This is a genomic window from Lentilactobacillus parabuchneri DSM 5707 = NBRC 107865, from assembly GCF_001435315.1.
GTDB classification, from domain to species: Bacteria; Bacillota; Bacilli; order Lactobacillales; family Lactobacillaceae; genus Lentilactobacillus; species Lentilactobacillus parabuchneri.
The window spans coordinates 172,562-230,232 of record NZ_AZGK01000001.1 but is presented as its reverse complement, the minus strand read 5'-3'; the positions used below and the strand labels follow the sequence as shown (position 1 = coordinate 230,232).

The window sequence follows — 57,671 nt, the reverse complement described above, 5'->3', positions numbered from 1 at the left end:
TCCAACGTTCGCCCACGCATATAAGCCAATGGCGCAATCTCAATTACACCGCGATCCATCAGCCGCTCAGTATGTTCAGCACCCAGAATCGAATGCAAGGCATCATAGATTGGGCGCAGATAAGGGTCAACTTTATCCTTTAAGTCGCCGGGTAAAAAGCCAAGACTTTCCCCAGCTTCAACAGCAGGTCTGGTCAACACAATTTTATCAACCGTTCCCTTTTTGAGCGCAGCAATTGCCATCACAACGGCCAGGTAGGTTTTACCGGTCCCGGCTGGGCCAATTCCAAAAGCGACGTCATGGTGCTTAATCGCTTGAATATATTGGCGCTGACCAAACGTTTTTACACGGACTGCCTTGCCCTTTGCGTCTTTTATGAGGACTTCATTGTAAAGATCGGAAAAGTACTCCAACGTGCCGTTTTTTGCCATATTCATGGCACTGATGAAGTCACTGCTGTTGATATTAATTCCCTTTTGAATTAACGAGAGAATATTCTCCAAAATGTGCAGGCTTACGCTGACGGGTTCATCTTGACCGGTGACCCGAAGCGAATTGCCAAACACATTAATTGAAACATCCATTCCCTCTTCGATAATCGTGATGTACTCATCTTGAGTACCCACGATTTGTAATAACTCGTTAGGGTCGGATACAATAAACTCTCTTGTAACTTGTTGAGTATCAGCCAAGTACATGAGCTCCTTTTTTATTAGTTATCATTCTTCAGATACTATCACAAAACGATCAATTCCTAAAGTGTGACTAGCTTTGCAGCTGCTTTTTAACCATCTGATTGATGACGCTGCCGTCAGCTTGGCCTTTGACTTTAGGCATAATCGCACCCATCACTTTTCCAAAGTCGGCCATGGATTCAGCGCCAACTTGAGAAATGGTTTCGTTAACGATTTTTTGAACTTCTTCGTTTGACATTTGTTTGGGTGCATATTCTTCTGCAATCTTTAATTTAGCTTCCTGATCAGCCACTAAATCTTGACGATCAGCCTTTTTAAATTCTTCAAGTGATTCTTTTTGCTGCTTGATTTCTTTCATGATGATGTCGGTAATCTGCTCTTCGGTTAAATCATGGTTCGAATCAGCAACCTTAGCGTTCATAATTTGGGACTTGATTCCACGGATAACGCCGAGGCGGACCTTATCTCTCGCCTTCATGGCATCCTTCATATCCGCAAGTAATTTATCATATACACTCATCAAAGTAACCCCTTTTCAATTAATACTTAAATTTTAACATTAAAAAAGATCAGAGACTAATAAACATTAGGCTCCGATCTTTTCAATCATCATTTTAAAAACGACGCTTCTTTTTGTTGTTGCGCTTACGTGCTGCTTCAGACTTTAATTTACGCTTAACACTTGGTTTTTCATAAAACTCTCGTTTACGATATTCCTGTAATGTACCGCTTTTAGAAACTGTACGTTTGAAGCGTCGAAGAGCATCATCAAGAGACTCGTTTTTACGAACGACTGTCTTTGCCATATGAAATTCCCTCCCTCCGAGCTTAAATGTAACTGTTTAATCCGCACATAAAAGTGCTTTCTAAAACGGTTCGAAGTAAATTATACATATTAATCGATACATCGTCAATGATTTAGGTAAAAATTGATCCATCATGTTAATATTTAATTAGTAAATATAATTCTAGAGGTCAAATGCTATGAAAACACAAAACATTTTTATTATTTCAGATTCCAGTGGCGCAACCGCTCAAACTATTGCCCAAACCGCCCTGTCACAATTTCCGGATGTCAAAGCTGAAATTCGTCGTTTCCCGTTTATCCAAACCGAATCAATTCTCAAGGGAATTCTTAAAATCGCCCTGGCCAACCACGCGATGATCTTTCACACCCTGGTCAGTATTGAACTCAGTAAGATGGTCCGCGATTTCTGCAAGGAAAACGGCATTTACGACTTTGACTGCGTTCAAACCCCAATGCGGATGCTGGCAGAAGTTACCGGCCAACAACCGGCTCACGTCCCTGGTCTGATTCATGATTTGAACCAAAATTATTTTGAACGAATCTCTGCAATTGAATTTGCGGTCGAAAACGATGACGGTAAGAATCCGAAGGGCCTTTTGGAAGCCGACATTGTGTTACTTGGTGTCTCTCGGACGTCTAAGACCCCACTCTCGCTGTACTTGGCAAATCAAAACCAACGTGTGGCCAATCTGCCAATCGGGCCTGACCTCCAGTTACCGGAAGAAGTTGACCAAATCGATAAAGATAAAATGTTTGGCCTCTTGAATACACCCGAAAAGCTCAGTAAGATTCGCAAGCAACGCATGATTTCATACGGGCTTAACGCGGACACGCCTTACTCTGATCCAAAACATATCAAGACTGAATTAGAGTATGCCAAAAAGTTGTATCGAAAGATCGGCTGTCTGACCATCAATGTCGCCAATAAATCCATTGAAGAAACGGCAACCATTATTTTGGAAAGCCTGAACTTGGATACAACGGAATTTGAAGATTAATCCCTAGAAGGGCTTACCAGCCTTCATATCTTCGACGATGTTGGGATTAAAAACTTGTCTTTTAAGCATTGCAACTTCATAACCATGGGGATTCCATTTCGCTTTTTTGTCCTCAGGATCCTTTAAAATCGGCGTTTCCATAATCTTGGGAACGTCTTTTAATTGGTCGTGGTGGGCAATGTAGTTCAAGGTGTCAAAGCCAATTGTCCCAAGTCCAATCATCTCGTGTCGATCTTTATGACTGCCCTGTTCATTTTTCGAGTCATTTAAATGAATGACCTTTAACCGGTCAATGCCAATCACGTGGTCAAATTCATTCAATACCCCATCAAAGTCGTCCTTAATGGCATAACCCGCATCACTGGTATGACAGGTATCGAAGGTGACGGATAACAGGTCATTATTTGTGACTTTATCAATAATTTCAGCCAGCTGTTCAAAACTGGTCCCCACTTCCGTCCCCTTGCCGGCCATTGTTTCAAGCGCAATCTGGACAGTTTGATCATCTGAAATCACTTCATTTAACCCCTTGGCAATCTGGTCAATCGCCTTTTGGGGTCCCGCACCAACATGGGCACCGGGATGCAGCACAATCTCTTTGGCACCGATCGCTTCGGCTCGCTTAATTTCTTCACGCAAAAATTCGACACCAAAGGTAAAGTTTTGGGGTTTTAACGTGTTTCCCAAATTCACGATATAAGGCGCGTGGACAACCACTTCCTTAAGTCCGTGTTCTTGCATGTATTGCTTGCCGGAGGCCCCATTCAGCTTCTCAATCGGCTTTCTAACGGTATTTTGTGGCGCACCTGTATAAACCATGAAGACAGTTTCGCCAAACGATGCCGCTTCTTTGGCCGACCCTAAAAACATCTCTTTGCCATTCATGCTGACATGGGATCCAATTAAAAACGGTTCATTACTCATCAATAGTTCCTCCTCTTAAAATCAACTGGCTGACTTTCTCGGCTGCCGTTCCGTCTTCCCAAGCACAGAATTTTTGGTTGAAACGATCTAAATTTTCCTTGTATGATACAAATGACCCATTTTCCCGATATTCACTCAACAGCTTATAAAAATCAGGCTGATTAAGTGCCATTGGCCCAGGCAGATTTTGCTGGTCATATTGAAAGTAAAATCCACGTAATTGATCACGATAATGCTTTAGGTCATATGGATAAAACAGCATTGGCCGCTTTAAGTTGGCAAAATCAAACATAACTGATGAATAGTCCGTGATCAACAGATCCGTGATCAAATAAAGCTGATTGATATCTTCATCGGCAAGAATTTTGACCCGGTCCTCAAAGCCAGTGATGTCAATACTGTCTTTAACCAAATAATGAGGTCTAATGATCAAGATTGTTTGGGGATCAACGCTGTCAAAAAAGTCATCCAAATTAAACGGCAGTGTAAATTTATACTTTCCCTGCTCACTAAAATCATCGTCACGCCAAGTTGGCGCGTACATCATCACCTGGTTGGGAACAAAGCCAAACAGGCTTTTTTTAATCGCTGCTTTTGTTTCCGGAGTGTTCTGTTCATATAAAACATCGTTTCTTGGATACCCAATGTCTAAAAATCGGCCGTGATATCGAAACGCCGACTTGAAAATATCATGCGAATATTGATTCGGTGCAATGAGATAGTCCCATCTGGCCGCCTCATCGATAAATTCTTGGTGGTATTGGGCCGTCGTGCTGCCTGGAATCTCAACATTGGCAATATCGACACCTAATTTTTTCAAAGGGGTGCCATGCCAAGTCTGGATAAAGGTCGTCCCCTTATTTTTTCGCCACCATTTTGGCATCCGTGAATTCATTACCCAAAATTCAGCCCTGGCGATGTATTTGACCCAGCCGGGAGTGAAGCGTTTGACAAACTGGATGTTTGGATAGCGGGCACTCAACTTAGCGTACTCTGAAGGCTTCACACTAAAGTAACAGCGTTTAGCGGCAGTTGGATCGTCATGAACTAACTGCTTGTAAATCGCAAATGGATTATCACTAACATCCTTCCCATTAAAGCTTTCAAACAGGACGGTCCCTTGTTTGACCCGCATACAAATAAACCCATCGTTCATCACGATGAGTATATAGCGAGCTATGAGTTTGATAAAATTAATTAATTGATGTTTCAAAAACTCACCCTCAAAACTAAATTAAATCAACAAATCTTGAACGGAACTTGTAGTGCAGATGCGAACCGACAAGTAAGAAGAATAGAACCATTCCCCAAAAGACGATTGTCAACGTCGGCTTCTGCCAGAACCAGGCTGAACCAAGCATGCCGTCACGGAACCCGGAAACAATGTAGAAGAAGGGGTTCAACTGCAAAATGTGAACGAACACTGCTGGGAACGAATCCGTTTGGAAATTAAACAGCACACCGGACATGTAAAAAAGCATCCGCATTAAAGACTGCAACAAGATTCGGTAGTCTCGAACCAAAACTGAAATGGTGGAGTTGAAAATTCCAAAGGCAATTAACCATGCAATCATACAAATGAAGTAATAAATCCACTGAACCCAATAAATAGATGGGTAAACACCATACAAGAACCCAATGATGATTGAGAAAACCAGCATGGTCCAAAAAGCGCTTAAATTGCTGATAATTTTGATGGTTGGTAAAATACTGACCGGAAACTTCATTTTAGAAACCATTCCGACCCGTTGGTAAATGCTCTTTGAAGCATCCAAGCTGGCCCGGTTCATAAAGAACCATGGTGTAATTCCGATGACCATCCAAACCAGGTAGTCAACACCATGAGTTGAATTACCATGCTTCAATCCGATACCAAATACCAACCAGTAAATACCGATTTGAATCAACGGATAAAGGTACTCCCAAATCAATCCTAAATAATGGCTTTGATACTCTGCTTTATCCTCGTACTTTGAGATTCTAAAAATGATCCCAATATTTTGAAACTGCTCTTTAATTAACGTACTAACTTCTTTCAAATTCAGGCACTCCTTAATTAGATTCTAAGAATTTTAAGTAGCGATTGATAACGCGGCCAGTGGCTTTGCCATCGTTATAAGTATTCCAGTGTTCATTAAATTTAGTAAAGTCAATTGGCACTGGATTTACGATCTCTTGTTTGAGCTGATCGACTTTAGTCACTGGTTTTGACGGTAACCAGTCCAGAAAATCGTCTTGAATACCAGGGTCTTTTTGATAGTGATCCAAATCAAACATAAAGAAGATGATCGACCTGGCATTGGGCAACAGGCTGAAATCAAAGGCAACCGACGAATAATCGGTTACCAAAGTATCAGCGACTGCCAGAAGGTCACTGGTCTCCAGTTCGTGGTAGAACTTAATTTTGGGATTGCCAATTTTTCGCATCGGAACTTCCTTGTCTCGTAGAACCGGATGTAATTTGACAACCACCAAAGCGTTTGGATCAGCTGCCAAAGCGTTTCCCAACCCTTTAGGAAGCTTAAAATCTTGATGTTCCCGATAAGTCGGTGCGTAAAGGATTACCCGATGCCCCTTTAATTCAGGAGCAGCCCGAAAAATCCGCTCGCGGGCATTTGTCTGCCACTCGGCACTCAGATATTGGTCGGACCGCGGATAGCCTAATAATTTGATCCGATCAAAATTCTCATGATAGCTGTTGACAAACACATTTCCCATTGCCTTTGAACCGACGATGTATTCATCAAAATGGTCATAGACTTGTTGAAAACGTCGTTTGTCAGAGCGACTGCGACTTTCAGTCGTCGGGTCTTCCCAGCCAAACTTCTTAATTGCACCATCCGCATGCCAAATCTGGACGATCTTAGTCCGTTTTGATTGAACCAAGCCTCCCAGAAACGCGTAATAGTTGTCACAAATGATCAACTTGGCTGACATTAACAGCGAAACGTTATCGAAAACAAATTTGAGGCCATCGTGAAACGGCCGCACAGTAATCCCAAAAGCTGCCAAGTCCGTCGCTGCCGCCTCGGTATTTGGTCGATAAAGAACGGCTAACTGATACCGATGTGGTAATTGCTGTGCCAGCTGCTTAATAAAATGGACGTTGTCGTCAAAGCTCATCACGTAAATGACTTTATGCTTCGGTCGCCAAACATTGAAAATTGAAAAAAGCTTGATCAACCATAAATAAAGGACTTTCAAAATCTTCACCGTATTTCAGTTTATTGTAATCACACACTGAAATATTATAACATAAACCCGCATCAGAACTTATTTCTTAGGAAATCTTTAGAAATCTGCCTTAAGGCTTTGGTTCATAGAATCGACCAAGGATTTTGACCGAATCAGAAATGCTTGCAAATGCATTTGGATCCGATTCCAGCAAGGCTTCCTCCAATTCACCCATTTCATATCGCGAAATGACGGTAAATAAAATCGTTTTGGCATCGTGGCGGTAAGCCCCTTCGGCGTTGTGAACAATCGTGATTCCACGACGAAGGTGATTTTGAACACTGTCAATCACCGTATTCGGACGGTTTGTAATGATCATCACCTGCATCTTTTGCTGACGGGTGTAGGTCATGTCCATAATCCTGGCGTTGACGATTAAACTCAAAACAGAATAAAAGGCGTATGGCCAGCCGTACATGATAGCGGCCGAAATAATAATCAAGGAATTAAAGGCAATGTTAATTGTTCCAATGGATTTACCCGTCCGCTGGCGGATCACGATCCCAAGAATATCAAGACCACCGGTGGAAATCCCGTTTCTAAGTGCCAAGCCGGTTCCAAACCCATTCACCGCCCCACCAAAAATGGCGCAGATAATGGGATCATGAGTCAACGGGATTGGCTTTAACAACTGAATCATAAAACTGGATAAGAAGACGGTGATGATGGTAAAAATGGTAAACTCATGGCCAATTGCCCGCCATGACAGCAAAAACAACGGAATGTTCAGTAGAAACAAACCGAGTCCAGTGGAAATCGTAAACGGCATCAAGCGACTGCTTATCGTGGTCAGTAACTGGGCAAATCCGGTGATCCCGGACGAATAAATATGACCGGGGGTCCAGAAAAAGTTAACCGCAATTGAAACCAGAATTGCGTAAATAAACGAAGTTGAAATTTTCGTTACATAAGTGTGTCGTCGCATCAATTTAGAAACGTCATCCATAAATAAATCCCCTTCAAAACTTTTTAAACGTCTTGTTTAATCATAAACGTTAATTGAAAAAATGCCATTAAAAAATATGGTCGGCCCAAATCCGGTTAACTGCCAAAATAAAAGAGAATGATCAAACTATCCTGACATGGATGTTTAAATCATTCTCTTATACGGCCCGAAGTTACTCAACAAATGAGATTGTCGGCGCTTTCTCCGGCCCTTCAGTAACCCCAAGCGATCAGCTTAACTGATTGATTGTTTCAAATCAGTTTTTCATAACTGATATGACTATTTTTTAGTATCGTCATCCGCATTGGCGACAAACAAGCCTAAATCTTGCAGCTGTTTGTCAGCAACGGGTTGTGGCGCACTGGTTAATGGTTCAACGGCCTTTGAATTCTTAGGAAAGGCAATCACGTCCCGAATGTTATCGCGGTCAGCAAGCAAGCGGACGAAACGATCCAGTCCAATTGCCAGACCACCATGAGGCGGAAAACCATAGTCCAGGGCATTTAGGAAGTAACCAAATTGTGCTTCGGCACTTTCCTTGGTAAATCCAAGGGCTTCAAACATCTTTTCTTGAAGTTCACGCGTGTGAATACGGATTGAACCGCCGCCTAATTCCAAGCCGTTTAAGATAATGTCGTAACTTTGGGCGTAAGCCTTGTGAGGATCTTCGCCTTCGTTCATCAAATAATGCACGTCATTTTCGTTTGGCATCGTGAATGGATGGTGAGCAGCGACGTAACGCTTCAAGTCAACGTCCCAATCAAACAGTGGCCAGTTCACAATCCAAAGAAAGGCAAATTTAGATTCGTCAATCATATTTTGTTCTTTGGCGATTTCAACTCGGAGGTAAGCCAAGGTGTTGGCAACGACCCGGCTGTTATCGGCAGCGAATAATAACAGGTCACCAGGCTTTGCTTCAGCCTTTTCCAAAATCTTTTGACGTAAATCAGCATCTTTAAAGAATTTGGCGATTGGGCCATTAAAGCCGTCGTCAGTCACTTTCAACCAGGCAAGCCCTTTGGCGCCAAAGCGTTCCACGTATTCGGCAAACTTATCGAGATCCTTACGTGAATACTTCTCAGCACCACCAGGAACGGCGATTGCTTTAACTTGACCGCCATCTTCAACCGCACCGGAGAAGACCTTGAAATCAACGTCTTTCATGATGTCGGATAAGTCCTTTAGTTCCATTCCAAACCGCACGTCGGGTTGATCAGTTCCGTAACGGGCCATTGACTCATCCCAATCCATTCGTTTGAATGGCAGTTCAACGTCAATTCCCATGGCATCTTTCATGACCTTGGCAATGAAACCTTCAGTGACGTCTTCAATTTCTTCCTGATCGGCAAACGACATTTCCATATCGATTTGAGTAAATTCAGGTTGCCGGTCGCCACGCAAATCCTCATCCCGATAACAACGGGCAATTTGGTAATACTTGTCAAAGCCGGCGCCCATTAACAACTGTTTAAATTGTTGAGGTGATTGTGGCAATGCGTAAAACGACCCTGGATAAACACGTGAAGGTACCAAATAATCACGGGCACCCTCAGGTGTTGATTTCGTCAACGTTGGCGTTTCAATATCAATGAAACCATTCTGGTCAAAGTAACTGTGAATTGACTGAATGATGCGATTTCTCAATAAAATATTTTTCTGCATTTCTGGTCGTCGAAGGTCCAAGTAACGGTATTTGAGCTTCAAATCTTCAGAAACGTTAATCCCATCTTGAATGTAGAACGGCGGTGTTTTTGCAGTTGCCAAAATCTTAGCTTCGGAAATATCGACTTCGATCTTACCAGTCTTCATCTTAGGGTTGATTTCCTTGTCGGCACGGGCAACAACTTTTCCCCTGGCTTCAACAACGTATTCGCTTCGCAGCTTGTCGGCAACGGCTAATGCGTCCTGACCGAATTCTTCGCTGAATACTAATTGGACGATGCCTTCACGGTCACGTAGTTCGATGAAAATCAATCCACCAAGGTCACGACGTTTTTGGACCCATCCTTTTAAAACAACTTCCTGGCCGATGAGCTGTTCATCGACGAGGCCAGCATAAGTGGTTCTCTTCATGTCTAATCAATCTCCTCATCATCTGTAAAATGTTTGGTAATAATGTCGTCAAAATCATGCAAAATGTCACTCACGGCAACGGTCACCTCATGTCCGGTCCGCATCTGCTTAACGTTGGCCGTTTTGTTCTTCAGTTCAGTCTCGCCAATCGTAATCGTGTACTGGGCATTTAACTTATTAGCCGTCTTAAACTGCGCTTTTGGCTTACGATCGAGATAATCGCGGTCCGAAGCAAAGCCGTCAGCCCGCAAAGCTTGGACGATCTGCAAAGTCTCAACACTGGTTTGTTCGCCAATGCCGACCACGTAAACATCCAACTGGTCAAGTACCGGTAACTTAACATTTTGAGCATTCATCAATAGCAGTAACCGTTCCATTCCCAGACCAAATCCGATCCCGGGCATTTCCGGTCCGCCCAATTCTTCAACCAAACCGTTATAGCGACCGCCGGCACAAATTGTCGTATAGCCCTCGCCAAGTGCTTTGGAATCTGCCATGATTTCAAAGATGGTGTGGTTGTAGTAATCCAAGCCACGAACCATTTCGGGATCAATGACGTAGGGAATATTCAATGACTCCAACAAGGCCTTCACGCGGTCAAAGTGCTTCTTTGAATCCTCGTTCAAGTAATCCAAAATGGATGGCGCACCCTTGACGATTTCCTGGTCGCGCTTGTCCTTACTGTCCAATACCCGCAACGGGTTCTTGTGCAGCCGGACCTTTGAATCATCACTTAATTCATCAAAATGAGGATCCAAATAATCAATCAACGCTTGTCGGTACGCGTCCCGAGATGCTTTGTCACCCAAACTGTTAATTTCCAGTCGCAAATCAGACAATCCAAAGTGCTGCAACAAATCCATGCCCATTGCGATGACTTCAACGTCTAATTCGGGTTCGTTACTGCCAAAGGCTTCCACCCCAATTTGATGGAATTCCCGTTGACGACCGGATTGTGGCCGTTCGTAACGAAACATTGATCCCATATAAAAGACTTTGACGGGACGTGGATGTTCCGGTCCATATAATTTGTTCTCAACAAAAGCACGAACAACTCCGGCCGTGCCTTCCGGGCGCAAGCTCATATGCCGATCACCTTTATCGGTGAAATCATACATTTCTTTGGTCACAACGTCGGAAGTATCTCCAGATGTTCTGGAGAAGACGTCGAAACTTTCAAACATTGGTGTCCGAATTTCTTGATAGCGATAGTCGTTAAACAACATTCGAGCCGTTTCTTCAACGTAATTCCACTTCTGAGCTTCGTCCGGCAAAATATCAGCCGTTCCTTTTGGTCGTTGATATCTCATGTTTGGTTCCTCCCATTTAAATTCCGAAAAAAAAGACCCCTGTCCGAAGACAAGGGTGCAATGCGCACGGTACCACCTTAATTAGTTCTCAAGGATAACGCTCGCACGAATAGCATTTCGCTATTAACCATTATTAGCAAAAAGTGTCACTTCGAAATGATCAACACGGTCTTCCATCAAATGGCCGCTCTCTGGCTGAAGATAATTTCTACTGTTCTTTTTATCGGTTGAATATTTAACTGCCTTTAAGGTTAGAGGAACCGCCGGCAAATGTCAAGGCTAATTGAGATGGATTTCTAATCAGACTAGCTTAAGACCGTGATTTCAACTATAATATTATTATTTGAGTGAAGGAAAGATTTGACTTTGAAAAAAATTTGGGAAAATAAAAGCTGGATTGTTGCAACTTTAGTCATTGCGGTGACTTTTTTTGTGTTGATCCTGGCCCTGGAGTCAAACTCCGTGACGGTTAAAGTCAACCAGCTCAATATCAGAAGCGGACCGTCCGTCACCTATTCCGTGAAGGCCAAAGTCAAGCAGGGACAGCGGCTGCAAGTCATTAGCCGAAAAAGCAACTGGATCAAAGTCATTTATAAACACAAAACAATCGGCTGGGTCGCCGCCTGGTTGGTTCAAAACAGTAGCGTTCAAAACGTGACCCGGCTGTCAGAAGCCACAATCGTTCTTGATCCGGGACACGGCGGCTCGGATACCGGTGCCTTATCCATGTCTGGTTCTCCCGAAAAAAAATACACCCTGCAAGTCGCACAACTCGTTCGAAAAAAGCTCCAGGCAAAGGGGGCCCGTGTCGTGATGACCAGAGACTCTGACAAAACAGTTGCCCTGGCGGCAAGACCAGAAGTTGCCAATGCAAATTCAGCCAACGCATTTGTCAGTTTTCACTTTGATTCATCCGATGTTAATAACGTGGCTTCCGGCTACACGTGTTATTTCTATCACCCCGGTGATTCAAAACAACTTGCCAGTTCGGTGAACCAGCAAATGACAAACCTCCCTTTAAAGAGCCGTGGCGTCGAATTTGGCAACTTCCTGGTAATCCGGGATAATTCAGTCCCCGCCATTTTGATTGAGGGCGGTTATATCAACACCGCTAGAGATTTTAAACAAATTCAAAATCCAACTTATCAAAAAAAGTTTGCCTCAGACGTTGTACGTGGATTGGCAAACTATTTCAAAAATCATTCCTAATTTATTTATTTATTGGTCAACCATGGAACTAACTCGTTGATTTCAGTAACCCTAATCTCCGGGTTTCCAGAATCAACAATTGTCCCATCCGGATCAAACAGACACGAAGCGATATTTGCATTGTGCCCCGCAGCAACATCTAATTTGCGGTCGCCAATCATAATCGCTTTTTTTCTGTCAACTTCGTAGGTTTCAATCAACCAATTAATTGAATCCGGCTGTGGCTTTCGAGGAAAGTCTTGATCGGATGTCACAAAGCCGCTGAAAAAGTCCAAGAGGCCAAACTGGTCGAGCATCCCCTTAGCCTGATTATCACGATGGGTTAGCAGAAAGTTCCGCCCATCCATCCCTGAAATTAGTGACAGAACTTCCTTCACCCCGGGAAACGGCAAGGCGTCCGCAACCATTTTTGTCTGGTATTGACAATTGAGCTTTCGCAGTGACGCTTCCTTAAGGCCATAAAATGCCGAAAACTTTCGAATTGCGGTCCCAACATCATGCTGCCGCATTGTTTCATAAATTTGATGTTCGTCAATTTCCACATCATCAATTCCCAAATCAGACAACGCCTGCATAAAGGCCGCCACCATCTTTGGATAGGTATCAAACAAGGTCCCATCAAAATCCCAAAATAATTGATTAATCATGCTGTTACTCCTTAAAAAAGCCGAACCCAAAGATTCGACCCCGTATTTTTAAGCTTATTTGTGATCGGTATCAAAAATAATTGTCACCGGTCCATCATTTGAAATGTCCACCAGCATATCAGCACCAAAGACGCCGGTTTGAACGTCAAGGCCTTCTTGGCGCAAACGGGCATTTAATTGCTCGTAGACCTTGTCGGCATGCTGCGGCTCTCCGGCACCAGTGAAGCTTGGCCGGTTTCCCTTTTTGGTGTCGGCATACAGCGTAAACTGCGAAATTGACAGAATTGCACCGTTAACTGCATGGATATCTAAATTAAGCTTCCCCTGTTCATCTTCAAAGACCCGCAACTTGCTGATCTTGTGTGTCAGGTAGTCGACTTCTGCGTCACCGTCGGCATCACTGACACCCACCAGTAACACGAAGCCCTTTTTGATTTGGCCATGAATTTGACCGTCAATTGATACAGACGCTTGTTTAACTCGTTGTAATACGACTCTCATCCAGTTAAGCTCCTATCTGAATTTTCGTTCGACCAGGTAAACGTCGTGGACATTTTTAATTGCCCCGATAACCCGGTCAAGTTGTTCCAAGTTCCGCACGCCGACCGCAAGGCTAATGGTGGCCATTTTGTTATTATCCACCCGGCCGTTAACGGAGGAAACTGATTTACTGACACTATTGACGGCGGTTAAAACGTTCGTCAATAATCCCGAGCGATTATAACCCTGAACCGATAACGTGGCGTTGTAAGTCGGCCGTTCTTCCGGCGTTTCTGCCCAGGCAACCTGAATTAAACGTTCACCGTTTTCTTCGGCAACCTTAATATTTGGACAGTCTACCCGGTGAATCGAAACGCCTCGTCCCTTGGTAATGTAGCCAACAATTTCGTCACCCGGTACCGGCGTACAACAATGGCTAAGCCGGACAAGCAAATTATCGACGCCTTCAATGACAATACCGTTGGAAGATTTGCGACGTTTTTGTTTCTTGGTCGCCTCGCTATCCTCTGAAATTGTTTGGTGACCTTCCAGAACTTCTTTTTCAGCCTGATCTTGACGCTGCTTTTTCAACTGGGCCCGGGCATCTTCGGTCAACCGATTAATGACACCGGTTGGCTGGACATCGCCAAACCCAACTGCAGCAAGCAAATCGTCGGCATGTTGATAGTGCATACTGCTGGCGGCGGTTTCTAATTTTTCTGGCGTCATAATGCGGTTGGGCTCAAATCCGCCCTCACGCAGCTTTCTGGACAGCAGCGTACGGCCGTCTTCAATATTTTTGGTCCGATCTTCCTGTCGGAAATATTGTTTGATTTTATTTCGTGCTCTTCTGGTATGAACCAATTTAAGCCAATCACGGCTGGGACCGGCTGAGCCAGTTGCCGTGATGATATCGACAATATCGCCATTTTTGACTTCATGATCCAACGGCACGATTTTGCCGTTAACCCTGGCACCAGTCGTATGATTTCCGACTTCGGTATGAATCATGTAGGCCATATCAAGCGGCCCGGCGCCTTTCGGCAATTCGTAAACATCACCTTTAGGAGTAAAGACGTAAACGTGGTCGCCGAATAATTCACCTTTCACACTATCCATAAAATCGGCAGCGTCATCGGTGTCTTCTTGAAGTTCAATAATCTGTTTGAACCAGTTAAGCTTGTTATTATCCTGAGAAGTCTTAACGCCGTTTGTGATGCCTTCCTTATAAGCCCAGTGGGCAGCAATACCAAATTCAGCGATTCGGTGCATTTCTTCGGTTCGAATCTGCACTTCCAGGGGTTTTCCTTCCGGACCAATGACGGTCGTGTGAAGCGACTGGTACATATTGGCCTTTGGCATAGCAATATAATCTTTGAAGCGGCCGGGCATCGGCTTCCACTCTGAGTGAATCGCACCTAATACAGCGTAACAATCCTTAATTGAATCGACAATTACCCGAATGGCCAGCAAATCATAGATTTGGCTAAATTGCTTGTGCTTTTCAACCATCTTTCGGTAAACCGAGTAGATGTGCTTCGGACGGCCATAAATTTCTGCTTTAACACCCAAGGCAGAAATGGCCTCTTTAACTTCGCTAATGGCTTTTTCAATGTAATCAACCCGTTGATCCCGCCGTGAATTCATCAAATGAACGATCCGGTAGTATTGCTGCGGGTTCAAATATCGAAGCGAAATGTCTTCCAGTTCCCACTTGATAGTTCCGATACCTAACCGATCAGCGATGGGCGCATAAATTTCCAGAGTTTCACTGGCAATTCGGCGTTGTTTGTCTGGGCGCAGTGATTTTAAAGTGCGCATGTTGTGCAGGCGATCGGCCAGCTTCACAATCATCACACGAATATCCTTACACATTGCCAGCAGCAGCTTACGGTGGTTTTCGGCCAACCGCTCTTCACTGGATTTATACTTGATCTTCGACAGCTTGGTGACACCATCAACAATTAAGGCGACATCGTGTCCAAAGAGTTCCTGGATGTCGCTTAACGTCGCTCCGGTATCTTCCACCACATCATGAAGAAACCCGGCAGAAACCGTCTCAGGATCCATATGCAGGTCGGCAAGAATTCCGGCAACTTGGATTGGATGGGTAATGTAGGGCTCTCCTGATTGGCGTTTCTGGTATTGATGCGCAATCTTGGCAAATTGATAAGCCTTTTTGACTTCATCAACGTGGGCTTTGTTCATGTATTCTGAAACTTTGTCAATGACGTCGTCCGATGTCCAAATTTTCGTAGCCATTTTATCAACTCTTCTCTAATCTACTCTTGTTGAGATTCATTATTATCATAATATCATTGTTTGCACGCTAATTCAGCTAACTTAATAGTTCGGTCAACACCGAAACCGCCGACAAAAAGTATAACGGTGCAGTTTCAGTCCGCATGATGCGTGGTCCCAAACCAGCGAGCCGGTAGCCGTTGTTAACGAGTAAATTGACTTCGCCTTCATCGATCCCACCTTCGGGACCAAAGACAGCGACAATGGACTGTCCGGGTTTGGTTGCTCGAACAGCCTTGACTAAATTGGCTTCCTCACCAATTTTAGCAGATTCCTCGTAAGCGACAATTTTAGTGTCAAACGACAATTGGTTCAATGCTGCCAGCCCGGAAAGGTAGTCCACCTTTGGGACCTGATTTCTATGAGACTGTTCAGCGGCACTTAACGCCACCTCATTTAATCGGGTCAGCTTCTTGGCTGCCTTTTGGTCCCATTTGACAATCGACCGGTTCATCGGCAGAAAAATCACGCGATTAACCCCGAGTTCAGTGGCCTTCTGGACAATTAACTCGGGTTTATTAGCCTTGGAAAGCCCGCTCACGATGGTTGTCTCAACGGGCAGTTCGACATTTCGATCAAGGGCAGAGGTAATGGTAGCCGTTACCACTCGGCCATTAATTTGGCTAATGGCAGCTTGAAATACCTGCTGATTTTGATCAACCAATTCAAATGAGTCACCAACTTGGGCTCTCAAGACCCGGCTAAGATGATGAGAAACGTTGTCAGGAAGCGAGACGACTTTGCCGACACTTAAGACGTCGCTTACAAAATAGTGTTGCATCCTAATCCCCATCCTTTGGCTTTTGGGCGATGATGCCGTACCAATCTTTCATCCGCAAGGTTTCAATGATTTGAAAGCCACCCGCAACCAGTTGCTTTTTAACGACTTCATACTTATCCTTGATAATTCCCGAAGTCAGGAAATAGCCGCCTGGTTTTAAATTTTCATAGGCTTGAGGAACCAACGGGATGATGATTTCTGCTAAAATATTGGCAACAACAATGTCGACCTGTTGGTGGATGCCCTTGAGCAAATCATTTGCGGAAACGTGAATATCTTTGGCAGCTGGGTTCAATTGAATGTTTTTTTCCGCAGAGCGAACCGCAATGTCGTCAACGTCAAACGCCTGAATAGGACCAGCACCCATTAATTTTGCTGCAATGCTTAGGACGCCTGATCCCGTGCCGACATCCAGGATCGTTTCATTTCCCTGCATGACGATTTCCAGTGCCTGCAGCGACAGTCGTGTTGTCGGATGGGTTCCGGTGCCAAAGGCCATGCCGGGATCCAAACGGACAATTTTTTCCTGGTCGGATTTAGGTTGATAGTCTTCCCAACTGGGCACAATCGTGATAAACCGCGAAATTGAAACGGGATGATAATACTTTTCCCAAGCTGTTTGCCAGTCTTTGTTAGCAACTGGTGTTATCGTAATTTCAGCGGGGCCTGGATTTAAATTAAATTTTGAAAGGCCACGAACCTCGTCGCCGATTCGGGCAGCTTGTTGATCAATGTGTTGGTTATTTGGGTAGTACGCCGAAACAATCGCGCCTTGCGTAATGTGGGTCAAGTCGTCAGGATCAATAATTTCACCATGATCGCCGTAACGCCCCGGCTTAAGCTTGGCAAAGTCCTTGGCGTCTTCAATTGATACGCCGGACGCACCATGTTCCATTAAAATATTTGAAACAGCTTCAACTGCCTCACTTGTTGTCATCACTGATACTTCGGTCCAGTCCATGGGAGTCTCCTTTAAAGTTTGATGTTTTTGACGTTCTTGTGCTTGGAATCATTTTAGTGAGCGATGCTTAACAACGCTGACTAGTAACTTCAAAAAACGGTCCACCCTACTTGGATGCACCGTCTGATACCTTGTTTTCTTTTTCAGCCTCGGCTTCGCGAGCGCGCACTTTAGCCTCATGCTTTAGCAGATGACCTTCCAAATAATTTAGAAGTTCAGACTCATTTTCAAAAATGCGGGGATGCTTTTGTTTATGAAGTCGCAAATCGATTTCGTTGATTCGCTGCCGACCAGTCCATTTGTGACTGTACCGAATAATGAGACGATTATCCAAGCGGTCGCGGCCAAACCTAAAAATATAAATATTATCCGGCGTCAACAACGGTCGGATATATTCCTTTTTATAAAAGTAACCATTTTTTCTCAAATATTGTTTAGTTCGACTTAGAATAATGAACACCTCCCAGCATTTAATACTTGAATTATCAAATCGATTAAAAAACGAATTAATATATATAATAATTGAATATGTGAGAAAACGCAACATTTTCACATAATTAATCAGTTGCGCTACTTGACAAGTTTATCATATGATGGAAGAAAGGAGTTGAGAAATATGGAATTCTTCCGTATTCGATTTATAAACAAGATTCGTCCCGATACCATCGAAATTCGCTACCGGGCTGTGTTGGAATCACATTCCAGCGACACCATTTTTGAGGGGCATCAGTTATTTCTAAAAAGTTATTTGGACACCACCATCTTAAAATCTGGTGAGGTTGCGTTAAAAGCAATTTACAATATTTTTTCCGCGACCCCTAAAGATCTCATCTTGGACCAAGTGTCATTCGAACAATCCCATGACAAAACGTTACTGGAAGTTCCGACGAAACAGTTTTTCGATCAGTACATCATCGATAATGGCGTCCTTGATCGCGTCATTCACCATGAAGACAAAAACGGAAAGCCGGTCATCGATACCAAATTAGTGACGGAGCTCAGAATTGGTTAATCATTTTAACCAGCAGCCAACTACATAATAGTTGACATTCATGTGTCAGTTGTCATATGGTGATTGTGACAAATCGTTCAATGTTTGCAATATCATTACCGCACATATATCAGTAAACGGGGGAATTGAATATGAAACTAATTTGTATCACATCATCATTTCCGGGTACCGGAATATGACAACCAGGGAGAAAATCAAAGCGGTTTTAAACAGCCAGGATAGTGCCTATCAAATTCAACAAATGACGGGCGTCAATTCATCAATCATTATTCGCTTGCGAAATCATACCCGCTCAATCGATCATTTAACACTTAATACGGTTGAAAAGCTGGAAAAGTATTTTGATTACCACGTCAAGTACAATCAATCCCAAACACCTGCTTCAGTCGAATTGTCGTACTTCAGGCACCGTTTGATTAATTTACTCCAAGAACTTTACGAAATCCAACAGGCGAAGGCCGAATCAGACGACGCCCGCCCAGATGAACGGGCGATGACTGCCGCAATCGAACAGTTATTTAATGACGTCATCACTGATAAGCTGGAACTTGAGCAGCTCGAAAGAATTTATCAAAACGCAATTGGCCACATCGAAAAACCGACGTTAAACTGATCCTAAATTCAAATTAAAATCCCATTATTTTGGAGAACCTCCAAGATGATGGGATTTTTATCTGAACCGATTAAATCACTCATGTCGGAAAATGTCGGAATTGGCTGTTAACAAGTAAGCGCATCTTGACCACGATTGCTTATTTGTCGCCCTTTTCTTCCTCATCAGTCTGCAAAACTGCCATGAAGGCTTCTTGAGGAATATCGACCTTCCCAACGGCCTTCATTCGTTTCTTACCAACCTTTTGCTTTTCAAGCAGCTTCATTCGACGGGTGCGATCGCCACCATATAGCTTGGCGGTCACATCCTTCCGGTAGGCCTTGATGTTGGTTCGCGCAATGATCTTCGCACCAATGGCAGCTTGAACCGGAATTTCAAAGTTTTGCCGGGGAATAATGTTTTTTAATTTTCCGACAATGTCTCTGGCTCTCGGTGCCGCAAACTGCCGGTGAGAAATAAAGCTCAGTGCATCGACTTTTTCGCCGTTTAACAAGATATCAATCTTGACCAGATCACTTGGTCGGTAATCTTCCAAATCGTAGTCAAGAGAAGCATACCCCTTGGTGCTTGATTTTAATTTATCGAAGAAGTCAAAGATAATTTCGGAAAGCGGCATATGGTAAATGACGTTGACCCGGTACTCGTCGAGGTACTCCATTGTGTCAAACTCCCCACGGCGCCGTTGGCAAAGTTCCATGACCGGGCCGACGTAATCGTTGGGAACCATGATCGTTGCTTTAACGTAAGGCTCTGAAATTTCCTTGATCGCGGATACGTCAGGCATTTCAGACGGGTTTTCAACCGTTTTGGTGCCGCCATCTGTTAACTTCACTTCGTAAGTAACGGAGGGAGCCGTCGTAATCAGTTCAAGGTTAAATTCGCGTTCCAACCGTTCCTGAACAACATCCATGTGTAACAAGCCCAAAAATCCACAACGAAATCCAAAGCCAAGTGCTTTAGAAATTTCTGGTTCGAACTCTAAAGCCGCATCATTTAATTTTAACTTTTCAAGGGCTTCTCTCAAGTCGTCAAATTTTGCGTTATCGGTCGGATACAGCCCCGCATAAACCATTGGATTCATGACCCGATAACCCGGAAGTGCCTCGTCAGCCGGTCGATTGGCATTTGTGACCGTATCACCAACACGGGTCTGCGTGATGTCCTTGATGCTGGCAGTAATGTAACCAACATCTCCAGACATCAAATAGTCCCGCTTAACGGGCTTCGGCGAGTTAACCCCAACTTCAGTGACTTCGTACTCACTGCCGCTGTTCATCATCCGGATCTTATCGCCGGGTTGAACCGTCCCTTCAAACAGCCGAACACTGAGGACAACGCCACGATAATCATCGTATACCGAATCAAAAACCAGCGCTTTTAACGGTGCATTCACATCCCCATTCGGAGCTGGAATCTTATGAACGATCTGCTCAAGCAATTCAGGAATCCCAATGCCTTTTTTAGCACTGGCCAAGACGGCATCGGACGCATCCAAACCAATCACATTTTCAATTTCAGTACGGACCTTTTCGGGTTCTGCTGAAGGTAAATCAATTTTGTTGATCACCGGAACGATTTCCAAATTATCGTCGATGGCCAAATAAACATTGGCCAAGGTCTGAGCTTCAACACCTTGAGCGGCGTCAACAACCAACACCGCCCCCTCACAGGCCGCCAGACTCCGTGAGACCTCATAGGAGAAGTCCACGTGCCCTGGCGTATCAATTAGGTGGAATTCATAGTCGTGGCCGTTTTTGGCGTGATACGTCAGTTCTACGGCGTTTAATTTGATCGTAATTCCTCGTTCCCGTTCCAAGTCCATGTTATCAAGAAGTTGATCCTTCATATCACGTTTGGCAACGGTATCCGTCATTTCCAGGATTCGATCGGCTAAGGTCGATTTCCCATGGTCAATGTGAGCAACGATGGAAAAATTGCGAATATATTTTTGATGGTCCTTCATTTTGTTTAAATCCATGTTGTATTCTCACTTTCATTTGTTTAACTCATTGTTTCAATTATACCAGCCCTTCCAGTTTATCTAAAGATTCATTGGCCGGCAAGTGTAACCGTAACCCACAGGGCTATCAAAAAAGGCCAAACATGACGATTTTCGCCAGTTGGCCTCCTGCTTCGCTTCATGATTACTGTGTCTTACTTATCAAAAGCGTCTTTCATTTTATCGAAAAAATTACTGCCGCCCTTGCCGGCGATATTGTCACCGCTGGCCTTCGCGAATGCTTCAAGGGCAATCTTTTGCTCTTTGTTCAGGGCCTTTGGTGTCACAACGTTAACGGTCACACGTTCGTCACCATTTCCATTGCCCCGAAGTCTTGGTGCGCCCTTTCCTTTCAGACGGAATGTCGTTCCAGTCTGGGTTCCGGCAGGGACTTTTAATTCAACGTCTCCATGAACGGTCTTCACATGAATTTTACCGCCAAGCGCTGCTCGGGCAAAAGTAATATCCTGGTTGACGTAAATGGTCGATCCATCTCGAGTGAAGTCTTTACTTGGCTTTACTCTAAAGACAATATACAAATCACCGTAAGGGCCGCCGTTATCGCCAGCTTCACCTTGTCCTTGCAGACGCATTTGTTGGCCGTCATCAATTCCGGCAGGAACTTTGACTTCAAGTGTATGGCGTTCGTCAGTCTTCCCGCGGCCACCACAGGTTGGGCACTTTTCTTTAATTTCTTTACCAGTTCCATGACAAACCGGGCAGGTCTGACGTGACTGCATCCGCCCAAGTGGCGTATTTGTCTCAGTCACGACATAGCCACGGCCGCCACAGTTTGAACAAGTCACCGGAGACGTCCCCGGCTTAGCACCAGTTCCGTGACAGGTCTTACACTGGGCTTCACGATTGTATTTGATTTCAGTCTTTTTCCCAAAAATCGCTTCTTCAAATTCAAGGGTCATCTGATATTGAAGATCCCGTCCTTGTCTGGGTGCGGATGGATCAGCGCGTTGCTGGCCACCACCGAAGAATTGACTAAATATGTCATCAAATCCAAAGCCGCTACCACCATCAAAGTTACCAAAGCCACCTTGACCTCCAGCGCCGCCAAAGCCTGCACCGGCGCCATCAGCTGAACCATACTGGTCATAATTGGCCCGCTTTTGCGGATCACTCAGCGTTTCATATGCTTCGTTAATTTCCTTAAATTTTGCCTCGGCATCGGGAGCCTTATTAATATCTGGATGCCACTTCTTAGAAAGTTTACGATAGGCGTGTTTGATTTCATCATCGCTGGCGTCTTTGGATACTCCGAGAATGCTATAATAATCTTTTTCTGCCATTAGAAACTCCCATCTTCATACAATTCTTTAACCATGATAATATACCATATTTTAACAAAAAGCCAAAGCCAGTCGGCCTTGACTTCTCATTAGAAATATTAATCAATCGTTATTTTTTATCATCATCGTGAACTTCATGGAAGTCACCATCAACGGTGCCATCGTCACCCTTGCCGTCACTGTTACCATCGGTTGAACCACCTTGGGTTCCAGCGTCGCCTTGAGCCTGGCCGTCTTTAGGCGCCTGTTGTTGATACAACTTGACTGCCAAATCTTGAACGATCTTGTTCAAATCGTCTTTTTTGGCCTTCATGTCGTCAACGTTGTTATCTTCCTTCGTCTTTTTGAGGGCGTCACGAGCGTCTTCAGCCTTCTTGATTTCGTCATCTGATACTTTGCCCTTTACATCTTTGAGCGTCTTATCAGTTTGGAAAAGCAATTGGTCGACTTCATTGTTCAAATCAGCTGATTCCTTACGTTGCTTATCAGCTTCTTCGTTTTCTTTAGCTTCCTTCATCATCTTTTGAATTTCATCATCTGAAAGGCCTGATGAATCCTTGATGGTGATCTTTTGTTCCTTACCGGTCCCTTTATCCTTGGCAGAAACGTTTACAATCCCGTTCTTGTCAATATCGAATTTAACTTCGATTTGAGGAACCCCACGAGGAGCTGCTGGAATGTCAGTCAACTGGAACTGACCAAGCGTTTTATCATCGGCAGCCATTGGACGTTCACCTTGAAGAACGTGAATGTCAACGGCCGGTTGATTATCGGCAGCAGTTGAGAAGACTTGTGATTTGCTGGTAGGAATCGTTGTGTTACGATCAATCAACTTGGTGAAGACACCACCCATGGTTTCGATACCCAATGAAAGCGGTGTGACATCAAGTAAAACAACGTCTTTCACATCACCAGTAATCACACCACCTTGAACAGCAGCACCCAAGGCAACGGCTTCGTCAGGGTTGATTGAGTGGTTGGATTCCTTGCCGGTCCATGATTTAACAGCTTCTTGAACAGCTGGAATTCGAGTTGAACCACCATTTAAGATGACTTGGTCAATATCTGATGTACTTAACTTAGCATCCTTCAATGCGTTGTCGAACGGGGTCTTGGTCTTGGCAACCAAGTCGGCCGTCAATTCATTGAATTTGGCACGGGTCAAAGTAGTTTGCAGATGCAATGGCCCATTATCGCCTGCTGAAATAAATGGCAAACTGATTTCTGATTCAGTCACACCGGACAAATCCTTCTTCGCCTTTTCGGCAGCATCCTTCAAACGTTGAAGCGCCATCTTGTCTTTAGACAAATCAACGCCGTTTTCCTTCTTGAAGCCTTCAACCAACCAATCAATGACACGTTGGTCAAAGTCATCACCACCAAGGTGGGTATCACCGTTTGTTGACAGAACTTGGAAAACACCGTCACCCAATTCAAGGATGGAAACATCAAACGTTCCACCACCCAAATCGTAGACCAAAATCTTTTCGTCTTTATCCTGCTTATCCAAGCCATATGCCAAAGCAGCGGCGGTTGGTTCGTTGATAATTCGCTTAACGTTTAAACCAGCGATCTTACCGGCATCTTTAGTTGCTTGACGTTGTGCATCGTTAAAGTATGCAGGAACGGTGATAACAGCATTTTCAACTTTGTCACCAAGATAATCTTCTGCAAAATCTTTAATGTACTGTAAGATCATTGCTGAAATTTGTTGAGGCGTATACTTTTTGCCTTCAATATCAACCGTGTAACCTTGTTCGCCCATGTGACTCTTGATTGAACGAACGGTGTTTGGATTGGTAATTTCCTGACGCTTGGCAACTTCCCCAACCTGAGGCTTGCCATCCTTAAATGCAACAACAGATGGCGTCGTTCGAGTTCCTTCAGGATTTGGAATAATCTTAGGTTGACTGCCTTCAAGAACGGCAACAGCGGAGTTAGTGGTTCCTAAATCAATACCAATAATTTTATTACTTGCCATAGATAGTCCTCTTTTTCTTTTAATGTTTTATTTTGCGACAACAACCATCGCTGGTCGAAGAACGCGGTCCTTCAGACGGTAACCATCTTGAAGCACCTGTACAACTGTGTCGGCCGGATGATCATCATCAGCCGGTGACGTTTGAACTGCTTGATCAAACTTTGGATCAAATGGCTTATTCAACGCATCAATCACTTCAACCCCGTTATCAGCCAGGGCTTTGTTGAAATGCTCGTAAACCATTGAGACCCCCTTCTTAAGCTGCTTGCCACTTTCATCAGTGACATCAACTTTTAAGGCTCGCTGCAAATTATCGACAATCGGTAAAATGTCGTGGGCCAATTGCTGACCATCATACTTAATCAAGTCAGCCTGTTCCTTCTTGGCATGAGCTTCGATATTTCGCATATCTGCTTCCGCACGCAGGAACTTGTCTTCCATATTATCAAGTTTCTTTTGCAGCTCAACAATTGTTTGTTTTAATTTTTCTGTATCGGTTGAACTTTTGCCACGAGGTTTGTCAGCGCTGGATTTCTTCTTCGCATCCTTTGTCGCGTTCGGTTGCGTTGATTTTTCCTGTTTTGGCGCGTTTTGATTCTTCTTCACTGAATCATCTTTGCTATCTGCCAAACAATCGCCTCCTTAAATTAATCTTGATCGTCATCGTAATAACCGAGCAGCTTCTTGGTTAGTTCTTCTCTTAAAGCGCCAACGATTCCGATGACCTTTGAATAAGGCATTCTAGTAGGTCCAATCACTGCAATCACACCATGACCATACTCATTCAAATCATAAGTTCCAGTGATGATACTGTAATCCTTCAACAAGTCGTTTCGAAGCTCACCGCCAATTCGAACTTGAACGTCTTTGGAATTGGGATCAATAATCTTTGAAACCGAATCCTCAGTGCCCAATAGATGATACAACGGTTTGAGCCGATCAATATTTTGCCGTTCAGCGAACTTCAATAAATTCAGCTCGCCGTCGACATGAACCTTGTCGCGACCTGCCTCAGTGAGCATTTCACCGAAGATCTTCAAAAATCCTTCAGGGGTTTGAATGTACTTGGTCATCAACATAGGAATATCAAATCTCAGCTTGTCCATGACTTCTTTGAGTGGCTTTCCAACTAATTCCGAGTTGATGATGTTAACAATCGTTTCCAGCTGTTCGGACGAAACGTTCGCCAACCGGAAAATCTTGTTCACAACATGCCCGGTATTCGTCACGATAATCGCCATCACTTGCCGATCATCCAACTTCACCAGTCGAAATCCGCCAAGCTTGAGGTTATCTCCAGACTCGGGATTAAACGTCAACGCCATGTAATTGGTCAAGTCAGATAAAACCTTTGCCGACTCCTGAATAATTTCGTCGATTCGGTTAAACTCGCTGTTAAATGAACTTTTAATTAAATCCTCGGCACCTTCATCCAGTGGATCCGGCTCGACTAAGTTATCGACGTAATAGCGATAGCCCTCGATCGACGGCACCCGTCCGGATGAAAAATGCGTCTTGGCAATTAAACCCTTTGATTCAAGTGCAGCCATGTCATTTCTGATCGTCGCGGAACTGACGTGGGTCGGAAACTCTTCGGCCAATGCCTTGGAACCAACTGGCATACCTGTTCTTGTGTAATCACGAATGATTATTTGAAGAATATTCTTTTGCCTATCTGTTAGCACCCAAATCACCTCTTTTTAGCACTCAATATACCCGAGTGCTAAGGCACATTTATAATTTAACAAACCATATGTTATAAGTCAAGGGAATATAGTGTTATTTTAGCATTAATTTGTGGAGAGTGCTAATAGTGCTAATCGATTATTTCAGGATGATCGCTGAGATAGTCGCCAGTCGCCTGTTTGTCTTTGTCCAGCTGCTCAATTAATTCTTCCGGCGTTGTAAATTTAATCTCATCTCTCAAATATTTCAACCAGTTGACTTTAACAACTTCGCCATAGATATTGCGGTCAAAGTTCATTAAATTAATTTCGACGGTCATTGGGTGACTGTCAGAAAAGGTCACGTTCTTGCCAATTGAAGCCATTCCTAAATAGCGTTTACCACCAATTTCCACTGTGACCACGTAAATGCCAATCTTTGGCAGCCACTGATATTCTGAATGCTCCACGTTGGCCGTGGGATACCCCAGAAGCCGACCACGTTCTTCGCCATGGACAATGACCCCCTCAGTTTGAAATGGGCGTCCAAGCATCTGATTAACCCCTGAGACGTCACCGGAATCCAGTTCAATCCGAATCCGGGTTGAACTGATTTTCTTATCTTTGGCATTGACCGACGGAACGGTAATGACATCAAAAGCACCCTTAACGTAGTTGGGAAAGTTCTTCATTGTGGCGGTCTTTTTGTTGCCATACGTATGGTCAAATCCGGCCACAACCGCCACCGCGTTAAAGCGCTTTAAGAAATTGTCGATAAATTGCGCTGGTGTTTGACTTTGAAACTCGTATGAGTAATTCACTAAAAAGACCTGGTCAACCCCAAAGTCTTCCAGCAATTGCATTTTGTAGTCCAATAACGTTAAATAACGCTTTTCGTGACTGGACATTTTCCGGTACACAATTGCCGGATGATGATCGTAGGTCAAAACCGCAAGTTGCACCCCACGCTTTTGTGCTTCGTCTTTGGCCCGCTGCAAAACTGCTTGATGTCCCTTGTGAAAGCCGTCAAAAAAGCCCATGGCAACGACGGTTGGGTGACTCACTTTAAACGCATCCGACAACGGATAATGAAGTCTTGATATTTGCATATTTTAATCCATCCCTTTAACTAAGCTATGAACATCCTAAATGGTCGATACTGACCGACTTTTTCGTCAAACTGATAAAGTGCTTTGACGTTATTTTGATAATCCAAACGAACAACCGCTGCATTCTGCGGGCAAATAGACTGATCCAGAAAACCGCCGTGAGAGACAATCTGCCAGCGGCTCTCATCCAACTGATAAACCGGATAATTTGCCAGTGCTTCTGTTAACGGGTGAAGCACGGATGCCAGCTGATCGCGATCCATTGCCATTCGGACCTCTTCAAGTGTCGAACACTGGGAAATGTCAAACCCGCCACTCTTAATTCGGGTTAGATCCGACATCACCGACGGTTTATCAAGTAGTCGACCAAAATCAACAGCCAGCGTTCGGACATACGTCCCCTTCGAACAACCGACTTCAAAATAAATCGTTTGGGTTTGTGCGTCTGAATCATAAGTGGCCGGTTTTAACTGCCTAAAGTAGTCAATGTGAATTGGCCGTGGCTCCCGGTGGACCGTGATGCCTTTGCGGGCGTATTCATAAAGCTTGTGGCCGTTGACCTTAACCGCAGAGTACATCGGAGGTGTCTGTAAAATATCACCAGTCAGCTGGGCGAGTGTTTGATCGATTGTCTTGGAATCAAGCGGCGTTTCAATTGGCACCTTTTCAATTAAATTCCCGTCGAGATCCTCGCTGTCGTATGCGAGACCAAGCGTTATCGCGCCACGGTATACTTTACCCGATTGCATTAACAGCTCAGAAATCTTCGTTGCTTGGCCAATGCAGATTGGCAGGACACCATCGACGTTGGGATCCAGTGTCCCGGTATGACCAACTTTTTTTGTATGTAAAATTTTTCTCAGTTGACTAATACAATCGTGACTGGTCATGCCACGCTCTTTGTATAACGCAATTACTCCGTTCATTCGAATTCTCCTATTTTTTCATGTAGTAAAAGTATATCACAAAAAAACTGCCCGACCATTTCTGGCCCGGCAGTTAAAATGTTATTCACCATTTTGTTTTAATTTATTAATTAAGCGATCGATCTTGTCGCCATATTGAACGGATGAGTCCAATTGGAACTTGATTTCAGGCGTCTTATAAATACTGAGTCGATGACCAAGCTCACCTCGGATTAACCCGGCAGCCTTTTCTAATCCCTTGGCAGTTGTTTCTTCGTCCTCAGGTTTATCAGATAAGATACTGTAATAAATGGTGGCTTGCTGTAAATCACCGGTCACTTCAACACCTGTTAAAGTCACGCCTTGAACACGTGGGTCACGGACACGCTTTAACAAAATGTCATTGACTTCTTTTTGAATTTCCTGTTCCAATCGGCCAACACGATATTGAGCCATGAAAACACCTCCAAATTACTTGACTGGCACTTGTTTCATGACGTATGCCTCAACAACATCGCCAACTTTAACATCGTTATAGTCTTTAATGGTTAAGCCAAGTTCAAATCCTTGCTTGACTTCATTAACGTCATCTTTGAATCGTTTCAAACTGTTCAATTCACCGGTGTAAACAACAACTCCATCACGAATTAAACGAATCTTACTGTCTTTTTGAACGAAACCGTCAACAACCATTCCACCAGCAATTGTACCAACCTTGGAAGCCTTGAAAATATCCCGGACTTCAACTTGGCCAGTGATTTCTTCTTTATAGGTTGGGGCAAGCATGCCCTTCATTGCTGATTCAACTTCGTCAATGGCGTTATAAATCACTTGATGAAGTCGAATGTCAACGTGGTCGCTTTCAGCCTGTGACTTTGCTTGAGGTGTTGGACGGACATTAAAGCCGATGATGATCGCGTTACTTGCTTCAGCCAGGGCAACATCACTTTCATTGATGGCACCAACACCCGAATGAATGATGTTAACCTTAACGCCTTCAACCTCAATCTTTTGAAGACTGTTGGCCAACGCTTCAACTGATCCTTGAACATCAGCTTTGATAACGATGTCAACTTCCTTCATTTCACCCTCTTTGAGTGAATCAAACAAGCTATCCAACGTTACACGCGTTGTCTTTCGACGTTCTTCAACCTGAGCTTCTTTGGCACGTTCTTCACCAACGGCCCTGGCAGTCTTTTCATCGTTAAAGACGACGTATCGATCACCAGCTTCGGGAACTTCGTTAAGACCCGTAATTGAAACTGGCATTGACGGTGTTGCTTTCTTTAAGTCGCGGCCACGTTCGTTAGTCATCGTCCGCACTCGACCAAATGTATGGCCGGCAACGATTGGGTCCCCAACATGCAAGGTTCCTTGTTGAACCAACAGTGTGGCAACAGGGCCCTTTCCTTGATCCAAACGAGCTTCGATAACAGAACCGACAGCTGGTTGATCCGGATCAGCCTTTAATTCGAGCATTTCGGCTTCAAGGGCAATCATGTCCAACAACTCGTCAATGTTCTTCCCAAATTTGGCAGAAATATTAACAAAGATTGTTTCCCCACCAAGGGCTTCAGGAACCAAGCCGTATTGCATTAATTGATCAGTAACATGTTGTGGATTGGCATCCGGCTTATCAATCTTATTAATCGCCACGATAATTGGGGTCTTAGCAGCCTTGGCATGGTTGATTGCTTCAATGGTTTGAGGCATCACACCGTCATCGGCAGCAACGACCAAAATTGTGATATCGGTAATATTGGCACCACGCGCACGCATTTCGGTAAAGGCAGCATGCCCTGGCGTATCCAAGAAGGTGATGACGTTATCGCCATGACGAACCTGATAAGCACCAATGGCCTGGGTGATTCCACCTGCTTCGCCCGCAGTAATATGTGAGTGTCGCAAATGATCCAGCAAGGTTGTCTTACCATGATCAACGTGTCCCATGATCGTCACAACTGGTGGCCGGGATACCAAATGTTCGGTATTATCCATTTCTTTTTCAAAAATCTTGTCAAGATTGGAAAGGTCTTCTTGAACCTTTTCTTTGGCTTCAATACCATAGTCAGCAGCCAAAATCTCAATGGTATCTTTGTCCAATGATTGATTTTGGTTAACCATGACACCCAGCATAAATAATTTCTTGACGATTTCAGCCGGTTCTCTATGAAGCAGCTTGCCAATTTCCTGGGCATTCATGCCATCTTGATATTCAAGGACACTTGGTAACGGCCGGTTCTTTCGTTCCGGTGCACCATGGTGTTCAACTTCACGTAAACGCTGATTCTTTTGCTTACGTTGCTTCTTGTTACGTTTTTTGTTGGCTTTTCGTGAGCCGCCGCGATTGTTGTTACGGTTCAAACTGCCGCCAAACCGGCCGCTTCCAGTATTTCGATTGGAAAAACTGTTGGCGTTGCTGTGGTTAGACGAATTTGAACTGGAATGATTGCTCGATGTCGTATTGGTGCTTGTTGAATGCGCAGCAGGTCGAGCAGTCGTATTATTTGATGGACGGTTGTTGCGATGGTCGTTGTTGGTATTATTGTGATTGTTACTCGATGTTGCAGTATGTGAACTGTTCGAGTGATTGTTGTTCGTGTGGTTATTGTTGGAATGGTTATTGTTAGAATGATTTCTTTGATCATTCGCGGTGTTACTGTGAGTCGAGTTATTCCGATTATTGGTACGGTTATCAGAATGGGTTGTCTGCTGCTGGTTTCGACTAACGGCATTTGAGCCGTTGTTGGAATGCGCAGCCGGCCGACTTTGAGCGTGGGCAGCATTCGATGAATGATTGGAATTAGTTGAATGGCCGTTACTTGCTGGCTTGTGGTTCTGTTGGCTGGTTGAATGCGGTGCATTCGAATGGTTATTGCCTTGGTGAGCCGGCTTGCTGCCACCCTTACTAAACATCTGCCTAATTTGGCGTTCTTGATTATCATCGACTGTCGACATGTGATTCTTAACGTCAAATCCCTGCTTGTTAGCACGGTCAACGATTTGCTTACTGGAGACATTTAGTTCTTTAGCTAATTCGTAAATTCGCTTTTTCCCCATACAATTACTCTCCTTTAATTTTATCGGTTAGTTCAACCAATTTTTTTGCCATACCCCGATCGGAAATTCCGATGATCGTGCGTTTCATACCAATTGCATCGCTAAGGGCTGCTTTGGTGTAATGATCGTTAACGGGAATATGATAGTAATTTGATTTATCATTAAACTTTTTTTGAGTCGCCTGGCCGGTGTCCGTTGCAATGAACAAAAAGTGAATCTTTCCGCTTCTTATTTGTGACAGCAGCATATCTTGGCCGGTAACAATGTTACTGGCTCTTCGGGCGAGGCCCAAAAAATTGAGGATTTGTTGGTCATTTTCCATCTTCAAACAACTCTTTTCTGGCTTGCTTATGATCGACATAAGCGATTAAGTCATCATAAAAGTTGTCATCCAGAGTGGTTGAAAAGACTTTTTCAAAAACATGTTCATTTTTGGCCTTTCTGGCAATGTCCACGTCAATTGAAATATAAGCTCCCCGACCAGATTTTTTACCAGTTTCGTCAATTGCGACGTGGCCATCGGAATCACGGACGATTCTAACTAATTCTTTCTTCGGAGCCATTTCACCAGTCACAATGTCTTTGCGCATTGGAATCTTTCTTTTTTTCAAAAAAATCGCCTCCTAAAAATTAGTCAACAGATCCTTGATCCGACTCATCGGAATTGGACTGGTCGTCGGATTGATCCGCACCAGTTTCCTCTGATGAATCGCCTCGATCAGTCGGCGTGTCCGATTGACTGTCCTCAACTGATTGATCATCAGCTGCAGCGGCCTCCTTGTTGGCAAAGAACTCTTTGGCCTCAGTTTCTGATTTAATGTCAATCTTGAAACTGGTTAGTTTAGCAGCCAAACGGGCATTTTGGCCCTTTTTACCAATTGCCAATGACAACTGGTAGTCAGGAACAATCACGGTACAAGCACGCTCATTGTCATCGTCGAAAATCACGTCAATGACCTCAGCCGGATTGAGTGAGTTGGCGATATAAGCCGCATCATCTTCATCCCACTCGACGATATCCATATTTTCACCATGGAGTTCGTTAACAATGGTTTGAACCCGCTGTCCTCTAGGGCCAACTGCAGTCCCAACCGGATCGATATCAGGATTGTTCGAGCGAACAGCAACTTTGGCACGATCACCAGCTTCACGCGCAATTGAAACGATTTCCACAGTACCATCATAAATCTCTGGAACTTCTTGTTCAAATAAACGTTTCAACATGCCTGGAGCGGTTCTGCTGACAAATACCTGTGGACCCTTAGTGGCATTTTCAACTTTGGTGACGTAAACCTTAATGCGGTCTTGTGGGCGGTAAACTTCATTAGGCAGTTGATCCTTTGGCCCCATGACTGCTTCGACTTTCCCCAAGTTGATGTAAACAAATCGTGAATCCTGACGTTCAACCGTTCCAGTCACCAACTCGTCTTCGTACTTGGAATATTCATCAAATACGTTTTCTCGTTCTGCTTCCCGAACCCGTTGCATAATCACTTGCTTGGCCGTCTGAGCGGCGATTCGACCGAAGTTTTTTGGTGTCACCTCAAACTTGATCTCATCCCCCAGCTCATAACCCTTGTTAATTTCAAGTGCGTCGTCAAGTGACTCTTGAAGCTGATCGTCCGTCACTTCTTCAACAACTGTTTTAACCGCATAAACGTGCATTTCACCCTTATTCGCATCGAATGAAACTTCCACGTTTTGAGCCTGACCATAGTTACGCTTGTATGCAGAAACCAAAGCGGCTTCCAAGGCTTCAATCACAACTTCTTGTTTGATGCCCTTTTCTTCTTCCAGAGCAGACAGCGCTCCTAAAAGTTCTTTACTCATTATTGTGTCTCCCTTAACTAAAATTGAATTGCGAGTCGCGACTTGGCAATTAACTGACGTGGAATTTCCAATGTATCCTGTTTACCCCATTGGTCATTTTGCAGCGTTAGCGACTCATCATCGACTGATTGCAACGTTCCTTCAAAGGTTTTCTGCCCATTTAAATTTTGATATAAAGAAACGTGGACGTATTCGCCAACAGCTTGTTGAAGCTCTTCATCATTTCGAAGTGGTCGTTCGGCACCCGGTGATGAAACCTCAAGGAAATAGGCTTGCGGAATTGGATCCGGGTCCATTGCATCGAGCTTTTCGCTTAACTCATCACTGACCAACACACAGTCATCGATGGTTATGCCACCCTTTTTATCAATATAAACGCGTAAATACCAGCTTTTATTTTCTTTTACAAATTCAACATCGAATAAGTAAAATGAATGTTCTTCCAAAATTGGTTCAACAACTTGTTTGACCGTTTCAACAACATTGCTCAAAGATAGGCCTCCTAAAAATTATCCATTAAAAAGAGCGAGCATCTCTGCTCACTCCCTTACAAGTTATTTAGTAGATTAAGAATACCATATTCCTGAACACATTACAAGTCCAGCGCCTATAGTACCTGATTTTAAGCACCTCAACATTAGTAAAATTCAATTACATCAAATCAAATAAGCTTAATTGGTTCTCATCAGGGAGACCTGCCAGAACATTGTTTTCAGTCATAAAGTCGATCAAAGTCTTTGAAACCTTGCCCCGTTTAGCCAAGTCCTCTTTGGAAATAAACGGCTTGTCTTCCCGGGCGGCAACGATTTGCTTGGCAACGTTTAATCCCAGTCCTGGGACCGAATTAAACGGTGCAATCAAGGTATCACCGTCAATCAGCCATTGACTAGCGTCGGATTTGTTCAGGTCAACCATTTGGAACTTAAAGCCCCGTTCGAGCATTTCATTTGCCAATTCAAGGACCGTCAGCAAATTCTTCTCTTTTGTGGATGCTTCCATCCCTTTGTCGTTAATCAACCGCATGGCATTTTTAACCGCTTCTTTACCACGGCACATCGAAACGATATCAAAATCGTCGGCTCGAACCGAGAAATAAGAAGCGTAATAGACCAATGGGAAATAAACCTTGAAGTAAGCAATTCTCAACGCCATCAAAATGTAAGCCGCCGCATGGGCCCGTGGGAACATGTACTTGATTTTCAAGCAGGATTGAATATACCAGTCTGGAATCTTGGCTTTCTTCATCTCAGCCTGCCAGTCGTCAGGAATTCCCCGACCATGACGCACACTTTCCATAATCTGGAATGACAATTCGGAGTCAAGCCCCCAATTGATTAAATCAGTCATAATGTTATCCCGACAACCAATCACATTGGCAATGGTTGCTGTTCCGTTCTTAATCAATTCGTCGGCATTGCCAATCCAAACATCGGTTCCGTGCGATAGTCCAGAGATTTGAAGCAGTTCGGAGTAATTGCTTGGATGTGTTTGTTCCAACATTCCCCGAACAAACCGCGTCCCAAATTCCGGCACTCCCAAAGTCCCGGTCTTTGATTGAATCTGGTCTTCTTTGACACCCAAAATCTCTGGGCTCGAAAAGATCGACATGACACCCGGGTCATCCATTGGAATCGTCTTTGGATCAATTCCTGATAAATCTTGCAGCATTCGGATCATGGTGGGATCATCATGTCCTAAAATATCGATTTTTAAAATATTGTCATGAATCGAATGGAAATCAAAATGGGTTGTCTTCCAAGCAGCATCCTGATCATCGGCCGGATATTGGATTGGCGTGAAATCATAAATGTCCATGTAATCGGGAACAACGATAATGCCAGCCGGATGTTGGCCGGTTGTCCGTTTAACCCCGGTCGCACCCTTGGCTAATCGATCTTCTTCAGCTTGACGGTAGACTTGACCGGTATCCCGTTCAAAGGCCTTCACGTAACCATAAGCGGTCTTATCGGCCACCGTTCCAATCGTTCCGGCACGAAAAACATTTTTCTCGCCAAACAACACTTTTGTGTAGTTATGGGCAATTGGCTGGTAATCCCCAGAAAAGTTCAAATCAATATCAGGAACTTTATTTCCGGTAAATCCTAAGAATGTTTCAAAGGGAATGTTGTGCCCGTCACCAATCATTTTGGTTCCGCACTCTGGACAGTTTTTGTGGGGAAGATCATAACCTGAGCTGTACTCACCCTTGGTAAAGAATTCAGTGTGCTGGCAATTCGGACAACGGTAGTGCGGCTGCAATGGGTTCACTTCAGTAATCCCGGTAAGGGTCGCAACCAAGCTGGATCCGACTGACCCACGAGAACCTACCAAATACCCATCCTTATTACTTTTAGCAACCAATCGTTGGGCGATCAAATAAATAACCGAGAACCCATTACCAATAATACTTTTGAGTTCCTTATCAAGTCGATCGGCGACAATCTTAGGAAGTGGGTCCCCATACCATTTGTGGGCGGTATCCATCGTCCGAAATTTAATTTCATCCTCGGCACCTTCCATTTTTGGTGTATACAATTTGTCTTTCAGCGGGTGGACGTCGTCAATTTCATCCGCAATTTTGTTGGTATTGGTGACGACAATTTCTTTGGCCTTTTCAGCGCCTAAAAATGCAAAGTCGCCCAACATTTCATCCGTGGTTAGAAAATGTAAATCCGGTAACTCTTGGCGGTTCAAAGGATTAGCACCACCCTGAGAATTAATCAAGATCTTTCGATAGATATAATCCTGCGGGTTCAGATAATGAACATCCCCAGTCGCCACTACCGGTTTTTTGAGCTCTTCGCCCAACTTAACCATGTTGGTTAAGATCTGCTCCAAGTTATTTTCATCAGAAATCAAGCCAGACTCAATCAACGGCGCATATGCCCGCTTGGGTTGGACCTCTAAATAATCGTAAAACGCAGCCTTTTGCCGTGCTTCGTCGATACCCTTTTGCATCATCGACGTAAAGACTTCCCCAGAAGAACAGGCGGAACCGACAATAATGCCATCCCGGTATTTTTCAAGTTGGGTTCGTGGCACTCTTGGAACCCGATAGAAATATTCAACATTTGACAAAGAAACAATCTTAAACATATTCTTCAGTCCCGCCTGAGTCTTGGCAAGTAAGATTGCATGGGACGGACGCGCGTGACGATAGGCGTCATTGTCAGTCATATGATCGTTGAGCTGATCATGATAGGCGATGCCGTAACGATCTTCAGCATCCTTTAAGAACAAATAGTTCAAATGTCCAGTTGTTTCCGCATCATAAATGGCTCGGTGATGGTGCTCCAGACTGACATCAAACTTCTTGGCCAATGTATTTAAACGATAGCCACGCAGATTTGGATATAAGAATCGTGCCAAAGTCAGGGTATCGATGATCGGGTTCGCCATTTCCGGCATTCCGTGTCTTACATACCCCGTATTCATGAATCCCATATCAAATGTCACATTATGACCAACGACAATTGCGTCTCCGCAAAATTCTCTGAATAATTTAAATACTTCTTCTTCAGATTTCGAACCGTGGACCATTTCATCTGTGATTGACGTCAAATTAGTGGTTCTTTCAGATAAGTGAAAACCCGGATCAATAAATTCTTCGAACTGGTCAATAACGTTACTGTTTTGCATTTTGACCGCAGAAAGTTCGATGACGCGGTCGTAGATTGCCGACAGGCCGGTTGTTTCAGTATCAAAGACGACGTAGGTTGCGTCCTTTAATGGCACGTGTTTGTCATTGTAGGTAATCGGAACCCCGTCATCTACCAAGTTGACCTCAACTCCGTAAAGCATCTTAATCTTATTCTTTTGACCAGCGTGAAAAGCATCCGGAAATCCTTGGACGCCCGCATGATCGGTGATGGCCAATGCTTTCTGGCCGAAATTGGCAGCTTGTTTGGCAAAATCCGCAATGTTATTGGTGGCATCCATCTGACTCATCGTGGTGTGCAGATGAAGTTCAACCCGTTTTTCGCCCTCAGGTGCCTGATCTTTTCGACTGACTGTCTTAACGGGATTAATATCGTAAGCATTCAACGTCAACTCATGAGAGTAGTTGTCTTCTTGGACACTGCCCCGCACCTTGACCCAATTGCCTTCGTTAACATCCTCAAATAACGCTTCTTCACCCTTGTTGGAAAACTTCTTGACCTGGATTGAAGAAGTGTAGTCAGTGATTTTTAACATCAGTAACTGCCGTCCCGAACGCAAAGAACGAATTTCTTTATTGAATACAAACCCGGAAACGACCACTGAGCGTTCCTCTTCAACAATGTCTTCCATTTTGGTAATGGGCAGATCATCTTTAATTTTTCGGCCAATGGTGGTCTTACCACCATTTCCACCGGAGCGCTTGGGATGGGCTTTTGCATTTTCCTGAATGGCTTCGTTGGCCTTTTTGACCAGCTCCGCATTCGCAGCTTCATTTTTCTTTTTAAGCGCCTGAATATTCTGCTGAGATGAGCTTTCATCAACGATCGTATGAATAGTAAAATCAGGGAATCCGGCGCGTTGATACATTTCTTCGATTGGTCCCAAAGCGGTATTGGTCATAAAATCTTTGACAATGTCGTTCTCGGCAACAAATTCGACTCTGGAATCCACAATTGACGGATACTTGTCAGCGCATAATTCCTTCAATAACGGCGATGTCACCCCACTGTTAGGAACCGCCCACTGCCAGTATTGTCGTAACAACTGTTCCGTGAAGGTATCATTTTCTACAGAAATATCCAACGAAACGGTGGCAATATCCTGAAAAGCTGAATGTAGCCGCGCATTAAAATCGTTAAAGACCTCGAAGGGCAGAATCTTGGGGATAGAAATATCAAACTGCCAACGTTGACTTTGTTTATGAACTTCCAAGCGATCGATTTTGGCACCTTGAAAGTATGGCAACTCACTTGCCTGTGGCCATTGAAGTTGTTCCAACAACTTCTCAAACAATTCTTTTCGATCCAAACTCACGGTTTGCCCTCCTATTTAACACATGAAACATCCATGAACACAAATGGTTGGACGCAAAACATCAGTTTTGTTCCAACCACTTTTTTACTGACGATAACTTACGTCTATATTAATTAGTTACGGTATCACTAGTCAAGATTCTTCAACATTTTTTTAACCGCACTATTTAAATCGGAGACTGGACTTTCAGCAGTCTCACCGGTCTTTCGAACTTTCAATTCAACAATGCCGTCTTCGGCTTTCTTACCAATTGTGATTCGCAATGGAATTCCCATTAAATCAGAGTCGGCAAATTTAACACCGGCCCGTTCTTTACGGTCATCAACCAACACTTGGAGACCGTCATCGGTTAATTGAGCTTCAATTTTGGCAGCAAGATCCATTTGAACGTCTTTTTTGGCGTTAATTGCAATCACGTGTACATCAAACGGTGCAACTGCCCGTGGCCAAATAAGGCCGTTCTCATCGGCGTTTTGTTCAGAAATAGCTGAGAGCAGTCGGCTGACACCAATCCCGTAAGATCCCATAATAACCGGAACAGCACGACCATTTTCATCCAACACAGTTGCTTTTAATGATTTAGAATAACGGGTGCCCAACTTGAAAATATGACCAATTTCAATTCCACGAGTGAACTTCAATTTGCCCTTGCCATCAGGTGATAGTTCACCCTCCTTAACAATCACAAAGTCGCCAACGGCATCAATTCTATAATCACGGTCAGCATTGACGTTAATATAATGGTAGCCGTTTTCATCGGCGCCGACCACGGCGTTTTTGATGTTGACAACTCGCTGATCGGCTAAAATCTTCACGTCTTCGCTGACACCAACGGGGCCAAGTGAACCAAAATCAGCACCAAGGTATTTCTTAGCTTGATCATCGGTGGCCATATCCAGGAAATCTGCTCCTAAGTAGTTTTTTAATTTAACATCATTGACGTCGTAATCTCCCCGAACCAGCACCATAACGGGCTGTTCATCAGCAACATACAACATCGACTTGATTGTTTGAGTCTCTGGAACATCCAAGAGTTTGGCAACTGCAGAAATCGTCTTGGCATTTGGCGTCTCGATCTTCTTCATTTCAGCTTCTGGGGTGTCGTCAACTTCATCCGTCACCTTTGATTTCGCCATTTCCAAGTTGGCAAAATAATCACTGCCATCTGAATAAACAATCGTGTCCTCACCTACGGCAGCCATTGCAGAAAATTCCTTGGAGTCGGAGCCACCCATAGCGCCACCGTCACCGATAATGACCCGATATTTCAATCCAATTCGGTCAAAGATATTCCGGTAGGCTTGCTCCATGGCATTATATGTTTTGTCCAAGTCTTCATCGTTAGTTGCAAACGAATAGGCGTCCTTCATGATAAATTCCCGACTGCGTAAAAGTCCGTATCGTGGCCGATTCTCATCGCGGTACTTGTTTTGAATTTGGTACAACACCAGTGGTAATTGCTTATAGGACTTGATTGAATCACGAATTAACGCTGTAAACGTTTCTTCGTGGGTCGGCCCCAAAATGAAGTCAGTTTCGTGGCGGTTCTTAAATTTAAATAATTCTGGACCGTATGTATCATAACGGCCTGATTCTCTCCAAAGATCCGCTGGCAAGATATCCGGCATCAGCATTTCGTGAGCGGATGTTGCTTCCATTTCTTCTCGGATAATCGTTTCAATCTTGTTTAAAACCCGATACGCCAATGGTAAATAAGCGTACATGCCGGCAGAAATCTGGCGAATATACCCGCCGCGGACCAGCATTTGGTGACTGAGTGCTTCAGCGCCCTTAGGGGTTTCTTTTAACGTTGGAATCAGCATCTGTGATTGCTTCATGTGTAAGGTTCTCCTTCATTATTTACTTAATTAATGCAAAAAGTATCTCTCAATATCGTTCCAAGTGACCAAAATCATCAATAACATCAAAAAGGCAAACCCGATTAATGTGATAACGGTCTCAGTCGTCTGGGAAACCGGCTTTCTTCTGATCGCTTCCAGAATATTCAACACTAACTTACCACCGTCTAATCCCGGAATTGGAATCAGGTTAATGATCGCTAAGTTCAGTGATAAGAAGGCTAAGAAGTTCAACACGCCGCTTAGTCCCATTTTGGCAGCTTGAGAAGTGGTGGCGAAAATAGCAACCGGCCCTCCCAAGTCATTTAAACTAAAGTGGCCGCTGACCATGCTCCAAAGTGCGCCAAACAGCTGTTTAGCCACCGACCAGGTCGTGGTGAAGCCAGAGAGAATTTTAGCTTTGAAACTCTTGTCCATTGTCTGCGTGATGCCAATAAATCCAGTGGTCTGACCACCAGACGATTGCGCTTTTGGCTTCATCGACAACACTTTGTCCTGACCATTTCGGTCAACTTTGACGGTAATTTTTTTATTTGCTTTAGACCGGATCTGGACAGTTAAATCTTCCCAGTCAGTCGTCTTATGCCCATTGACTTCAATAATCCTGTCGCCTGATTTCATACCTGCAGAACGGGCAACCGAATTAGTCGGCATGACGTCCACCTTGTTGGTATTGGACTGGACGCCACCTTGAACAAACCCAAGAATGGTATAAACCAAAATTGCCAGCAATAAGTTGTTAAAAACGCCGGCAACGTTGGTCACCATCCGGTTGGGCAAAGAAGCTGACTGAAACTGAACGTCACGCGGTGCAATTTGCAGAGCTGTCCCGTCTTTTTCAATGATTGTCGCATCGTGATCCACAGGATATGATTTGACCTGAGTCTCATCACCATTTTCATAGCCTTTGACGTATAGATCCGTGTCTAAGTTGGTATCGGTTACGGTCAAAGGAATCCCTTGAAACAGTGAATGTTTATTACTGGTATTAATTGAGGTTACAACGCCTTGATCATTTAATTGTAGTGTGACCGGCGTTCCCGGCTTAAGTTCATCTTCACCATCATCTGCTTCCCCTGCCATCCGCACGTAACCGCCAAGCGGCAGCAGCCTCAAGGTAAACGTTGTGCTGTTTTTTCGGTAGTAGAAGACTTTGGGTCCCATTCCAACGGAAAATTCGCGGACTAAAATCCCCGATCGTTTTGCGGTAATGAAATGGCCGAACTCATGAAAGATCACCAGAATCCCAAAGACGATGATGAAAACAATAATTGTAGTTATCAAGTGACACTTTCCTCCTAAAAACTAAATGATACCAACCAAATGAAGCATTGGTAACACAAACAGTAAACTATCGAAGCGGTCTAAAATTCCGCCATGTCCTGGTAGAATTTTTCCTGAATCCTTAACCCCATAGTAACGCTTAAGTGCAGATTCAATTAAATCACCAAATTGACCAGCTATAGAAAGAATAATCGTGATGATGAACATTTGCAATAAGGAATGTCCTGAAACCGGATAGAAGTAGACGAACGTCGTGCAAAGAATCGTCGCTGCAAGTGAGCCGCCAATTGATCCTTCCCAAGTTTTGTTTGGACTAATTCTTGGGGCTAATTTATGTTGACCGAACATCCGGCCAAAAATGTAAGCACCGCTATCGGTAACCCAGACAATGAACAGTGCGTATAGTAACACCGTCAGGCCGATTTCTCGGGCGGCAACAAAGTAGTGAAAGCCCATTCCAATATATAACATGCCCAGTGCAATAACGCCGGCATCGTCAAATGAAAAAAGGTTTCGACTCAATACGGTCATCAATAAAAGCATCAAGACGAACAGGAAAAAGACAAATGTCTGGCTGATATGCCCCGGTAAAAAGCCGACCCAGGAATCAGGTAGAATCAAAACACTGACCCCAAGATAGGCAATGATGGATTCAGGTGAAATCAATAACTTCTTTTTCATCACGAGGATTTCAGAGATCGCAACAATCCCCAAAACAAGAGCGGCAATATCCACCCAGATGCCACCCATAATGATGATCGGTATAAATATTAGTAACGCTACTACAGCAGTTATTACACGTTGTCTCACTGTGTATCTCCCCTATTAGTCGTATCGAGGCCCCCGAAGCGACGGTCCCGATGCTGATATTCTAAAATCATATGATCGAACACATCTTTATCAAAGTCAGGCCAAAGAACGTCCGTAAAGACCAGTTCACTGTAGGCAATCTGCCAAAGCAAGAAATTTGAAATGCGCTCTTCCCCGCTGGTTCGAATCAGCAGGTCCGGATCAGCTAATTGACCTAGAAAACCGGTCATGAGATGATCCGAAATCGTTTGATCGTCGATTTCATCCGGATCAAGCTTACCATCCACGACGCCATCCACAATTTGCTTCATGGCCAGGGTGATATCTAACCGACTGCCGTAATTGAGGGCAAAGTTCAAAATCATACCAGTACAATGAGCAGTATCTTTGACCGCGTCGTGAACTGCCTGTTGTGTCTGAGCCGGCAGTTGGTCGATCAACCCCATCACCTGAACTTGAACATTATTTTCAACCAGTTCAGGCACAAAGTCATTGAAAAATTTGACCGGTAATCCCATCAAATAGCTCACTTCATCATGTGGTCGTTTCCAATTTTCCGTCGAAAATGCGTATAGGGTTAATACCTTAACCCCCATCTTGCTGGCAACCTTTGTAATCGTCTTAACGGTTTCCATTCCACGTTTATGGCCAGCAATTCTTGGCATGTGGCGCTTTTTAGCCCATCGACCATTCCCGTCCATGATAATCGCGACGTGTTCAGGAATGCGATTCATATCCAAGTGTTCTTCTGACTGTTGATTATTTTGTGTGTTGTTAAACATTGCACGCTCCTTAAATGACCTTAAGGCAAAAATAAAGGATGAGAAGTAAAACTCATCCTAAAATGCACTTAATTATTAGTCCGTTGCACCATCGGGACGTTCAACCATGCGCCATTCACCACGTTTTGCTTCAGCGAGCGTATTGAAATACTTCAACAATTTATTAGCATCTTCAGGACTCTTTTGGCCCAGGAGATTTAACCCCTTACCGGTGGTGTACGGTTCGGATAAATCGGTGATTTCGTTGTCATTTTCAATTGTGGCCGTTGAAAACGCAATGACCCAGTCATCTTCAACAAGTTGAGAAACGATGAAAAACAGGTTGAAGTCATCCGTAACGTAGGCAGGCATGGCATACAACCCGTCTTGAACAGGCTGTAAGTGACCATTATTGTAATCTAATACGCCTAAATTATCTTCCGTGACTGGCGTGTTTAATTTAAACAACATTTTTTCAAATTCGTCTGTTCCTGGTACAACTGCAATTTCGTCATTATCTGATTGATTATTATTGTTATCTGCCATGATATTGTCCCTCTTTCTAACCGTTCATTACTTCTTTTTCTTTATCAGCGACAATATTATCGACGCCCTTAATCGAATCATCTGTTAACTTCTGAACTTGATCTTCAAAGCGATGAAGTTCGTCATCTGTAATATCTTCGTTCTTGTTGCTGCGTTTCAAAGTATCCATTGCTTCACGGCGAACATTTCTGATGGCCACTTTACTCTTCTCACCAGTTGCCTTTACCTGCTTGGCGATTTCTTTACGACGATCCTCAGTCAATGCTGGGACTGCCAACCGAATGGCCGTACCATCATTGGCAGGGCTAATCCCCAAGTCGGCTTCATAAATTCCTTTTTCGATGTTTTCAAGGGCCGTCTTATCATACGGCGTGATTAAAATAACCCGTGCTTCCGGAATTGAAATGGAAGCAATTTGGTTTAAGGGTGTGGGTGCACCGTAATAATCAACCGTTACACCGCTCAATAAGCTCGCATTGGCATGACCGGCACGAATACTACCAAGTTCACGTTCGAGGACTTCGCGGGCTTTCTTCATTTTTTCTTTTGCTTCATTTAACACTGATTGTGCGTCTGCCATATTTATTTCTCCTTAACTGTTGTTCCAATGCTTTCGCCAGTCACAACTTTGCGAATATTTCCGGGCTTGTTTAAATTGAAAACAACCAACGGAATATGATTATCCATCGATAGTGAACTGGCAGTCGAGTCCATTACTTTGAGGCCTTTTTCTAAGATATCCATGTAAGAAAGGGTATCAAACTTAACGGCATCTTTATCCGTCCGTGGATCAGCAGAATAAATGCCATCAACGCCGTTTTTCGCCATCAAAATCGCATCGGCGTTAATTTCAGCGGCCCGTAAAGCGGCTGTCGTATCTGTTGAAAAATATGGATTTCCAGTTCCAGCCGCAAAAATCACAACCCGACCTTTTTCAAGGTGACGAACTGCCTTTCGGCGAATGTATGGTTCAGCAATCTGTCTCATTTCAATCGATGTTTGAACTCGAGTCGGAACACCCAGATGTTCTAGATTGTCCTGAAGTGCGAGTCCGTTCATGGTGGTCCCTAACATACCGATATAATCAGCTTGGGCGCGTTCCATGCCCATCTCGGCCCCGGATTCACCGCGCCACATATTACCGCCACCAACGACGATGCCGATTTGAACACCCAGATCAAAAATATCTTTGATTTCTTGGGCGACGTTCTTAATAACGGGTGGATTAATGCCAAAGCCGCGATCTCCGGCTAAGGCTTCACCACTCAATTTTAAAATGATTCGATTGTATTTTACTTTAGACATCTAAGTGCCTCCCATAGTTAATCATTACTACTAATTCTAGCATATTAAGCTTGCAATCAACAAGAAAACACGTATTTTCAATAATTCTTTATTAAATATTATGACCATCATTTCAAAAAATACGCGATAAATATGCCCAGTTCAAATTTGATGCCACCAACAATTCAAATACAAGATTGTGGTTAAATCGTAAAAAAAGTGGGACAAGCAGCAATTGCCCCTCGTCCCACTTTGATTATTCATTGAATTACTTTAATTGGTCCCGTACTTCATCTTCAAAGCTTTGTTGCTTCTTTTCGATTCCTTCACCAACTTCATAGCGAACGAATTGAACGATTGAACCATTCTTTGATGCAACATATTTTGAAACAGTCATATCTGGGTCTTTAACGAAGTCTTGATCTTCAAGGCAGATTTCAGCCAAGAACTTGTGAAGACGACCTTCAACCATCTTTTCAACGATCTTTTCAGGCTTACCTTCATTCAAAGCTTCCTGTTTGAGAATTTCTTTTTCGTGAGCTAAGCGGTCAGCTGGCACTTCATCCTTGTTAAGATATTCAGGATTTGTTGCAGCAACGTGCATTGCAACGTCTTTTGCAGTATCGGCATCGGCACCCTTAAGCAGAACCAATGCGCCAATTAAGCCACCGTTGTGCAGATATGAGCCGAATACTTCATCATCGTTCTTTTCAACTAATGTAAAACGACGCAAGGTTACTTTTTCACCGGTAACTTGAGTGGTTTCAATCAAGTCATCTTTAACAGTGCCTTTGTCAGTTTTTAATTCAAGCGCAGCATCAACGTCTGCAGGCTTGTTCGCAACGATTGCGGCACTTACCCGCTTAACCAGTTCCTTGAATGGATCACTTGAAGCAACGAAATCTGTTTCTGAGTTGATTTCAACGATTGCAGCAGTATTACCATCATAAGCAATTGTTGCCAAACCGTTGGCAGCAACCCGGTCGCTCTTCTTTTCAGCCTTGGCAACACCCTTTTCACGGAGTACTTCGATTGCCTTGTCAAAATCGCCTTCAGTTGCAACGAGCGCTTTCTTCGCGTCCATCATACCAACGCCGGTCTTTTTACGTAAGTCCATAACTTGAGATGCTGAAATTTTTGCCATGTTCGTGGCCTCCTATTGATTATGACTAAAAACTGACTCCACACCAAGGCCAAATTGGTCCAAAGCGATAGAGTCAGCCTAAGTGCTAATATTTATTTGTCAGAATCATTGCTGCCTTCAACGGCGTCTGCAATGTCTTCAATTGAATCTTCTTTTTTGTCTTTCTTGTCGCCATCTTTACCTTCAAAGGTCTTTTCGTTGACGTCATCTTCACCTTGACGGCCTTCGATGATTGCGTCAGCCATCTTTGAAGTGATCAAACGAACGGCACGAATGGCATCGTCGTTTGATGGGATCACAACGTCGATTTGATCTGGATCAGTGTTGGTATCAACCATGGCAACGATTGGAATGTTTAACTTCATTGCTTCGTGAACGGCAATTTGCTCTTTACGAGGATCAACGATAAACATCACATCTGGAATCTTAGGCATATCTTCGATACCACCCAAGAATCGTTCCAACTTTTGTTCCTGCTTGATCAAAAGTGAAACTTCCTTCTTTGGCAGAATGTCAAAAGTACCATCAGTAGACATCTTCTTAAGATCCTTCAAACGCTTAACACGTGATTGGATGGTTTCCCAGTTGGTTAAGGTACCACCAAGCCAACGATTGTTAACGTAGTATTGGCCGGCACGAGTTGCTTCTTCAGCGATTGAATCCTGTGCCTGCTTCTTAGTTCCAACAAACAGAACAACGGCGCCCTTAGCAGCTTCGTCCTTCATGAAGTTGTAAGCAACGTCAATGAGCTTAACCGTCTTTTGTAAGTCAATGATGTAAATACCGTTACGTTCAGTAAAGATATATTCTTTCATCTTTGGGTTCCAACGACGAGTTTGGTGACCGAAATGTACTCCGGCTTCCAGTAATTGTTTCATAGAAATAACAGCCATAATGTAGCCTCCATATTGTTTTTATCCTCCCCAACGATCATCTGTCATCGGAACCATCCCTGGCAACTCCCATAACATCACGCTGGGTGTGTATTTAAAACACCTTTAAAAGTATAAAGGAAAACTGCCGTAAGCGCAAGCAAAAATCCTGAATAAGCATGAATTTCACGGACAAAATTTTTAAATTTCTATGAAACATGTTAGAATGATGTTTCGTGGCAAGGAGGAATATATGACATGATTAAAGCCATCGTTTTTGATGTTGACGATACACTTTACGACACGAAGCCTTCGTTCAATCAAGCGTTTAATGAAACATTCAATTTGAACTTGTCTGATGAACTCATGGATAATGTCTTTTCGAACTATACCCAGCAAGAACAACTTGCAATTGCGGAATCCAACTCAGACTCCAACATAAAACTATCTGAAGATGAAATCAACTTCCACTCACTGCACCACACATTTAAACGATTTGATTTAAATGGATTGTCTCAAGAAACGGCGGCTGCTTTTTCTGAGGCTTACCAATTGGCAAGTAATTCCATTCACCTATTTGACGGCTTAACCACCCTCTTCAACGAGCTGGCCAGCAAATTCCAACTTGGAATCATTACCAATGGCTCCAACGAAGTCCAACTCGCCAAAATTATGAAACTGAAACTTCACCATTGGTTCGGTCGTGACCAAATCATCACCTCTGAGGATGCCAACGCCAAAAAGCCGGACCCATTAATTTTCACGTTGATGAATCGAAAATTTAATCTCCGTGGAAATGAAATGATCTACATTGGCAGTTCATACTATGAAGATATTGTTCCCGCCAAAAAAGCCGGTTGGGAAACGGTTTGGTACAATAATCACCAAAGTCCAATTGCCGACCCACAGATCATTCCTGATCAAACAGTGAAAAATCCTGCTGAATTAAGGGACCTGTTAATGGATTTGGCTGCACAAGTAGATTGAGGCGTTTTTCAACAAAATAAGAGGTTTCAGACAAGCTTTTCAGCTCATCTGAAACCTCTTTATTTTTTAGCAAAAAGTCAACTTTAAAGTTGAACTAATTTGTCTGATTTACCAGTGCTGATCAATGACTTGTTTGCATCCATTGCAAAGAATACCATGTTACGAACGGCACGCTTCGTGTAGAAGGCAATATGTGGACTTACCAAAACGTTTTCGCGCTTCATCAAGTTCTTAAGACGATCGTCTGGAATCTTGTCAAAGCTGCCAAAGTCAGTGTTGAAAATACCAACTTCGTCTTCGTAAGTATCAATTGCGGCTCCGCCAACTTTGCCTGAGTCAAGGGCACGGATTAATGCGTCGGTGTCAATCAGGGCACCACGAGCTGGGTTAAGGATGAAGACACCGTCTTTCATTTTAGCAAGTGTCTGATCGTTAATCATGTGTTCGTTTTCTTTAGTAGCTGGGGCGTGTAATGAGATGACATCTGATTGGGCATAAAGCTCTTCAGGTGTATCAACGTAGACGCCTTCTTTTTCAAGTTCAGGATTATGATAAATATCATAAGCGATGACCTTGGCACCAAAGCCCTTGTAGATGCGCATTGCAGCGCGACCAATACGGCCAGTAGCAAAGACACCAACAGTCATTTGGTTCAATTCGTCAGCAATGTCTGGTGCCCAACGAAGGTCCCCATTGGCCTGTTTACGGTCAAATGTGTTGGTCCGACGAAGTAATCTCATTAATTGAGTTACGGTGAACTCGGCAATTGCTTCTGGAGAATATGCGGGAACGTTGGTTACTTGAATTCCGTTACGCTTTGCAGCGTCGACATCAATGTTGTCAACACCCACGTTACGAAGTGAAAGGAACTTGATACCAAAGCTGCCTAACTTATCCAAAACAGCGGCAGTGTAAGGCTTTTGTTGATAGGTAACAACACCATCAGCGCCCTTTGCCTGGTCAACAGTTGATTCATCAAGCAATTCACCGGTTGAAGCAACTTCAACATCGGGGTTTTCTTCACTCCACTTGTCTAAATAAGGTTTCTCATCGTCACGAATGCCATATGCAATAATTTTCACGAATATTACCTCCTAATAGATTACTTAAATTATAACACTATTTGATAATAATTTTCATTCCTTTTTTGAACTTTGTGTAATAATTCACTTCAGTTTGATGCCCTGCTTTTCCAAATAGTTCAGTTTCTGCGACCTTGTGAGCTGTTTAAATGCATACTCCGCGCTTAAAGCATCGTGTTTATTCACAAACTGTTTTTTGAATAAAATTTTCAATGGCTGGTGCGACCGGGTGTATTTTGCACCAGTCCCGTTCACATGCTGTTGAAATCTTCTTTCAACATCCGTGGAAAACCCGGTGTAAAGTGTCTGATCTTCGCATAACAAAACATACATATAATATTTATTTTCCTGATCCATAAAGCATCATCTTCACTTCGTCAGTATAGTCATCGCCATCATAGGTCAAAACATCAGGTTCCACCTTAAGCCCGTTCGGTTTACCGTCTTTTATAGCCTCAACCAACACCATATTGGCATTTTCACCCTGTCGTGGGCGAACAAATTTCAACCGCTTGGGTTCCAGTCGATGGGCTCTGAGTGCAACCAACAGGTCGGTCAATCGATCCGGACGGTAGACCATGAAAAGCTTGGCGTTCATTTTCAACAAACCGGCAGCACAGTTCACAATCTCGTCCAAGTTGGTGGTCAACTCATGCCTGGCAATTGCCAAATACTGATTTGGATTTTTTTCGCTGTCTTCGTAGTTCACGAAATAAGGCGGATTGCAGGCAACGATATCAACAGAATCTTTGTTAATGTATTTAGCGGCGTTTTTGAGATCATCATTGACCACATCAATTTGAGCACCCAACTCATTTAATTGAATGCTTCGCTGTGCCATTTCCGCCAATCGTTCCTGAATCTCAACCATCGTGATGTGTGCAGCCGTTTTTTCACTCAAAAAAAGCCCGACCGCCCCGTTGCCGGAACATAAGTCCACAATCTGACGGGTTTTGTGCCCGTTAACTTTAACAAAATCGGCCAGTAACACCGCATCCAGTGAAAACGAAAAAACGTCTTTACTTTGGATAATTTGGATCCCTTTGCTGTATAATTGGTCAATTCGTTCACCATTATGTAATTCTACTTGCATATCATCGAGTTCCTTCACAATTAAGTTTGCCAAATCCTTCAACTTTAAGTTAATATTATTCTATCAGATATGAAAGAAGGAAATGAATTGTTTTATTCATTCATGAGAGTGCTGGTTCGAATCCTAGTGTTCATTATCAATGGAAACGCCAGGTACGAACACAAAGATCGGCTTCCAAAAGGCAATTATATCTTAGTCGGACCCCATCGAACATGGTTCGACCCAATTTACTTTGCGTTGGCAGCAAGTCCCAAGAAATTCAGCTTTATGGCTAAAAAAGAATTGTTCAAAAATCCAATTTTGCGTTGGGTCTTATTACACGCCAATGCCTTTTCTGTCGATCGTGACAATCCCGGCCCCTCAGCGATTAAAAAGCCGGTTAGAATTCTACGTAAATCCGACCTGTCTTTGATCCTGTTTCCGTCCGGAACCCGCCACTCGACTCAATTAAAAAGTGGTGCGGCCTTAATCGCCCAGTTATCCGGAGTTCCTTTAGTACCAACGGTTTATCAAGGCCCACTGACGTTCAAACAGTTATTTACCAGGAAACGAATTACGGTTGCTTTTGGCGAACCGATTACGATTGATCGCAAACAAAAACTGACCGAGGATTTTCAAAAGCAAGTTGAAAAAGAAATGCAAAGCGCCTTTGATGCCCTTGATTACGGCGTTAACCCCGACTTTAAATACGTTGACGTTTCCGAAAAAGAAGATTCAAGTAAATGAGCGAATTGCTTCACCAACTTTAAAAAATTAGCAAAATTAAAAAAGACTGGCCCAACATGCGCCCCGCCAATTAAGTACTTCATTGGTTAGGGGCACGTTGCGGTCAGTCTTTTTCACACACTAATTTTTACCAGTTGTGTTTTGCATCGAGTGCATCATTTGATTCAATTTCTTCTGGGAAGGTTTTTGACCCATTTGTATCATCAATTGACGCAATTGTTCTTCGCTGAATGGCGGATTTTCTTTGAGGTACTTTTCCATATACTTACGAGCACCATAGAATCCACCAACCAAGCCCAAGACCAAGGCTAAAATGACGATTAATATCCAAATCCAAGTTGCCAAGACAAGGCCTCCTTTATAATATCATTAAGTAATTCTACACAATTATTGAAAACATTTAAAGGGCAATCGTAAAATTCTGAAGATTGGCCCTCATTAAAACACAGCTTAATCGTCTCGAAGTCCTTTGTGACGCTGAACTTCTTTGACCTTATCCGGCGTCACTTCATGCCCGTTTTTATCATAAACTTTCATCATTTCAATCTGTTTTTTGAAGTTTTCTCGGAAATGCGCAACGTATTTCTTGCGTAGCTTGGCTTGTTCGAGTTTTTCAAGCTCAGTGAGACCCTCTTCTTTGGCCTTATGAGCCAGTTCGTTAATTCTTGGAATTAACTCTTTAAAAACGTCATCGCTAATTTTTGATTGTAATTCTTTTTTCTCTTGTTCATTCATTAAAATCCCTCCATGTTTTCAATTATAACGCAGCTTTTACAAAATATACGAACATGTGTTTGAAAAGTTGCGGGTCTTATGATACGATTAAAGCATTAACAAAGGACTTATGAGGTGTCGAAAATGTCAAAAGTGACGAATGATCCCCAAAGTAAACAACATCAAATACTCCACTTCATCTGGGAACGGGTTAATGATCGCGGGTATCCACCAACGGTTCGAGAAATTGGCGAGGCGGTTCACTTGTCGTCGACATCTACCGTTCACGGACACATTTCACGGTTGGAAAAGAAGGGCTATTTGGTTAAAGACCCTTCCAAACCCCGCGCACTCGAGCTTACTGAGAGCGGCTTGGACGTATTAGGCATGCAGCCGCAGCAAAAGCAAATTCCGGTTCTAGGAACGGTTACAGCTGGTGAACCCATTTTAGCCGTCCAAGAAGCGACAGACTATTTCCCGTTGCCACCAGCCTTGTCGCATAGCGATCAACCATTGTTTATGCTGCAGATTCGCGGAGAAAGTATGATCAATGCAGGGATTCTTGATGGCGATTACGTTGTCGTCCGCAAACAGGCAACTGCTGATAATGGTGATATCGTCATTGCCATGACTGATGAAAATGAAGCAACGTGTAAACGATTCTTCAAGGAAAGTGATCATTACCGCCTTCAACCCGAAAACGACACAATGGCGCCAATCATCTTAACCCGAGTGAGCATTCTGGGAAAAGTGGTCAGCCTTTATCGAAGTGATATTTCATAATGATTTACTCAAAAAGTTAGTGTGAGAAGGATTCTTGCATTAGCTTTTTTTAGTGTCCTCATAGACCAGTTTATCATCTTGTCGACCCGCTAAAATAAACCGACCAGTGTCATGAGACTTGTCAAATGTAACATTCCCACCATCAGTTGGCAAGCCAGTTGAATAAAGCGTTTCATACTCGGGAATTGTTAACTTCGTTCGCTGTGCCAGCCGTGGCTCAACTTGATTGGCCAAAGCGTCTCTATCCAGTTCATCCGCAATTGTGGCACTGTAAAATTCCCCTTGCGCACCGGATCCATAACTAAACAGGCCAATTCGGTCCCCCGCCTTTAGATCTGTCGCCTTTGCCAAGAGTGACAAAAGGCTCAAATAAAGAGATCCCGTATACAAATTTCCGACTTGGGCATTATATTGTTTTGACAGTTCAAATTCCGACAACAATTTTTGTCCGTGCGCGTCATCTGAAATGACCGTTCTTAATGCTTTAAGGCCCATCTTCGTGAACGGAATGTGAAAGACCAACGCTGAAAAATCGGTCAGTGTGCGCTGATATTTCTCACAATAGTCCTCAAAAGTGGTTTTAAAAAAGTTAATGTAGACATCAGTGGAATAATGACCGTCAACAATGGCCTCTCGTTTGTAAAATGGCCGCCAAAAATCCATGATGTTTTCTGAATGAAAGGCACTTTGACCATCCAACCGCAAGAGATGTGGGTTGGCAGACAACAGCATCGCCACCGCCCCGCCACCCTGGGTGACTTCACCCGGCGTCTTTAACCCATAACGGGCAACGTCAGCGGCTAAGACTAAAACTTTACTGTCGGGATAAAGCGCAATGTGGTCGAGAGCCATCTGAATCCCGGCAGTGCCACCATAGCAAGCCTGCTTAATTTCAAATGAACGGGCATTATTGGAAATGCCAAGTAACGATTGGACGTATATTGCTGCTGACTTTGAATTGTCGACACCGGTTTCAGTGCCAAATATGACCATATCAACGGCGTCCTTATCATCCTCGGACAGGATTTGGTCGGCTGCGTTGGCCGCTAATGTGACAACATCTTGAGTCGGCGGAATAACCGCCTGCTGTTGTTGACCAATCCCTTTTAGGTATTTGTTCGGATCATCACCGCGGGCATGTGCCAAGTCGACCATGTCAATATAATAGTCTGAAGTAAAAAAGCCAATTTTATCAATTCCAACGTTCATGATAATCTCCTTTAGAAAGAATGAGACTGAATATTTAAGGTCCAATATCCAGTCTCATTATGTATACAGCTTATTGTGAGTGCTTATTTCTTTGTGAAGTGAATCTGGTAAGTGTCATTACCATTCATCGATTGAATGACTAATCCCTCTAAGAGATTGCCGGCATATACAAAGCCTTCGTGCTGGTGGCCAGTCGAAATGAAGGTCCACTGAACAACTTGATTGCCACCCATTGCGGATCCAAATACTCTGGCGCCTGTTAACGTACCAACAGTATTGTCAGATAGGACAACTTCTTGATTTCCTAAATTTCCATTTACATTTATAGTTAACATCGAATTCTCCTAGTTATTTCCTTTGTACAACATAATAATATATCATAATTGAAATGCAAATGCGAATTGGTTATAGTGAGTTTAAGCATAAATTAAAAATTGGGAGATGATCTTTTGAAGATTAATATTTATCGTTCCGCTAACGACCGGATTATTGCGGGCGTCATTGGTGGTTTGAGCGAACATTACGGTTGGAACGCGCTGCTTGCCCGCACCATATTCGTCCTGCTGGCGTTCACCCCGTTTTTCCCAGGAGTTATTGCCTACCTGATTCTCTGGATTCTAATGAAGAACCCTAACCAAGCTTAAGCATGGCGAATTGATCGGCGTCCCTGCCAGTAAATAAATCCGAGCATGGCAAAGAACAGAACAAAGAACAATAAAAAGCACTCCAGGAAAAACGTATCCGGCAGCATATTAATCACCGGATCGGTATTCGGATCAAAAATCCAGTCCTGGTTTCGGAACAGTACTTCATGAAATGCGATGAATACTTGTTCAAAATTAACCAACATCAGTGCGATAATCACTAACGAACCTGTCACGACCACTTTAATGGGCGTCATCAGGATCCACGTTAGTGATTTTTTATTTAACCGATGTAACAGATAGCTGCCGAGTGGTACCAAAATAATTCCCAATCCATTGTTTAACAAAATCAAATTTTTGACGTCGTGAAAATGTTGGAGTCCCTTCGCAGAACTGAAGAAATAGTGAAACTTTAACGACGAAATCCACGGCAGCTGGAGATACTGAATAATCCGAACGTAATCTGAATGCATCTGTGCTGAATTAAGACCGGTTGCTTGCTTCAAATCCAGAAAGTGACTATTAAGATCAAACAGCCAAATGCTGTTGACGGTCAAAAAAATAGCCAGTGCCAGGCATCCAAGTACCATCAATATTGCGTAACCAATTTGTTTTCCAATTAATCGCAAAATTAAAGCCGCCAATCATCTAAACTATTGATTTGATATGTTGGTGCAACGGGTTTTGAATCAACTTGTTCTTTGGTTGACAACCCTGTGTAGACCAAGAGTGTATCGACGCCGGCATTGATACCGGCCAAGATATCCGTATTGTAATTATCGCCGACCATTACAACCTCGTCCTTGCGCAGGCCAATCTTAGTTAATGCGCTTTGAATAATCCGGGCTTTGGGTTTGCCGATCATAATTGGAGCCGTCTGGGTCGCATATTCGACGAACTTAACGACAGACCCTGCTCCAGGCATCATACCACGTTCTTTGGGAATGTTTGTGTCCGGATTAGTACCAATGAATGTCGACCCGCTTCGGATGGCTAAGACAGCCTCTGAGAGCTTCTCATAGGTTAAGTCAGAATCAAGCCCAACGACTACGTAATCCGGATGGTCGGCTTCGAGTCGATAGTGATTTGCTAAAATGACTTGTTTCAGGCCCATTTCACCCACAATATAGACAGTTGGAGATTTGGATGACTTATGCGCATTCATGTAGTCAACAGTGGCCATCCCGGACGTGTAGACATTTTCGGCCTTTACGTGAATATCATGGTTTTCCGCCAAATTTTTGACGACATCCCTGGGCAGCTGAGTTGAGTTATTGGTCACAAACAAAAACGGAATTTCGGCGTGTTGGAGGCGTTCAATAAATCGTTTTGCGGCGGGAATTCGCTTTTTGCCAGCATACACTGTCCCGTCAAGGTCAATAAAATACCCCTTGTAATTTGCCATCGAATCATCCTTTGAATTAGTTTTTACTCTCACGAATAATAAAGTGATGCTTGTCAGAAGTTTTTTCAGTCTTGACCACCATGTTCTGACGTTTATCAATTGGCGGCCGAGTTGCGGCTACCTTTTTCTCTTCAAACGCATGGTTCCGGTGATTGCGATGATTATTATTTCGACCACGCGAATTGCGGCTTCGATTATTTCGATGCTTACCACGGCTACTGCGGGTCTTTCGAATGATCGGTCGGGCTTCCAAGTTATGCACGACAAAGTAAGCCGCACCGAAATTGACGTCTTCTAAAATGTAGTCATTAAGGGCGGTAATAAAGGGCCCTGGCGTTTCAGTCCGATCATCATTAAAAAAGCCACGTAACCGAAGCTTGCCGTATCCCCAGTCACCCACGATGTAGTCGTATTGACTTAGAGCTGGATTATATCGGCGAACAAACTCATCAAAGTCAAAACCGTCAGTATGATTGGTGTCCAGTTCATACTTGTGGTCATTGATCAGAAATTCGGTTTCAGAAACCCGCTGAATTCGGGCCAGCGGTTTACGGGCGTCGTTTTGTGCTGCCACGAGTTCGTCTAGTTGTTTACGGTCCACAGTGATCCTCCTCTCATTGTGTTAATGGGTAGTGTTTGGCCATATAATCGCCAAACACATCCCGTAAGTTTTCATCATATAAGATTTCGTTTTGGCCAATAATACTAAGCGTCGGAAAAAAGGGAATGAATAAGTAGTGATCCGGCATGGCAACTTGGTACGTTTTGATTGGTGAGACAAGGTCTTCATGAAAAAAGAGTTGCCCGGCATCATGATCGTAGCGCAAGCCTTCATAATGCAATTCACCAAAATATTTACCACGAAAGCCCATCCCTTTTTGCGGAAACTTGGTTAAAAAGTTGCGGTTTTTTTCCATTTCTTGAATCAGCCGCCATAGGTTATACCCATCAAGCGTTACCCGCATGACATGCATCGCATGTGGCAGCATTTGGTGGAGTTGGTTGCGATCCACAATTCCCTTTGGCAGATTGGTTAAAAACAGTCCTGAGCTTAGGATGCCGGCCTGAGTGTCTGCTTTTTCCATTATCGCATGCAATCCTTCATTTACCAACCGCGAATGGCCAATTAAATTCGTGGTCATCGGCGCTTTTATCCGGGCAAGTTTATTTCGCGCCAATAATTTTTCACCGTGTTCTTGGTACTCGGCAATTTCAGCAGCATCTCCAGGTTGTTCGGGCAAAGTCGCCGTTTTAATGACCGCGGCAGAATCTGAGACAATTTGATGCTGATCATTGACGGTTAAGGTAATTTCGCCGATGTAATGGCCCCACTTTTCGGCGGCTGCCAGAAGGGAGTGGTTAATTTTTTCGCCATGTACCAGAAGATGATGGGTATGAGCGCCAATAATCACGTTCAGCTGGGGAAACTTGCGGGCAAGAATTCGATCGACCGGTAATCCCAAATGCGACAGTAAGACACAGATATCAAACTTGCCGGCATTTTTCGCTAATATCTTTGGTAAAATAACGTCCGGCGTAATTGGCTGCCACCCCAATATCGGATACGTGAGCAAGTATGGTGCGGTCAGTCCGATCAAAAGCACCCGCGTTCCTTGAGGCGTGGTCACAATCTTGCTCGGTTTCGCCCAGGACGGGCCGAGCTTTGTGTGGTTATCCAAAAGATTGCCTAAAATAACGTCAAAATTTGCATCATCATATAACTCGTCTAATTGTTCATGGCTGTTGGTCAATCCTTCGTTATTGCCAATGGTGACGGCATCATAGTGAACCTGGTTTAGCAATTCAACGTTGGCTTTTCCGTTTGTCACTTCGGTCAAAGGATGCACACGGTCCACTGCATCGCCCAAGTCAACGGTAATGACCGATGAGTTCGGTTGAGCATTCAATTCATCCCGACGATTATTAATAAAGGTCCTGATTCGGGGCCAATTTTCAAAATGAGAATGCAGATCGTTGGTGTGTAAAATCGTTATTTTCTCAGTCATCAAATCATCCAATCTTTTTCAAATTAATGTCGTTTTGCAAAATCATCCGCTTTTCCGGCAATCATTTCCTCAATTTCGGCTTGAGAAAACGGGGTTCCAAATGGCGGCTTTGTTTTCAAGTAATCAGTTTCAGGCGTATCAACACCAACGTTGATATTTTCTTTAATCGGAACTGCATAATGGTGAATATGGCCGTGAAGATTAATGATCTGTTTGACAATGCCCATCATCATTGGGTAGTGGGTCAAATAATACTGACGGTGGTTCATCTTAATCAACGCACCAACATCGTGAAATTCAAATTTTTGACCGTTTCCAACCGGGTGATTATGGCGATCCAGGTATTTAAACAGGGCCCGTGAATCGTGATTGCCCTTAATCAAAACGATTCGGCCGTTTAGCTGGTCCAACACGTCAAATATTTGTTCAAGGGCATCTTTTTCAGGACGGGTATGCAAGATCGCAATATCGCCCAAATGATAGACAACATCTTCCGGTCCAACCCGCCGATTCCAATTGTCAATGATCGTTTCGTTCATATCTTCGACCGTTAGAAATGGTCGGGGCGCAAACTCGCTGATTCCGAGTAACCGTTCATGAAAAAAATGAGTGTCCGCAGTAAAAAATTGCATCGAAACGTCTTCTTT

The 57,671-nt window shown here is 43.7% G+C and carries 59 protein-coding genes (1 of these 59 cut by a window edge); 8 read left to right on the top strand and 51 right to left on the bottom strand.

Annotation, left to right across the window (positions count from 1 at the left end):
• The 3 genes from FC51_RS01235 to rpsU all read right to left on the bottom strand — a co-directional run.
• Positions 1 to 692: the 5' portion of a PhoH family protein gene (locus FC51_RS01235; RefSeq protein WP_057909198.1), read on the bottom strand. Its footprint begins 274 nt before the window's first position; the window shows 692 of its 966 coding nt (coding positions 1–692); the start codon lies at positions 690 to 692; its stop codon lies beyond the left edge, outside the window.
• Positions 693 to 765: 73 nt separating this feature from the next.
• Positions 766 to 1,215: a GatB/YqeY domain-containing protein gene (locus FC51_RS01230; RefSeq protein WP_057909199.1), complete on the bottom strand. Its 450-nt coding sequence runs from the start codon at positions 1,213 to 1,215 to the stop codon at positions 766 to 768.
• A 94-nt stretch (positions 1,216 to 1,309) separates the two neighbouring features.
• Positions 1,310 to 1,501: a 30S ribosomal protein S21 gene (gene rpsU / locus FC51_RS01225; protein ID WP_003553874.1), complete on the bottom strand. Its 192-nt coding sequence runs from the start codon at positions 1,499 to 1,501 to the stop codon at positions 1,310 to 1,312.
• Positions 1,502 to 1,679: 178 nt separating this feature from the next.
• On the opposite strand from rpsU, the gene FC51_RS01220 reads away from it, so the two are divergent.
• A complete protein-coding gene (locus tag FC51_RS01220) occupies positions 1,680 to 2,501 on the top strand; it encodes a pyruvate, water dikinase regulatory protein (RefSeq protein WP_057909200.1) in 822 nt (273 codons plus the stop codon).
• A gap of 3 nt (positions 2,502 to 2,504) precedes the next feature.
• Here the strand turns inward: FC51_RS01220 and FC51_RS01215 are convergent, their stop codons facing one another.
• The 7 genes from FC51_RS01215 to hisS form a co-directional block, all read right to left on the bottom strand.
• Positions 2,505 to 3,425: a deoxyribonuclease IV gene (locus FC51_RS01215; RefSeq protein ID WP_075141343.1), complete on the bottom strand. Its 921-nt coding sequence runs from the start codon at positions 3,423 to 3,425 to the stop codon at positions 2,505 to 2,507.
• Complete coding sequence (locus FC51_RS01210) at positions 3,418 to 4,638, bottom strand: CDP-glycerol glycerophosphotransferase family protein (protein WP_057909201.1); 1,221 nt, start codon at positions 4,636 to 4,638, stop codon at positions 3,418 to 3,420. Before FC51_RS01210 ends, FC51_RS01215 begins: the two co-directional genes overlap by 8 nt.
• A gap of 16 nt (positions 4,639 to 4,654) precedes the next feature.
• Positions 4,655 to 5,464, bottom strand: a complete 810-nt coding sequence (locus tag FC51_RS01205) for an ABC transporter permease (protein ID WP_057909202.1) — start codon at positions 5,462 to 5,464, stop codon at positions 4,655 to 4,657.
• A gap of 13 nt (positions 5,465 to 5,477) precedes the next feature.
• Entirely contained in the window at positions 5,478 to 6,629 is a 1,152-nt protein-coding gene (locus FC51_RS01200) for a CDP-glycerol glycerophosphotransferase family protein (RefSeq protein WP_057909203.1), read from the bottom strand.
• Between the two features lie 100 nt (positions 6,630 to 6,729).
• Positions 6,730 to 7,605 carry a YitT family protein gene (locus FC51_RS01195; protein WP_057909204.1) on the bottom strand — a complete coding sequence of 292 codons (876 nt, stop codon included), beginning with the start codon at positions 7,603 to 7,605 and terminating at the stop codon, positions 6,730 to 6,732.
• Between the two features lie 279 nt (positions 7,606 to 7,884).
• Positions 7,885 to 9,678 (bottom strand): aspartate--tRNA ligase, encoded by a 1,794-nt coding sequence (aspS, locus tag FC51_RS01190; protein WP_057909205.1) that lies wholly within the window; start codon positions 9,676 to 9,678, stop codon positions 7,885 to 7,887.
• Positions 9,679 to 9,680: 2 nt separating this feature from the next.
• Positions 9,681 to 10,988, bottom strand: coding sequence for a histidine--tRNA ligase (gene hisS / locus FC51_RS01185; RefSeq protein WP_057909206.1), 1,308 nt, complete (start codon positions 10,986 to 10,988; stop codon positions 9,681 to 9,683).
• 366 nt (positions 10,989 to 11,354) lie between these two features.
• On the opposite strand from hisS, the gene FC51_RS01180 reads away from it, so the two are divergent.
• A complete protein-coding gene (locus tag FC51_RS01180) occupies positions 11,355 to 12,197 on the top strand; it encodes an N-acetylmuramoyl-L-alanine amidase family protein (RefSeq protein WP_057909207.1) in 843 nt (280 codons plus the stop codon).
• Positions 12,198 to 12,202: 5 nt separating this feature from the next.
• Here FC51_RS01180 and FC51_RS01175 read toward each other — a convergent pair whose 3' ends face one another.
• The 6 genes from FC51_RS01175 to FC51_RS01150 form a co-directional block, all read right to left on the bottom strand.
• On the bottom strand, positions 12,203 to 12,844 hold the full coding sequence (locus FC51_RS01175) for an HAD hydrolase-like protein (protein WP_057909208.1): 642 nt from the start codon (positions 12,842 to 12,844) through the stop codon (positions 12,203 to 12,205).
• A 54-nt stretch (positions 12,845 to 12,898) separates the two neighbouring features.
• Entirely contained in the window at positions 12,899 to 13,345 is a 447-nt protein-coding gene (gene dtd / locus FC51_RS01170; RefSeq protein ID WP_057909209.1) for a D-aminoacyl-tRNA deacylase, read from the bottom strand.
• A gap of 12 nt (positions 13,346 to 13,357) precedes the next feature.
• Positions 13,358 to 15,586 (bottom strand): RelA/SpoT family protein, encoded by a 2,229-nt coding sequence (locus FC51_RS01165; RefSeq protein WP_057909210.1) that lies wholly within the window; start codon positions 15,584 to 15,586, stop codon positions 13,358 to 13,360.
• 76 nt (positions 15,587 to 15,662) lie between these two features.
• A complete protein-coding gene (locus FC51_RS01160; protein ID WP_057909211.1) occupies positions 15,663 to 16,406 on the bottom strand; it encodes an RsmE family RNA methyltransferase in 744 nt (247 codons plus the stop codon).
• Position 16,407: 1 nt separating this feature from the next.
• Positions 16,408 to 17,367 (bottom strand): 50S ribosomal protein L11 methyltransferase, encoded by a 960-nt coding sequence (gene prmA, locus FC51_RS01155; RefSeq protein ID WP_057909212.1) that lies wholly within the window; start codon positions 17,365 to 17,367, stop codon positions 16,408 to 16,410.
• 106 nt (positions 17,368 to 17,473) lie between these two features.
• Complete coding sequence (locus tag FC51_RS01150; protein WP_057909213.1) at positions 17,474 to 17,827, bottom strand: hypothetical protein; 354 nt, start codon at positions 17,825 to 17,827, stop codon at positions 17,474 to 17,476.
• Positions 17,828 to 17,983: 156 nt separating this feature from the next.
• Between FC51_RS01150 and FC51_RS01145 the strand changes: the two genes are divergently transcribed.
• A complete protein-coding gene (locus tag FC51_RS01145; RefSeq protein ID WP_057909214.1) occupies positions 17,984 to 18,379 on the top strand; it encodes a hypothetical protein in 396 nt (131 codons plus the stop codon).
• A 175-nt stretch (positions 18,380 to 18,554) separates the two neighbouring features.
• The gene (locus FC51_RS01140) at positions 18,555 to 18,992 is read left to right on the top strand and encodes a hypothetical protein (protein ID WP_057909376.1); all 438 of its coding nucleotides are present in this window, start codon (positions 18,555 to 18,557) and stop codon (positions 18,990 to 18,992) included.
• Positions 18,993 to 19,131: 139 nt separating this feature from the next.
• Here the strand turns inward: FC51_RS01140 and lepA are convergent, their stop codons facing one another.
• From lepA to rpsB, 23 genes are all read right to left on the bottom strand, one after another.
• Positions 19,132 to 20,970 carry a translation elongation factor 4 gene (lepA, locus tag FC51_RS01135; RefSeq protein WP_057909215.1) on the bottom strand — a complete coding sequence of 613 codons (1,839 nt, stop codon included), beginning with the start codon at positions 20,968 to 20,970 and terminating at the stop codon, positions 19,132 to 19,134.
• A gap of 176 nt (positions 20,971 to 21,146) precedes the next feature.
• Positions 21,147 to 22,292, bottom strand: coding sequence for a molecular chaperone DnaJ (gene dnaJ, locus FC51_RS01130; protein ID WP_057909216.1), 1,146 nt, complete (start codon positions 22,290 to 22,292; stop codon positions 21,147 to 21,149).
• Positions 22,293 to 22,401: 109 nt separating this feature from the next.
• Positions 22,402 to 24,273 (bottom strand): molecular chaperone DnaK, encoded by a 1,872-nt coding sequence (gene dnaK, locus FC51_RS01125; protein ID WP_057909217.1) that lies wholly within the window; start codon positions 24,271 to 24,273, stop codon positions 22,402 to 22,404.
• A gap of 27 nt (positions 24,274 to 24,300) precedes the next feature.
• Positions 24,301 to 24,903 (bottom strand): nucleotide exchange factor GrpE, encoded by a 603-nt coding sequence (gene grpE / locus FC51_RS01120; protein ID WP_057909218.1) that lies wholly within the window; start codon positions 24,901 to 24,903, stop codon positions 24,301 to 24,303.
• A gap of 17 nt (positions 24,904 to 24,920) precedes the next feature.
• Entirely contained in the window at positions 24,921 to 25,964 is a 1,044-nt protein-coding gene (gene hrcA, locus FC51_RS01115; protein ID WP_057909377.1) for a heat-inducible transcriptional repressor HrcA, read from the bottom strand.
• Between the two features lie 125 nt (positions 25,965 to 26,089).
• Positions 26,090 to 27,046 (bottom strand): riboflavin biosynthesis protein RibF, encoded by a 957-nt coding sequence (gene ribF, locus FC51_RS01110; RefSeq protein WP_057909219.1) that lies wholly within the window; start codon positions 27,044 to 27,046, stop codon positions 26,090 to 26,092.
• Between the two features lie 20 nt (positions 27,047 to 27,066).
• Positions 27,067 to 27,972 (bottom strand): tRNA pseudouridine(55) synthase TruB, encoded by a 906-nt coding sequence (truB, locus tag FC51_RS01105; RefSeq protein ID WP_057909220.1) that lies wholly within the window; start codon positions 27,970 to 27,972, stop codon positions 27,067 to 27,069.
• Positions 27,973 to 28,053: 81 nt separating this feature from the next.
• The gene (gene rbfA / locus FC51_RS01100) at positions 28,054 to 28,407 is read right to left on the bottom strand and encodes a 30S ribosome-binding factor RbfA (protein WP_057909221.1); all 354 of its coding nucleotides are present in this window, start codon (positions 28,405 to 28,407) and stop codon (positions 28,054 to 28,056) included.
• Between the two features lie 15 nt (positions 28,408 to 28,422).
• Positions 28,423 to 31,011, bottom strand: coding sequence for a translation initiation factor IF-2 (gene infB / locus FC51_RS01095; protein ID WP_057911127.1), 2,589 nt, complete (start codon positions 31,009 to 31,011; stop codon positions 28,423 to 28,425).
• A gap of 4 nt (positions 31,012 to 31,015) precedes the next feature.
• Complete coding sequence (locus tag FC51_RS01090) at positions 31,016 to 31,333, bottom strand: L7Ae/L30e/S12e/Gadd45 family ribosomal protein (RefSeq protein WP_057909223.1); 318 nt, start codon at positions 31,331 to 31,333, stop codon at positions 31,016 to 31,018.
• Complete coding sequence (rnpM, locus tag FC51_RS01085) at positions 31,323 to 31,622, bottom strand: RNase P modulator RnpM (protein ID WP_057909224.1); 300 nt, start codon at positions 31,620 to 31,622, stop codon at positions 31,323 to 31,325. Before rnpM ends, FC51_RS01090 begins: the two co-directional genes overlap by 11 nt.
• A 19-nt stretch (positions 31,623 to 31,641) precedes the next feature.
• Positions 31,642 to 32,841, bottom strand: coding sequence for a transcription termination factor NusA (nusA, locus tag FC51_RS01080; RefSeq protein WP_057909225.1), 1,200 nt, complete (start codon positions 32,839 to 32,841; stop codon positions 31,642 to 31,644).
• A gap of 17 nt (positions 32,842 to 32,858) precedes the next feature.
• Positions 32,859 to 33,332 carry a ribosome maturation factor RimP gene (gene rimP / locus FC51_RS01075; protein ID WP_057909226.1) on the bottom strand — a complete coding sequence of 158 codons (474 nt, stop codon included), beginning with the start codon at positions 33,330 to 33,332 and terminating at the stop codon, positions 32,859 to 32,861.
• Positions 33,333 to 33,492: 160 nt separating this feature from the next.
• Positions 33,493 to 37,815 (bottom strand): PolC-type DNA polymerase III, encoded by a 4,323-nt coding sequence (locus FC51_RS01070; protein WP_099046980.1) that lies wholly within the window; start codon positions 37,813 to 37,815, stop codon positions 33,493 to 33,495.
• A gap of 128 nt (positions 37,816 to 37,943) precedes the next feature.
• A complete protein-coding gene (locus tag FC51_RS01065; RefSeq protein WP_057909227.1) occupies positions 37,944 to 39,653 on the bottom strand; it encodes a proline--tRNA ligase in 1,710 nt (569 codons plus the stop codon).
• A gap of 30 nt (positions 39,654 to 39,683) precedes the next feature.
• Entirely contained in the window at positions 39,684 to 40,958 is a 1,275-nt protein-coding gene (rseP, locus tag FC51_RS01060) for an RIP metalloprotease RseP (protein WP_057909228.1), read from the bottom strand.
• Between the two features lie 21 nt (positions 40,959 to 40,979).
• Entirely contained in the window at positions 40,980 to 41,768 is a 789-nt protein-coding gene (locus FC51_RS01055) for a phosphatidate cytidylyltransferase (protein WP_057909229.1), read from the bottom strand.
• Complete coding sequence (locus tag FC51_RS01050) at positions 41,765 to 42,550, bottom strand: isoprenyl transferase (RefSeq protein ID WP_057909230.1); 786 nt, start codon at positions 42,548 to 42,550, stop codon at positions 41,765 to 41,767. Before FC51_RS01050 ends, FC51_RS01055 begins: the two co-directional genes overlap by 4 nt.
• Positions 42,551 to 42,625: 75 nt before the next feature.
• On the bottom strand, positions 42,626 to 43,075 hold the full coding sequence (locus tag FC51_RS01045) for a hypothetical protein (RefSeq protein WP_057909231.1): 450 nt from the start codon (positions 43,073 to 43,075) through the stop codon (positions 42,626 to 42,628).
• 16 nt (positions 43,076 to 43,091) lie between these two features.
• Positions 43,092 to 43,655, bottom strand: a complete 564-nt coding sequence (gene frr / locus FC51_RS01040) for a ribosome recycling factor (RefSeq protein ID WP_057909232.1) — start codon at positions 43,653 to 43,655, stop codon at positions 43,092 to 43,094.
• 2 nt (positions 43,656 to 43,657) lie between these two features.
• A complete protein-coding gene (gene pyrH, locus FC51_RS01035; RefSeq protein WP_057909233.1) occupies positions 43,658 to 44,380 on the bottom strand; it encodes a UMP kinase in 723 nt (240 codons plus the stop codon).
• 247 nt (positions 44,381 to 44,627) lie between these two features.
• A complete protein-coding gene (gene tsf, locus FC51_RS01030) occupies positions 44,628 to 45,503 on the bottom strand; it encodes a translation elongation factor Ts (protein WP_057909234.1) in 876 nt (291 codons plus the stop codon).
• A 92-nt stretch (positions 45,504 to 45,595) separates the two neighbouring features.
• On the bottom strand, positions 45,596 to 46,396 hold the full coding sequence (rpsB, locus tag FC51_RS01025) for a 30S ribosomal protein S2 (protein WP_057909235.1): 801 nt from the start codon (positions 46,394 to 46,396) through the stop codon (positions 45,596 to 45,598).
• Between the two features lie 237 nt (positions 46,397 to 46,633).
• On the opposite strand from rpsB, the gene FC51_RS01020 reads away from it, so the two are divergent.
• Complete coding sequence (locus FC51_RS01020; RefSeq protein ID WP_057909236.1) at positions 46,634 to 47,362, top strand: HAD family hydrolase; 729 nt, start codon at positions 46,634 to 46,636, stop codon at positions 47,360 to 47,362.
• Between the two features lie 83 nt (positions 47,363 to 47,445).
• Here FC51_RS01020 and FC51_RS01015 read toward each other — a convergent pair whose 3' ends face one another.
• The 3 genes from FC51_RS01015 to FC51_RS01005 form a co-directional block, all read right to left on the bottom strand.
• A complete protein-coding gene (locus FC51_RS01015; RefSeq protein WP_057909237.1) occupies positions 47,446 to 48,444 on the bottom strand; it encodes a D-2-hydroxyacid dehydrogenase in 999 nt (332 codons plus the stop codon).
• 84 nt (positions 48,445 to 48,528) lie between these two features.
• Positions 48,529 to 48,801, bottom strand: a complete 273-nt coding sequence (locus FC51_RS01010) for a GIY-YIG nuclease family protein (protein WP_057909238.1) — start codon at positions 48,799 to 48,801, stop codon at positions 48,529 to 48,531.
• Entirely contained in the window at positions 48,785 to 49,537 is a 753-nt protein-coding gene (locus tag FC51_RS01005; RefSeq protein ID WP_057909239.1) for a tRNA1(Val) (adenine(37)-N6)-methyltransferase, read from the bottom strand. Before FC51_RS01005 ends, FC51_RS01010 begins: the two co-directional genes overlap by 17 nt.
• 87 nt (positions 49,538 to 49,624) lie before the next feature.
• On the opposite strand from FC51_RS01005, the gene FC51_RS01000 reads away from it, so the two are divergent.
• Positions 49,625 to 50,263 carry a lysophospholipid acyltransferase family protein gene (locus FC51_RS01000; protein WP_057909240.1) on the top strand — a complete coding sequence of 213 codons (639 nt, stop codon included), beginning with the start codon at positions 49,625 to 49,627 and terminating at the stop codon, positions 50,261 to 50,263.
• Between the two features lie 120 nt (positions 50,264 to 50,383).
• On the opposite strand, the gene FC51_RS00995 is transcribed toward FC51_RS01000, so the two are convergent.
• Together FC51_RS00995 and FC51_RS00990 are read right to left on the bottom strand one after the other, a co-directional pair.
• Complete coding sequence (locus FC51_RS00995; RefSeq protein WP_057909241.1) at positions 50,384 to 50,608, bottom strand: YneF family protein; 225 nt, start codon at positions 50,606 to 50,608, stop codon at positions 50,384 to 50,386.
• A 105-nt stretch (positions 50,609 to 50,713) separates the two neighbouring features.
• Positions 50,714 to 50,998, bottom strand: coding sequence for a DUF896 domain-containing protein (locus FC51_RS00990; protein WP_057909242.1), 285 nt, complete (start codon positions 50,996 to 50,998; stop codon positions 50,714 to 50,716).
• A 123-nt stretch (positions 50,999 to 51,121) separates the two neighbouring features.
• Between FC51_RS00990 and lexA the strand changes: the two genes are divergently transcribed.
• Positions 51,122 to 51,760 carry a transcriptional repressor LexA gene (gene lexA / locus FC51_RS00985; protein ID WP_057909243.1) on the top strand — a complete coding sequence of 213 codons (639 nt, stop codon included), beginning with the start codon at positions 51,122 to 51,124 and terminating at the stop codon, positions 51,758 to 51,760.
• 39 nt (positions 51,761 to 51,799) lie between these two features.
• On the opposite strand, the gene FC51_RS00980 is transcribed toward lexA, so the two are convergent.
• Both FC51_RS00980 and FC51_RS00975 read right to left on the bottom strand, forming a co-directional pair.
• Positions 51,800 to 52,969: a hydroxymethylglutaryl-CoA synthase gene (locus FC51_RS00980; protein ID WP_057909244.1), complete on the bottom strand. Its 1,170-nt coding sequence runs from the start codon at positions 52,967 to 52,969 to the stop codon at positions 51,800 to 51,802.
• Positions 52,970 to 53,052: 83 nt separating this feature from the next.
• Positions 53,053 to 53,304 (bottom strand): hypothetical protein, encoded by a 252-nt coding sequence (locus FC51_RS00975; protein ID WP_057909245.1) that lies wholly within the window; start codon positions 53,302 to 53,304, stop codon positions 53,053 to 53,055.
• 114 nt (positions 53,305 to 53,418) lie between these two features.
• On the opposite strand from FC51_RS00975, the gene FC51_RS00970 reads away from it, so the two are divergent.
• Positions 53,419 to 53,613, top strand: a complete 195-nt coding sequence (locus FC51_RS00970; protein ID WP_057909246.1) for a PspC domain-containing protein — start codon at positions 53,419 to 53,421, stop codon at positions 53,611 to 53,613.
• Here the strand turns inward: FC51_RS00970 and FC51_RS00965 are convergent.
• The 5 genes from FC51_RS00965 to FC51_RS00945 are packed head-to-tail and all read right to left on the bottom strand — an operon-like array spanning position 53,610 to position 57,656.
• On the bottom strand, positions 53,610 to 54,242 hold the full coding sequence (locus FC51_RS00965) for a TIGR01906 family membrane protein (protein WP_225355021.1): 633 nt from the start codon (positions 54,240 to 54,242) through the stop codon (positions 53,610 to 53,612). The genes FC51_RS00970 and FC51_RS00965 overlap by 4 nt on opposite strands.
• 2 nt (positions 54,243 to 54,244) lie before the next feature.
• The gene (locus FC51_RS00960; protein ID WP_057909247.1) at positions 54,245 to 55,018 is read right to left on the bottom strand and encodes a TIGR01457 family HAD-type hydrolase; all 774 of its coding nucleotides are present in this window, start codon (positions 55,016 to 55,018) and stop codon (positions 54,245 to 54,247) included.
• 16 nt (positions 55,019 to 55,034) lie between these two features.
• A complete protein-coding gene (locus tag FC51_RS00955; RefSeq protein ID WP_057909248.1) occupies positions 55,035 to 55,619 on the bottom strand; it encodes a YutD family protein in 585 nt (194 codons plus the stop codon).
• Positions 55,620 to 55,632: 13 nt separating this feature from the next.
• A complete protein-coding gene (locus FC51_RS00950) occupies positions 55,633 to 57,024 on the bottom strand; it encodes a bifunctional metallophosphatase/5'-nucleotidase (protein ID WP_057909249.1) in 1,392 nt (463 codons plus the stop codon).
• Between the two features lie 23 nt (positions 57,025 to 57,047).
• Positions 57,048 to 57,656, bottom strand: coding sequence for a metallophosphoesterase (locus FC51_RS00945; protein WP_057909250.1), 609 nt, complete (start codon positions 57,654 to 57,656; stop codon positions 57,048 to 57,050).
• Positions 57,657 to 57,671 lie beyond the last annotated feature (15 nt).

Excerpts from the sequence above, each read along its gene's own strand:
- FC51_RS00945 (WP_057909250.1), bottom strand. The coding sequence starts at position 57,656 with ATGCAATTTTTTACTGCGGACACTCATTTTTTTCATGAACGGTTACTC.
- dnaJ (WP_057909216.1), bottom strand. The coding sequence starts at position 22,292 with ATGGCAGAAAAAGATTATTATAGCATTCTCGGAGTATCCAAAGACGCC.
- FC51_RS01090 (WP_057909223.1), bottom strand. The coding sequence starts at position 31,333 with ATGGAAAATGACCAACAAATCCTCAATTTTTTGGGCCTCGCCCGAAGA.
- frr (WP_057909232.1), bottom strand. The coding sequence starts at position 43,655 with ATGGCAGACGCACAATCAGTGTTAAATGAAGCAAAAGAAAAAATGAAG.
- pyrH (WP_057909233.1), bottom strand. The coding sequence starts at position 44,380 with ATGTCTAAAGTAAAATACAATCGAATCATTTTAAAATTGAGTGGTGAA.
- FC51_RS00950 (WP_057909249.1), bottom strand. The coding sequence starts at position 57,024 with ATGACTGAGAAAATAACGATTTTACACACCAACGATCTGCATTCTCAT.
- dnaK (WP_057909217.1), bottom strand. The coding sequence starts at position 24,273 with ATGGCAAGTAATAAAATTATTGGTATTGATTTAGGAACCACTAACTCC.
- FC51_RS01160 (WP_057909211.1), bottom strand. The coding sequence starts at position 16,406 with ATGCAACACTATTTTGTAAGCGACGTCTTAAGTGTCGGCAAAGTCGTC.
- rbfA (WP_057909221.1), bottom strand. The coding sequence starts at position 28,407 with ATGGCTCAATATCGTGTTGGCCGATTGGAACAGGAAATTCAAAAAGAA.
- rpsU (WP_003553874.1), bottom strand. The coding sequence starts at position 1,501 with ATGGCAAAGACAGTCGTTCGTAAAAACGAGTCTCTTGATGATGCTCTT.
- FC51_RS00975 (WP_057909245.1), bottom strand. The coding sequence starts at position 53,304 with ATGTTAACTATAAATGTAAATGGAAATTTAGGAAATCAAGAAGTTGTC.
- hisS (WP_057909206.1), bottom strand. The coding sequence starts at position 10,988 with ATGAGATATCAACGACCAAAAGGAACGGCTGATATTTTGCCGGACGAA.
- nusA (WP_057909225.1), bottom strand. The coding sequence starts at position 32,841 with ATGAGTAAAGAACTTTTAGGAGCGCTGTCTGCTCTGGAAGAAGAAAAG.
- FC51_RS01195 (WP_057909204.1), bottom strand. The coding sequence starts at position 7,605 with ATGGATGACGTTTCTAAATTGATGCGACGACACACTTATGTAACGAAA.
- infB (WP_057911127.1), bottom strand. The coding sequence starts at position 31,011 with ATGGGGAAAAAGCGAATTTACGAATTAGCTAAAGAACTAAATGTCTCC.
- lepA (WP_057909215.1), bottom strand. The coding sequence starts at position 20,970 with ATGGATTTAAACAAAATGAAGGACCATCAAAAATATATTCGCAATTTT.
- rpsB (WP_057909235.1), bottom strand. The coding sequence starts at position 46,396 with ATGGCTGTTATTTCTATGAAACAATTACTGGAAGCCGGAGTACATTTC.
- aspS (WP_057909205.1), bottom strand. The coding sequence starts at position 9,678 with ATGAAGAGAACCACTTATGCTGGCCTCGTCGATGAACAGCTCATCGGC.
- dtd (WP_057909209.1), bottom strand. The coding sequence starts at position 13,345 with ATGAGAGTCGTATTACAACGAGTTAAACAAGCGTCTGTATCAATTGAC.
- FC51_RS00990 (WP_057909242.1), bottom strand. The coding sequence starts at position 50,998 with ATGAATGAACAAGAGAAAAAAGAATTACAATCAAAAATTAGCGATGAC.
- FC51_RS01050 (WP_057909230.1), bottom strand. The coding sequence starts at position 42,550 with ATGTTTAACAACACACAAAATAATCAACAGTCAGAAGAACACTTGGAT.
- FC51_RS01175 (WP_057909208.1), bottom strand. The coding sequence starts at position 12,844 with ATGATTAATCAATTATTTTGGGATTTTGATGGGACCTTGTTTGATACC.
- FC51_RS01140 (WP_057909376.1), top strand. The coding sequence starts at position 18,555 with ATGACAACCAGGGAGAAAATCAAAGCGGTTTTAAACAGCCAGGATAGT.
- FC51_RS01045 (WP_057909231.1), bottom strand. The coding sequence starts at position 43,075 with ATGGCAGATAACAATAATAATCAATCAGATAATGACGAAATTGCAGTT.
- FC51_RS01145 (WP_057909214.1), top strand. The coding sequence starts at position 17,984 with ATGGAATTCTTCCGTATTCGATTTATAAACAAGATTCGTCCCGATACC.
- FC51_RS01065 (WP_057909227.1), bottom strand. The coding sequence starts at position 39,653 with ATGAAGCAATCACAGATGCTGATTCCAACGTTAAAAGAAACCCCTAAG.
- FC51_RS01230 (WP_057909199.1), bottom strand. The coding sequence starts at position 1,215 with ATGAGTGTATATGATAAATTACTTGCGGATATGAAGGATGCCATGAAG.
- lexA (WP_057909243.1), top strand. The coding sequence starts at position 51,122 with ATGTCAAAAGTGACGAATGATCCCCAAAGTAAACAACATCAAATACTC.
- truB (WP_057909220.1), bottom strand. The coding sequence starts at position 27,972 with ATGAACGGAGTAATTGCGTTATACAAAGAGCGTGGCATGACCAGTCAC.
- prmA (WP_057909212.1), bottom strand. The coding sequence starts at position 17,367 with ATGGACTGGACCGAAGTATCAGTGATGACAACAAGTGAGGCAGTTGAA.
- FC51_RS01010 (WP_057909238.1), bottom strand. The coding sequence starts at position 48,801 with ATGGATCAGGAAAATAAATATTATATGTATGTTTTGTTATGCGAAGAT.
- FC51_RS01165 (WP_057909210.1), bottom strand. The coding sequence starts at position 15,586 with ATGGCTACGAAAATTTGGACATCGGACGACGTCATTGACAAAGTTTCA.
- FC51_RS01215 (WP_075141343.1), bottom strand. The coding sequence starts at position 3,425 with ATGAGTAATGAACCGTTTTTAATTGGATCCCATGTCAGCATGAATGGC.
- FC51_RS00960 (WP_057909247.1), bottom strand. The coding sequence starts at position 55,018 with ATGGCAAATTACAAGGGGTATTTTATTGACCTTGACGGGACAGTGTAT.
- ribF (WP_057909219.1), bottom strand. The coding sequence starts at position 27,046 with ATGCAAATATCAAGACTTCATTATCCGTTGTCGGATGCGTTTAAAGTG.
- FC51_RS01005 (WP_057909239.1), bottom strand. The coding sequence starts at position 49,537 with ATGCAAGTAGAATTACATAATGGTGAACGAATTGACCAATTATACAGC.
- tsf (WP_057909234.1), bottom strand. The coding sequence starts at position 45,503 with ATGGCAAAAATTTCAGCATCTCAAGTTATGGACTTACGTAAAAAGACC.
- FC51_RS01020 (WP_057909236.1), top strand. The coding sequence starts at position 46,634 with ATGATTAAAGCCATCGTTTTTGATGTTGACGATACACTTTACGACACG.
- FC51_RS01220 (WP_057909200.1), top strand. The coding sequence starts at position 1,680 with ATGAAAACACAAAACATTTTTATTATTTCAGATTCCAGTGGCGCAACC.
- FC51_RS00980 (WP_057909244.1), bottom strand. The coding sequence starts at position 52,969 with ATGAACGTTGGAATTGATAAAATTGGCTTTTTTACTTCAGACTATTAT.